Origin of the sequence: Clostridium sp. KLE 1755, assembly GCF_000466465.2 — a bacterium.
Taxonomy (GTDB): Bacteria; Bacillota; Clostridia; order Lachnospirales; family Lachnospiraceae; genus Eisenbergiella; species Eisenbergiella porci.
Genome location: NZ_KE992666.1, coordinates 1 through 55,883, shown reverse-complemented (window position 1 = coordinate 55,883; position 55,883 = coordinate 1). Strand labels below are relative to the sequence as shown.

The 55,883-nt window shown below is 49.8% G+C and carries 37 protein-coding genes and 1 riboswitch; of the genes, 29 read left to right on the top strand and 8 right to left on the bottom strand.

The features are described from left to right. The 5 genes from HMPREF1548_RS04450 to HMPREF1548_RS04425 all read left to right on the top strand — a co-directional run. Positions 1-1,173: glycoside hydrolase family 43 protein (locus HMPREF1548_RS04450; RefSeq protein WP_021634591.1), on the top strand; the 1,173-nt coding region annotated here is incomplete at its 5' end. Between the two features lie 155 nt (positions 1,174-1,328). Then, the gene (locus tag HMPREF1548_RS04445) at positions 1,329-1,724 is read left to right on the top strand and encodes a DUF4430 domain-containing protein (RefSeq protein ID WP_021634589.1); all 396 of its coding nucleotides are present in this window, start codon (positions 1,329-1,331) and stop codon (positions 1,722-1,724) included. Continuing rightward, positions 1,724-2,236 carry a hypothetical protein gene (locus tag HMPREF1548_RS04440; protein WP_021634588.1) on the top strand — a complete coding sequence of 171 codons (513 nt, stop codon included), beginning with the start codon at positions 1,724-1,726 and terminating at the stop codon, positions 2,234-2,236. The genes HMPREF1548_RS04445 and HMPREF1548_RS04440 overlap by 1 nt, the downstream gene beginning before the upstream one ends. Before the next feature lie 266 nt (positions 2,237-2,502). Continuing rightward, entirely contained in the window at positions 2,503-2,706 is a 204-nt protein-coding gene (locus HMPREF1548_RS04430; RefSeq protein ID WP_021634586.1) for an IS1634 family transposase N-terminal domain-related protein, read from the top strand. 26 nt (positions 2,707-2,732) lie between these two features. Next, positions 2,733-4,163, top strand: a complete 1,431-nt coding sequence (locus HMPREF1548_RS04425; RefSeq protein WP_157065636.1) for an IS4 family transposase — start codon at positions 2,733-2,735, stop codon at positions 4,161-4,163. 164 nt (positions 4,164-4,327) lie between these two features. On the opposite strand, the gene HMPREF1548_RS04420 is transcribed toward HMPREF1548_RS04425, so the two are convergent. The 3 genes from HMPREF1548_RS04420 to HMPREF1548_RS04410 are packed head-to-tail and all read right to left on the bottom strand — an operon-like array spanning position 4,328 to position 9,226. Further along, positions 4,328-5,869 (bottom strand): sulfatase family protein, encoded by a 1,542-nt coding sequence (locus HMPREF1548_RS04420; RefSeq protein WP_021634583.1) that lies wholly within the window; start codon positions 5,867-5,869, stop codon positions 4,328-4,330. Then, positions 5,856-7,646 carry a cache domain-containing sensor histidine kinase gene (locus HMPREF1548_RS04415; RefSeq protein ID WP_021634582.1) on the bottom strand — a complete coding sequence of 597 codons (1,791 nt, stop codon included), beginning with the start codon at positions 7,644-7,646 and terminating at the stop codon, positions 5,856-5,858. The genes HMPREF1548_RS04420 and HMPREF1548_RS04415 overlap by 14 nt, the downstream gene beginning before the upstream one ends. An 8-nt stretch (positions 7,647-7,654) precedes the next feature. Further along, positions 7,655-9,226, bottom strand: a complete 1,572-nt coding sequence (locus tag HMPREF1548_RS04410; RefSeq protein ID WP_021634581.1) for a response regulator transcription factor — start codon at positions 9,224-9,226, stop codon at positions 7,655-7,657. A 268-nt stretch (positions 9,227-9,494) separates the two neighbouring features. Here HMPREF1548_RS04410 and HMPREF1548_RS04405 point away from each other — a divergent pair, with 268 nt between their 5' ends. The 12 genes from HMPREF1548_RS04405 (at position 9,495) to HMPREF1548_RS04350 (ending at position 26,782) form a co-directional block, all read left to right on the top strand. Further along, positions 9,495-10,457 (top strand): ABC transporter permease, encoded by a 963-nt coding sequence (locus HMPREF1548_RS04405; protein WP_021634579.1) that lies wholly within the window; start codon positions 9,495-9,497, stop codon positions 10,455-10,457. 33 nt (positions 10,458-10,490) lie between these two features. After that, positions 10,491-11,378: a carbohydrate ABC transporter permease gene (locus tag HMPREF1548_RS04400; RefSeq protein WP_021634578.1), complete on the top strand. Its 888-nt coding sequence runs from the start codon at positions 10,491-10,493 to the stop codon at positions 11,376-11,378. Between the two features lie 34 nt (positions 11,379-11,412). Then, positions 11,413-13,173 (top strand): extracellular solute-binding protein, encoded by a 1,761-nt coding sequence (locus tag HMPREF1548_RS04395; RefSeq protein WP_021634577.1) that lies wholly within the window; start codon positions 11,413-11,415, stop codon positions 13,171-13,173. Between the two features lie 86 nt (positions 13,174-13,259). Then, on the top strand, positions 13,260-16,124 hold the full coding sequence (locus HMPREF1548_RS04390) for a DUF8487 domain-containing protein (RefSeq protein ID WP_021634576.1): 2,865 nt from the start codon (positions 13,260-13,262) through the stop codon (positions 16,122-16,124). Continuing rightward, positions 16,114-17,850, top strand: coding sequence for a glycoside hydrolase family 20 protein (locus HMPREF1548_RS04385; protein ID WP_021634575.1), 1,737 nt, complete (start codon positions 16,114-16,116; stop codon positions 17,848-17,850). Before HMPREF1548_RS04390 ends, HMPREF1548_RS04385 begins: the two co-directional genes overlap by 11 nt. 10 nt (positions 17,851-17,860) lie before the next feature. Beyond that, on the top strand, positions 17,861-18,862 hold the full coding sequence (locus tag HMPREF1548_RS04380; protein ID WP_021634574.1) for a BadF/BadG/BcrA/BcrD ATPase family protein: 1,002 nt from the start codon (positions 17,861-17,863) through the stop codon (positions 18,860-18,862). Next, positions 18,863-19,591, top strand: coding sequence for a sugar isomerase domain-containing protein (locus HMPREF1548_RS04375; protein WP_021634573.1), 729 nt, complete (start codon positions 18,863-18,865; stop codon positions 19,589-19,591). Between the two features lie 518 nt (positions 19,592-20,109). Then, a complete protein-coding gene (locus HMPREF1548_RS04370) occupies positions 20,110-20,628 on the top strand; it encodes a sigma-70 family RNA polymerase sigma factor (RefSeq protein WP_021634571.1) in 519 nt (172 codons plus the stop codon). A 75-nt stretch (positions 20,629-20,703) separates the two neighbouring features. Continuing rightward, entirely contained in the window at positions 20,704-21,921 is a 1,218-nt protein-coding gene (locus tag HMPREF1548_RS04365; protein WP_055725863.1) for a hypothetical protein, read from the top strand. A 295-nt stretch (positions 21,922-22,216) separates the two neighbouring features. After that, positions 22,217-23,110, top strand: a complete 894-nt coding sequence (locus HMPREF1548_RS04360; RefSeq protein WP_021634568.1) for a hypothetical protein — start codon at positions 22,217-22,219, stop codon at positions 23,108-23,110. Between the two features lie 152 nt (positions 23,111-23,262). Further along, entirely contained in the window at positions 23,263-25,104 is a 1,842-nt protein-coding gene (locus HMPREF1548_RS04355; RefSeq protein WP_021634567.1) for a glycosyl hydrolase, read from the top strand. Between the two features lie 91 nt (positions 25,105-25,195). Continuing rightward, positions 25,196-26,782 carry a glycosyl hydrolase family 28 protein gene (locus tag HMPREF1548_RS04350; protein WP_021634566.1) on the top strand — a complete coding sequence of 529 codons (1,587 nt, stop codon included), beginning with the start codon at positions 25,196-25,198 and terminating at the stop codon, positions 26,780-26,782. Positions 26,783-26,835: 53 nt separating this feature from the next. Here the strand turns inward: HMPREF1548_RS04350 and HMPREF1548_RS04345 are convergent, their stop codons facing one another. Together HMPREF1548_RS04345 and HMPREF1548_RS04340 are read right to left on the bottom strand one after the other, a co-directional pair. Beyond that, positions 26,836-28,038, bottom strand: a complete 1,203-nt coding sequence (locus HMPREF1548_RS04345) for a cation:proton antiporter (RefSeq protein ID WP_035321027.1) — start codon at positions 28,036-28,038, stop codon at positions 26,836-26,838. A 75-nt stretch (positions 28,039-28,113) separates the two neighbouring features. Beyond that, positions 28,114-28,187: riboswitch (Fluoride riboswitch) on the bottom strand. Positions 28,188-28,222: 35 nt separating this feature from the next. After that, positions 28,223-29,722: a carboxypeptidase M32 gene (locus HMPREF1548_RS04340; RefSeq protein ID WP_021634564.1), complete on the bottom strand. Its 1,500-nt coding sequence runs from the start codon at positions 29,720-29,722 to the stop codon at positions 28,223-28,225. A gap of 538 nt (positions 29,723-30,260) precedes the next feature. Between HMPREF1548_RS04340 and HMPREF1548_RS04335 the strand changes: the two genes are divergently transcribed. Next, complete coding sequence (locus tag HMPREF1548_RS04335) at positions 30,261-33,851, top strand: response regulator (RefSeq protein ID WP_035321017.1); 3,591 nt, start codon at positions 30,261-30,263, stop codon at positions 33,849-33,851. Between the two features lie 78 nt (positions 33,852-33,929). Here HMPREF1548_RS04335 and HMPREF1548_RS04330 read toward each other — a convergent pair whose 3' ends face one another. Beyond that, positions 33,930-34,595, bottom strand: a complete 666-nt coding sequence (locus HMPREF1548_RS04330; protein WP_025489520.1) for a Crp/Fnr family transcriptional regulator — start codon at positions 34,593-34,595, stop codon at positions 33,930-33,932. 171 nt (positions 34,596-34,766) lie between these two features. On the opposite strand from HMPREF1548_RS04330, the gene HMPREF1548_RS04325 reads away from it, so the two are divergent. The 4 genes from HMPREF1548_RS04325 to HMPREF1548_RS04310 all read left to right on the top strand — a co-directional run bounded on the left by HMPREF1548_RS04325 (position 34,767) and on the right by HMPREF1548_RS04310 (position 43,360). Next, positions 34,767-35,480 carry a 4Fe-4S dicluster domain-containing protein gene (locus HMPREF1548_RS04325; RefSeq protein WP_021634561.1) on the top strand — a complete coding sequence of 238 codons (714 nt, stop codon included), beginning with the start codon at positions 34,767-34,769 and terminating at the stop codon, positions 35,478-35,480. Between the two features lie 257 nt (positions 35,481-35,737). After that, the gene (locus HMPREF1548_RS04320) at positions 35,738-37,015 is read left to right on the top strand and encodes an ABC transporter substrate-binding protein (protein ID WP_021634559.1); all 1,278 of its coding nucleotides are present in this window, start codon (positions 35,738-35,740) and stop codon (positions 37,013-37,015) included. Then, positions 37,015-40,404 (top strand): response regulator, encoded by a 3,390-nt coding sequence (locus HMPREF1548_RS04315; protein ID WP_021634558.1) that lies wholly within the window; start codon positions 37,015-37,017, stop codon positions 40,402-40,404. Before HMPREF1548_RS04320 ends, HMPREF1548_RS04315 begins: the two co-directional genes overlap by 1 nt. A gap of 133 nt (positions 40,405-40,537) precedes the next feature. Continuing rightward, positions 40,538-43,360 (top strand): ATP-binding protein, encoded by a 2,823-nt coding sequence (locus tag HMPREF1548_RS04310; protein ID WP_021634557.1) that lies wholly within the window; start codon positions 40,538-40,540, stop codon positions 43,358-43,360. Here the strand turns inward: HMPREF1548_RS04310 and HMPREF1548_RS04305 are convergent. Continuing rightward, complete coding sequence (locus HMPREF1548_RS04305) at positions 43,357-45,216, bottom strand: hypothetical protein (protein ID WP_021634556.1); 1,860 nt, start codon at positions 45,214-45,216, stop codon at positions 43,357-43,359. The genes HMPREF1548_RS04310 and HMPREF1548_RS04305 overlap by 4 nt on opposite strands. A 247-nt stretch (positions 45,217-45,463) precedes the next feature. Between HMPREF1548_RS04305 and HMPREF1548_RS04300 the strand changes: the two genes are divergently transcribed. Further along, positions 45,464-46,270: a nucleotidyltransferase domain-containing protein gene (locus tag HMPREF1548_RS04300; protein WP_021634554.1), complete on the top strand. Its 807-nt coding sequence runs from the start codon at positions 45,464-45,466 to the stop codon at positions 46,268-46,270. Here HMPREF1548_RS04300 and HMPREF1548_RS04295 read toward each other — a convergent pair. Beyond that, positions 46,267-46,722: a hypothetical protein gene (locus HMPREF1548_RS04295; protein WP_021634553.1), complete on the bottom strand. Its 456-nt coding sequence runs from the start codon at positions 46,720-46,722 to the stop codon at positions 46,267-46,269. The two genes, HMPREF1548_RS04300 and HMPREF1548_RS04295, sit on opposite strands and share 4 nt — an antisense overlap. Before the next feature lie 381 nt (positions 46,723-47,103). Between HMPREF1548_RS04295 and HMPREF1548_RS04290 the strand changes: the two genes are divergently transcribed. The 6 genes from HMPREF1548_RS04290 to HMPREF1548_RS04265 all read left to right on the top strand — a co-directional run. After that, positions 47,104-48,084 (top strand): serine hydrolase domain-containing protein, encoded by a 981-nt coding sequence (locus tag HMPREF1548_RS04290; protein WP_021634551.1) that lies wholly within the window; start codon positions 47,104-47,106, stop codon positions 48,082-48,084. Between the two features lie 311 nt (positions 48,085-48,395). Next, positions 48,396-49,067 carry an aspartate/glutamate racemase family protein gene (locus tag HMPREF1548_RS04285; protein WP_035321021.1) on the top strand — a complete coding sequence of 224 codons (672 nt, stop codon included), beginning with the start codon at positions 48,396-48,398 and terminating at the stop codon, positions 49,065-49,067. A 9-nt stretch (positions 49,068-49,076) separates the two neighbouring features. Further along, a complete protein-coding gene (locus tag HMPREF1548_RS04280) occupies positions 49,077-51,089 on the top strand; it encodes a glycoside hydrolase family 127 protein (RefSeq protein WP_021634549.1) in 2,013 nt (670 codons plus the stop codon). Positions 51,090-51,168: 79 nt separating this feature from the next. Beyond that, positions 51,169-52,641, top strand: a complete 1,473-nt coding sequence (locus HMPREF1548_RS04275; protein ID WP_021634548.1) for a four-carbon acid sugar kinase family protein — start codon at positions 51,169-51,171, stop codon at positions 52,639-52,641. Between the two features lie 59 nt (positions 52,642-52,700). Further along, complete coding sequence (locus HMPREF1548_RS04270; protein ID WP_035321013.1) at positions 52,701-53,510, top strand: beta-keto acid cleavage family enzyme; 810 nt, start codon at positions 52,701-52,703, stop codon at positions 53,508-53,510. Between the two features lie 40 nt (positions 53,511-53,550). Continuing rightward, the coding region (locus tag HMPREF1548_RS04265; RefSeq protein WP_021634546.1) for a glycosyl hydrolase at positions 53,551-55,883 on the top strand (2,333 nt) is incomplete at its 3' end.

The following is a 55,883-nucleotide window of genomic DNA, read 5'->3' as shown; positions in this document are numbered from 1 at the left end:
TGGGTTCCGGTGGGAGGGATCGATCCGTCCCTGCTGTTTGACGGGGACAGAGTTTATTATTGTACCAACCAGTCTTTGCATCCGGGGCGGGAGGAAATTACCCTGGAGGAAATAGATGTCCGCACGGGCAGGCTTCTGGGAGCGCAGAAAACGATTTGGAGCGGTGTGGGCGGCGGTTTTCTGGAAGCCCCGCACGTCTATCACATCGGAGAATGGTATTACCTGCTGGCAGCAGAAGGAGGCACCAATTTTAATCATATGATTACCGTTGCGAGAAGCCGCAGCGTGGACGGCTCTTATGAGAGCTGCCCCGGTAATCCTGTATTGACCAACCTGCATGATGCCAGCAGGCAGGTGCAGTGTTCCGGGCACGGGGATCTGTTTCAGGATCATCTGGGAAACTGGTGGCTGGTTCATCTGGCAACCCGGATTTCCAGGCGGACAATGAGCCATTTGGGACGGGAAACCTTCCTGACCCCGGTAACCTGGGAGGAAGATTGGCCTGTGGTGGGAAACAACAGGAAAGCCTCCCTAATTTGTGAAGGCCCTTTATGGGCGGAGCAGGAGGCGGAAAAAAGCTGGCAGGCGGATTTTTCAAACAGGAAATGGGAACCGGAATGGATTTTTCTGCGCAGGCCGGCAGAGGGGGCCTATGAAAGAGGAGAGGGTTCGTTGAAGCTGCACCCTTCCACAGTCACCTTTGAAGCAGCGAAAAGCCCTGTATTCGCTGCGGTCAGACAGTGTGATTTCGGATGTGAGACAGAAGCCGTATTTGATTTTGAACCCCGCAGGGAAGGCGACGAGGCCGGCCTGGCAGTAGTCCTCGCCTCTGATTTCCACTACCGTTTTGGGAAAAAAAGAACGCAGGAAGGGAATTTCCTTGTGGTGGAAAAAACAGCGGAGGATTTCCGGCAGACAGCATTCTGTGCGCCGGCTCCGGAGGGGGAACTGCGGCTATGTATCCGTGCGGATAAGGAATTTTTTACTTTTTGTTATGCATCCGGCGAAGGGGAGATTCACCAGGTATGCAAAGCTTCCACCCGCTTCCTTTCCTGCGAACTGGCAGGAAAATGTTTTACAGGCACGGTTATCGGTCTGTATGCAATGTCGGAGGTGACGACAGACGCTGTGATGGAAGTAAAGGAATTCAAAATGACGCCGCAGCCGGAATAAGGCCTTCGGATTACATGTGAATTTCACAAGTGAAATCCATTCATATTTGATATTGCAATCCATCCATAAATGCTGGTATGATATAGAAGTTACGGATATCATGCTGAATCGGAAAACAGATGAATGAAACAGCATGAGGGAAGGAGAAAAAGAATATGAAGGAAAAGAAAGGAATCATCATAGCCGCGGTGCTCCTGCTTCTTGTTTGTGCGGGAGCAGCAATCCTTTATGGAAAATTCCGTCCGTCAGGAGAAGCGGGAAGCAAGAACGTTACGGTTGTGGTAGTACACGGGGATCAGTCGGAGCAGACCTTTGAATACCATACGGATGCGGCGTATCTTGGCGAAGTGCTGGAAGCGGAACATCTGGTGGAAGGCGAAATGGGACCTTATGGTTTATTCATCACTGCCGTGGACGGAGAGAAAGCTGACGATACAAAGCAGCAGTGGTGGTGTATCACCAAGGGCGGCGAAACCGTCAATACTTCTGCTGAACAGACCCCGATAGCGGACGGAGATCGTTTTGAACTGACCATGAAGGAAGGCTATTAATGGCACATCTTAATACAAAGGAAATAGCGCTTATGGGGATCCTCAGCGCGCTGCTGATCATAGGGCAGGTTGCGCTGGGGTTTCTTCCCAATATTGAAGTTGTGACCCTTTTGGTAATCGCCTATACGCTTGTGTTCGGCAAAAAGGTGTTTTTTATCATCTATATTTTTGTGCTGGTGGAAGGGCTGATTTACGGCTTCGGACTATGGTGGATCAATTATCTTTATGTCTGGAGTGTTCAGGCCGCAGTCACCCTGTTTTTCAGAAAACAGAAATCGGTGCTGTTCTGGAGCATCCTTTCCGGCTTTTTTGGGATTACCTTCGGCGCGCTGTGCGCGCTGCCTTATTTTGCCATAGGGGGCCCGCAGGCGGCGTTTGCCTACTGGATATCAGGCCTGGCCTATGACATTCCCCACTGCATCGGGAATGTAGTGGTATGTCTTGTGCTTTTTAAGCCTGTGCTTTCCATATTGAAAAGGACCTGCGGTGAAATCAATGTGTGTGAAAATTGATTTCACCGCATTTTTTATTCCCGCGAGCAACGAGCCAAGTAGCCATGCTTGCATGGATATTTGGCGACTGCCGCGAGGGTCAAAGCCCCCGCTGCTCTGCAGCGAGGTCAATGGCATCAACCAGTTTTTTGGGATTATTTTTATGGCCTGTCAGATTACTCTGACAGGTTCTCTTTTTAACCATATCGTAGTATAGAATATATACTATATCTTATTTATAATTCATCATAATTGAGCTATTGTTGTAGTATAGAAAGGAGGCTCATATGTTCATTAAAGTAGTACCTAATACCAAAGGTGTCCATGACACCTGCTTCTGCTATCTTGTGGAATCATACCGTGAAAATGGGAAGATAAAGCATCGTACTCTCAAGAATTTTGGCCTTCTTGAGAATATTCAGGTACCTTATCTCAAGGCCATGTATGCAAAAAAGAAACCTCGTCTTGTATACAGTGACGAGGATACGTAGGGTAGACGGCTGATGTAAAAAGGGCACTGGAGGACCTCACCGAAATCCTGAGTTCCGATGAAGTCATCCGTGCGGCCAAAACTACTAAGGGAGGATTTACCCAGGTCAGAAAAATATCCCTGCTCGACACGCTTCTGTTTTATATCTTCCGTTCTGCCGAAACCACCAATAAAGACATAACTGCTTATTTCTCCAAGGCGGAAAAACCAAAGGTATCAAAACAGGCTATGTTTAAGGCATTGAACAAGACAAACCCTGCCGCTTTCCCTATTATTATAAGACGGTTTGCACAAAAGTTCTATAGCTATCATGATTATAATACCTTGGATGAATATCTAGTCCTTGCCTGCGACGGTACGAAGATGGACCTGCCGCCGACACCGGAAATGGTTGAAAAGTATGGAGGATACCTTAACCAATACATAACGGATACGAAACAAATCAAAAAACCGCAGGCGAGTTGCTCGGTATTGGTAGACGTCTTGAATCATGTGGTTCTTGATGCCCTTGTCAGGCCATGTAATACCTCTGAAATACCAATGCTTTTTAAGCATCTTGAGAATTGTGAAGATATTTTGCGCGATAAAAAGGTCATACTCCTCTGTGATCGGTACTATGGGTCGGCAGAACTTTTCCTGTATTGTATGCTTCATGGATACAAATTTATCGTCCGTGCAAAATCCTATACATACAAAGACTATGTATGCGGGATTGAAAGCGATGGCGAGATTTCCGTTCCTTTCAACAAGGCTTGGTATCAAAGGATGAAGAGAGATGACTGTAAGAATTATGCTGAAAGCCTCGGGGCTCTTGCGCTGCGTGTTGTAAAAAACCGGTTTGAGTACGTCATGAGTACAAAAAAACGGCCGCAAGAACCAGCCGTAATCGATACCACTTATTTTACAAATCTGGTACAGGAGCAATTCCCTTCCTCCAGGATTGTGGAACTCTATCATGTTCAGCGGTGGGACAATGAAACCGCTTATTTCGATATCAAGAACCATTTGGAAGCAGAACGGTTCAACTCAGGTAAATATAACATCGTTACAAATGAAATCTACGGCAAGATTCTTTGCTTTACACTCTGTGGCTGTTTTTATGAGGCAGCTGGTGAAAAAGAAGTGCAAAAGCATCATGGGGAAGGGCAACTTAGAAAATACGATTATATTCCCAACATGAAATATATCGTAGACACAGTACGTACAGAATACCGTCTGCTACAGCATCTGGCTGGAAGCAAAAGTGCTTTTTGCGGATTGGAATGGAGCAATTATCTTGCCAGCATAATAGAAGACCTCTCCAGGAGGGTGGTGCCCGTACGACCTGGTCGTCATTATAAACGATGGAAGAGATGGATGCAATGGATACCGATAGCAAAGTTTCGCCTGGATGGCCGAAGAAATCCTCCGATTGAAAAGTGTTATAAAAGCAATGGATATATGACTACGCAAGGGTAGCAGAGATAGTATAAAATTGAATCAAATGAAATATTTTCAAAAGAGAGCTTCTTTTGAGAGGAGAGTTTTGCGCTCTAAAAATGCAAAGAAAAACCAGTTCGCCCTTAAGTGAACTGGTTGATGCCATTGACCCCGCTGCTCTGCAGCGAGGTCTTTGATTGCGGTCATTTCCGGGTAAATTCTCCAAAAGGGTGGGGAAGCCTGCAAAGCTCCCCGGCCAGGGCCTTCTGCATGGAGACTAAAAGCTCTTTCCTTTTAGGATCAGAGGCCAGGTTGTGCTGCTCCATGGGATCCTCCACGATATCATAGAGCTGATCTTTATCAAAATAAGCGGGAAACAGACGATCCAGATTCCACCACATACCGTCATGATCTCCAATCTGGAAGGCCAGCCAGCCCGTTCGCCCGCAGAGCTCGGATTCCCGGGAGTTTCTTCCCGGCAGGCGGTTGGCAATGTATTTATAGCCGTCTTTAACGATAGCTCTGGAGTTTACATTTTCCATCAGAACGCTTTCCCGGGGATTCCAGGAGGATAGCGCAGGCTGCAGCAGACCGGCAAAGCTGTTTCCGTCCAGGCACATGTCGGAAGGAACAGGACAGCCTGCAAGCTCAAGAATGGTGGAAGCCAGGTCCGTTTCTGAAAGCAGCTGGGAAAAGATCCTGCCTCCCTCCAAATGTCCGGGCCAGTACATGATCAAAGGAATTCTGCCCAGATGACAGCTTCCTTTGCCTGCGGTGGGATGATCTGTGGTAAAAATAAAACAGGTGTCCCCGGAAGCACCGATGGCGTCTACCGCCTTACGGACTGCCTTCACCGCTTCGTCCAGCCACAATCCCTCGCAGGCGCTTTCCTCCATTCCCGCTGCCTGGATCCGTTCCAGGATTTGCTGCCTTGACGGCAGAACGCAGGGCGGCTGTTCCAACAGGCCGGCAGGAGAGGAAAGCGGATTCGCCTCCCGGAAGCGTTTCCCGGAATAACGGGCATGGGGAATAGATACGGCGATATAGGCAAAAAAAGGTTCGTTCTGTCCGCAGCGGCTGCGCAGATAGGCGTCGGCCCCTTCGATAACCCAGTCTATATTGTGGCTGCTGAGGGAAGCGGGCAGATAGGGTTCCGGATTTTCATAGTAGATTCGATCCACAGTGTCCCAGCCGTAATCATTCTTTTTCAGATAATCCACTGCATATTGATAGCCCTCCTGAACCCCCTTCCTGGCATCGGGATCCTCCCACGTTGCTTCCGGGGGGAACGAATGGTAGCGCCGATGGAGTTCATTACGTACAGGAAGCGGAAAATTATGCCATTTCCCAAAGACAGCCGTCTGATAGCCTGCCGTTTTCAGCATTTTAGGAAGAAGCGTTTCTTCAGGATATATGGCACTGTTGAACCATACCGTAGAAGGGCCGTTGCCGAACAGCTCCCTATGTTCTTTGCTGCGTTCCGGCAAACGTCCGGTCATGACAGTATACCGGGCGGGAGTGCAGATGGGGGAGGTACAGTAATAGTTGTCGAACATTACCCCGTCACCCGCCAATGAATCAATTGTGGGAGTAAGAAGCCGCCCGGAGGGCTTTTGTGTGGCCGCGGCAAAGGGATTTTGCGCCCGAATCAGGCCGGTATAGCCGGTTGCTTCAGCGTTATAGCAGTTAAGGCCTTCAAAATCCAGATCCTCTGCCAGAAATAGTACGATATTAGGATGTTTCATAGGGTTCCTCCTTTGTGATAATGGGGAGGGTAAGTGTGACAAGGGTTCCGTGGCCGTGGCTGCTGGTAATATGCAGGCCGTATTCTTCACCGAAATTCAGTTTTATCCTCCGGTTGACGTTAAACAGCCCCACGCCTAAAGAAGGGGCGGGGGAAGGGCTGTCCAGGGACAGCAAGATATGTTGAAGCCTGTCGGGGCTGATACTGCCATTGTCGTGCACGCAGAGAAGAAGACATTTGTTTTCTTCCCGACAGGTAATATCTATCTGGATGGATTTATCCTTGCGGATACCATGGGTGGTGGAATTTTCAACAATAGGCTGCAGGATAAAGCGGGGAATCAGCATGTCTGTGCAGGTATCCATAATATGGCAGCAGAAGCTGCAGGTGCTGCCATAGCGCCAGCCCATGATTTTGATATAATTCTGAAGATAGTCAATCTCATTTTCTGCCTTCCAAAGTTGTCCGTCGGATTTGAAAATTGGTTCCAGAAGGCATCCCAAAGCAGTAATGCATTCGGTAATGTTGTCCGCATTTTCCATTACGGCCATCCATTTAATGGTATTCAGGGTATTGTAGATAAAATGAGAATTTAGCTGGGCGCGCAGAGCCTGAAGCTCCTGTTGTGTTTTCTGTCTGTATATCTGTTCATTTTTATCCATCAGCTCAACGATGGAAAGAGACATTTGGTTGAAACTTTCCACCAGGATCCCCAGTTCGTTTTCCGGAATCTTTTTCAGGGGAGGAGTAAAACGGCCGTTTTTTATTTCATCCATTTTTTCAGTGAGTTCCTTCACCGGGTGCAGCTTGATGCGTAGCCAGAGACTGACTACCGGCAGCATGCACAGGCTTTCCAGAACCAGAGTCACCATGATTTTCCAGATGATATCCCGGCGTCCGGCAATCAGCTCCTCCAGTCGGATCCGGTTGACAAGAAACAGCCCGGTATTGGAAACCGGTATGCACAGGTTCAGAACGGGAACATGCTTATCGTAAGTAAGCCGGCTGGTATTACTGTTCTTAGAGGAAAGAAAGCCGTCATCTATTTCCCCGATCCGATCTTTGCGGCTTCCGGAAATAATCATGCCGTCTGAAGTAAGAAGAAGCAGCTCTTCGCCGGGGAGCTCAGCCTGAAAGGCATCATAGAACCGCTCCTCTTGAAAGTTAACGATAATATATCCATAAACAGTGCTGCTGTGGAAAACGGGAGAACGTCTTATCATGGTGACCAGGCGGGGATTTTTTTCTTCCTTATTAAACAGCGGATTAAAAAAATCTTCCTTTAATCCGCCGATGACGTTCCAGCTGTTATCGGTCCCTGCATATTCCAGAATCGGGGATACAGAGGCAGGTTCATCATTAATACAGGTGTGCAGCGGGCTGGCGCCAATCAGCAGATTGTCGCCGGTGTAAAAATAAATGGAATAAATGGAGGAATAGCTGCGCAGGATGCCGCTGACCTGTTCCAGATAATTACGGAAGAGAAGGATGCTGTCAATATCAGTTTCGCTGCCGGAGTGAGCCAGGATTTTTTGCCCGGTATTTCCATAGCTGAGAAGGTTGACGGCCCTGTCGGCTTCGTCCAGAGTCTGTTCGATCCGGTGCTGAGTCTGCTGCATGGACTGGATATGCAGCTTTTCACTGTTTTCCAAAAGAATCTGGAAGGCCCATTGGTAATACAGGGCAGAGCATATGAGCAGAAATATGAAATTTGCAGCGAGGAAAAAGGCGGCCATCTGGATGTTTAAATGCGTGAAGAGATTTTTCTTTGTTTTCATGTATTCCCCTATCTGTTGGTATGCATATGCCGGTATTCCGCAGGAGAAAGGCCGGTGGATTTTTTAAAAACCTTTCCGAAATAGGCAGGATCTGAGAACCCCAGTTCCGCGGCAATTTCATGGGAACGCTTCCGGGAATTCAAAAGAAGGAATTTTGCTTTTTCAATCCGGAGAGCATTGATGTAGTCGCTTAAACAGTAACCGACCTCTTTTTTAAACAGGTTGCTGAGATAATTGGGACTTAAGTGGACATAAGCTGCCAGCTGGCTCAGGGAAAGACACTCTCCGTAATTTTTGCGGATATAGGCTATGGTCAGGGCAATTTCAGAGGAAAACTGGCCGGCCTCGCAGACTTGTTCCCACAAAAGCTGGAGATAGGTAAGGTGGTCGTTACTCATATCCCTGAGATGCTTTTTGTGCTGCAGCTTTTCTGTATGTTCTTCAAGCATTTCCAGCCTGCCGATATGGCGCTGACGGCTGACCGTGTAAGCACTGAAGCGTGTCAGGTTTATGAAAAAACTACGGATTTGCGGCTGTGTTGGTAATATTTTACAAATTTCTTCCAGTTGTCTGAGATATTCACTGCGGTCAGGATCATCGAACAACGCAAATAATAGCGGATTACAGGCCATTTTTTTTAGTTCCTCCTGCAGGAAGGGAAGCAATTCTGCATCCGTCTGGGCAAAAGGGCAGGAGGGGTTAAAAAAGCTCTGTCTTACGGCCTCCTGATACCGGTTGGGCAGATCGCTGTAATCGTTGCAGAAATTGCTGAAGTTTAAATAAAAGCGGACGCCGAAATACATTTTCATAATTTCACTGCTCCTGGAGTAAAAATCAAGCAGTTTCTGCTTGTAGTCGGCGTTATCAGGCAGATTCAGCAGCAGAATATAAGCCGGCCCTTCCTCATGAAAAACTTCGCCTGTAATTTCTCTGTCCAGAAATTCATGGAGAACGTCCAGAATGGAGCTTTGCACCATCCGTTCCCTTGAGAGAAGCCTGGCTTCCTTGTAAGAAGCAGAGAAGGTAAGAGTAAGGACGCCGACAAGAAGATTCTTTTCTTTCAGACGAAGCTGACAGGCGGTCACATATTCCCTGAAAGAATTCCGGGCATTGCAGTTGTGCAGGGTAAAATATTCTTTAAAAAATCGTTCCTTTGCGTCAGACAGATTGGGCATACCGACATAGGAAGGGCCTCCCGGCAGAACGGACAGCTCATCCACAGCCTTCTGCAGCATTTTTTCCACTTCCTTAAAATCCATGGTGAGCTTAAGCAGATAACCGGAAACACTGTAAGCAATGGCTTCCTGTGCCTGTTCAAAATCTTCAACGCAGGTAAGAATCAGAAAACGGCATCTTTTATCCTGCCTGCGGATATTGCGGATAAGCGACATTCCATCCATTTCAGGCATACGAAGATCGGTAAGTATGATATCGGGGCGCTCAGACCGGTAAAGCTCCAGGGCCTGTGCGCCGTTTTCAGCATCTTCAGTCAGTGTGATTCCCAGGGCATCCCATTTGATAACATTACGGATGCCGATTCGCACCAGCATTTCATCTTCAACGATCATGGCTTTATACATGGTTCAGCCTCCTTAATCTGGTGTGTTGCAGACGGCTCCGGCCTTTTTGTCTGCGGTAGCAAGTGTGAAGTATTTAATTCTGATTATTGCAGAAAGTATACATGTAATCAATGAAATAATGGAAAAAACCGTGATAATTACTATGAAATCAGTATAAATTACATAAGAATGAAAATAAGACTGTAAAAAGTACCAAACAAACAGTTTGATTTACATTTACAGTTAGTGAAAGAAAACATACAATGAGATAAACGGAGGTGAAGCGCAGGTGGAAAAAAGAAAAAAAAGAGAAGCAGTAAAGAAAAGTGTGGAAAAATGGAAATTAAAAACAAACGGCGTATTCAGAAAAGATGGAATGCGTCTGTTGCTTATGGCGCTGCCGTTTGTGGCTGTTGTAATTGCTTTTTTCTATGTGCCGCTGTTTGGCTGGCTTTATGCTTTTATTGACTACAAGCCGGGAATTCCTCTATCACAGTCGCCTTTTGTGGGACTGAAATTTTTCCGTATTTTAATTGAAGACTGGAGTACGCTGTCTCGTGTTTTGCGCAATACGCTGGTAATGAGCTTTCTTGGTATTCTTTGTGCACCGCTTCCGGCCATTTTTGCCATTTTGCTCACGGAGATACCGTCTCCAAAAATACGTAAGCTGGTGCAGACCACCACAACAATTCCCAATTTTGTCAGTTGGATTATTGTTTATTCCCTGGCCTTTAACATTTTTTCCACAGGCGGTGTTTTTAACCAGACAGCAATGAAGCTGGGGATGATTTCCGAGCCTACCAATATCCTGGCCAACGAAGACGCGGTCTGGTATTTTCAGACAGCACTGGGAATATGGAAATCCCTGGGATGGAACGCCATCATATATTTTGCGGCAATCGCGGGGATCGACGGGGAGCTGTTTGATGCAGCCAGCGTGGACGGGGCCGGCAGGCTGCAGAAAATTCTGCATATCACAGTTCCGGGAATTGCATCGACCTTTATTGTTCTTCTGCTGCTGTCTGCCAGCAACATTCTGTCGGTGGGGCTGGATCAGTACCTGGTTTTTCATAACAGCATGGTTGCGGACAAGATAGAGGTTATTGATTATTACGTGTATCGCCTGGGACTGATTACGAATGATTATTCTTATGCGACAACAGTGGGGATTTTGAAGACAATTGTCAGTGTCACACTTCTTTTTTCTATAAACGGGCTTTCAAAGAAAATACGCGGATATGGCATCGTCTGAAGAAAAGGGCTTGCTCAAGGGAGGTAAACAGGAATGAAAAGAAAAAAGCTGTCGGTAATGGATGTGATTTTTTATGGAATGGATCATGTCCTGATGTTTCTCGTAATGCTTCTGTGTGTATATCCTTTTTATTATGTATTCATTTATTCCCTCAGCACTCCGTCTGATGCCCAGAAGGGAATCACCTTTTTCCCAAGGGGGCTCACATTAAGCAATTATGCGCAGGTCTTCCGGCTGTCGGGAATTCCCAGCGCGCTGCTGATTTCCTGTATGAGGACATTAATCGGGACGGTTATCACGATTCTGTGCTGTTCTCTGTTTGCGTATCTGGTCACAAAGGAAAAGATGTACGGAAGGAAAATCATTTATCGGATGGTAGTAATCACCATGTATTTTAGTTCCGGGCTGATTCCCTGGTATCTGACGATGAAGCTTTATCATCTGAATAATACCTTCCTGGTATATGTGCTTCCCACCGCTATTTCCGCTTATTATATTGTCTTGCTCAAGACTTTTATAGAGCAGCTTCCCGAATCGCTTGAAGAGTCAGCGAAACTGGACGGGGCGGGGTATCTTCAGATTTTCACTAAAATTGTATTCCCTTTATCCAAGCCGATTGTAGCAACCATTACCGTTTTCGCGGCAGTGGCCCAATGGAACAGCTGGTTTGATAATTATATTCTGGTATCCTCGGAACATCTGAAAACATTGCAGCTGATGCTTTATGAATATCTGAACGAGGCCAGCGCTATCGCTACTATGAGCAATACGGAACGGAATCAGGGCGTTATGGTCCAGATTACTCCGGAAGCGGTACGGATGACGATCACAATGGTGGTAACAATGCCGATTCTCTTCATTTATCCCCTGATGCAGAAACATTTTGTCAAAGGGATTATGCTGGGGGCGGTTAAAGGATAGACAGGGGTGCCTGTCAGAGAAGGAGGGTATTTTTATGCGAAGGAAAGGGCAACAGTTTATTGCAGTACTGGCTGCGGCCGGCTTGCTGCTGTCAACAGCGGCATGCGGCACCACAGGCAAAGAGACGGCACAGACGGGCGGGGGCACAGCGGAAGAGGGTACACAGGCGGTACAGACGGCCGAAGCGGAAAAAGAGAAAGGCGCTGCGGCCGGCGAAGAAGTTACACTTGATATCCTGGCGAAGAATGTGGGAGAATCCTTCAATCAGTATTCCGAGAATCATGTGCAGGATAAGATGGCGGAGGATATCGGCGTCCGTATTCATATGGTAAATGCGGATAATGATAAGTTTAATGTTCTGCTGGCCGGCGGGGATCTTCCCGATCTGGTCAGGACCGGGCCGGATAATTTCGAACAGCTGGTAGTGGGCAAGAATGTACAGCCTTTGGATGATTATCTGGAGGAGTACGGCAAGGATATTCTGGCCAACGCGCCGGATACGGTAGCCTTCAGCCGCAAATATTGGAGTAACGGGGAAGACAAGCTGTATTTCCTTCCCGTACAGGTAGGACCGGATACCGCGGAAATAGAACACGCTATCGGTCCGGTAGTAAGATGGGATTATTATAAAGAACTTGGCTGTCCGGAAACGAATAATATAGACGAATATCTGCAGGTGCTCAAGGATATGCAGGATGCCCATCCAACTACGGAAGATGGGAAAAAGGTGTATGCGGTTTCCATGTTTGCAGACTGGGGCAACTGGTATCTGGTACAGCCTTTGGCGGCATTTTACGGCTACAATACTATCAGCGGATCCACCCTGGGGCTGTATCATGTGGACAACAATGAATTTGCCCTGAGCCTGGATGAAGGATCGCTTTACTGGGATTCCATTGATTATTATTACAAAGCCAATCAGATGGGAATTCTGGATCCCGATACGCTGACGCAGAAATACGAGGATTTACAGGCAAAAATCACTGCGGGACAGGTACTGACGGCTCCGGCCACCTGGGCAGCCGGTTCTTTTAATAAGGATCATGCGGGAACCACACTGGGGTTCATGGCTATTCCTATGAAATGGGCGAACCAATGGTACGGAATGGATTATAAAGTGGGCTGGATTGACAAGTCCATAGGTATTTCCGCTACCTGCAAGCATCCGGAAGCAGCAGTGGCATTCCTGAATTATTGTTATTCTTATGATGGGGCTCGTACCCTTTACAGTGGTGTGGAAGGTGTGGACTGGGATCTTGCAGACGGCGTGCCGGTCATGAAGCAGGAAACACTGGATATGCAGAAGGCAGGGGGCGAGGCATGGCAGAAAAGCGGTATTGGTTTTGATGTAAACTTTATGGGGCTGGGACAAAATGTAATTGTTCCTGACGATGGAAAACCGGTGAACCTGTTCCGTGATCAGACGATGTACCCTTCCATGCTGAATGAATTGCAAACGGATTTCTGTGATCATTATAAAGTAAGCTACCCTACGGAAATTTTTACGCAGTATCGTGAAAAATACGGAGTATATGATCAAAGCAATGCAAACAGTCTTCTGTTAGCATTAGTCCCCACGCCGCCGGATGATATTAAGAGAATGGAGGCCAAGCTTGACGAGGCGTCCCTGAAGGCCGCAGCGAAAATGATCCTGGCAGGTTCCGAGGAAGAGCTTGCGGCTCTGAAGACAAAGACGATGGATGAATTCCGTTCCCTGGGAATTGATAAGGTGCATGACTGGTATGCTTCCGAATGGGAACAGGCAAAGGAAAAAGCGGATACTATGGGAAATTAGGCCTGTAAATCCTTTTTGCGGAAAGCTGCAGGCTCTGCAGAAAGCCTCCGGCAGGAGGCTTTCTTTATGGATAACGGAGAGGTTCTATGACTGAGAATACAAAGGTAACTACAGTTTTATTAAATGGAAGCTGGGATTTTGCCCTGGATCCGGAGCGCAGGGGAATCCCGGAAAAATGGTATCTGAAAAAGCTGTCCGATCAAGTGTATCTGCCGGGGACAACGGACAGCAACGGAAAGGGAACCGGGCCTGAAAAGGAGAATTACAGGAATCTGAACCGGAGAAATTCCTATATGGGACAAGCCTGGTATCAGAAAAAAATATGGATCCCGGACTCTTTTTTGGGAAAACATATAACGCTTTTTCTGGAAAGGTGCCTGTGGGACACGATGCTCTGGGTGGACGATGGATTTGTGGGGAGCGGGGAGTCTCTGGCGGCACCGCATGTGTTTGACCTTACGGACAGGGCCGCGCCGGGAGAACATGTGCTTACTTTGATGGTGGATAATTCCAATCTGGGAGATGAGACAGCGGAGGAAGCGGATACCTCCGGATACAGAGATCTTTCCAGCGGCTTCAGCAGACGAAGAAAACGCAACTGCGGCGGACATCACACGGCCTTCCTCATGTCCACGAACTGGAACGGTGTGACGGGGGCCATGGAGCTTAGGGCACAGGAGCCGGTACGCCTGGAAAAGGCGGATATTTATCCCACAAAAGAGCTGGATGCACTGCGGATTCGGTTAAAAATTGCAAATCAGACAGGCTGTGAGGAGGAAGGAGAGCTGCATTTTGAACTGAAGGACGAACTGGGTTCCTGCCTGCTTTCCGGAGAAAAAAAACTGCCTGTTACCAAGGCTGAGATCCAGTATGGAAGCTTTTTTCTGGAACTGCCGGAAGGGATGACGCAATGGAGTGAATTTACGCCAGTATTATATCATATGGAATTTGTTTTCAGGGCAGGAAAAAGAGAAAGCCATTTTACGGCGGCCTTTGGCCTTCGTTACCTGGAGATAGAAGACAATCATATCCTGCTTAATGGCCACAGGGTTTTTTTACGGGGAACGGTAGAAAACTGCACATTTCCTTTGACCTTCGCGCCGCCCTGTGACAGAGCTTCCTGGGACCGGATTTTTAAAACTGCGGGGGATTATGGATTGAATCATTTTCGCTTCCATTCATTCTGCCCGCCCGAGGCGGCCTTTGACGCGGCGGACAGGGCCGGTTTTCTGCTGCAGATAGAGCTGGGGGGATCCTCCTGTCCCGATAAGCAGGAGGAAGAGGAAGATTCCCTTTTCTTAAGGAGGGAACTGGAACGGATTCTTTATTGTTATGGAGGACATCCTTCCTTTGGTATGCTCTCCATGGGAAATGAACAGCTGGTAGCCCTGCATCAGCCAAAGATGCTTGAAGAGCACCAGAAAATGCTGAATGAAAAGGTGGATTATGCGAGGAAGCTGGATCCGAGGCATCTGTATACCTGTACCAGCCATCCCTGCACCAGGGAGAGCAATTCTGACTATTTTGTTTCCGCGTGGACGATGAAGGGCTGGGATGCGGCAAGGGCAGGAAAGATGACGGGAAACAGGGATTTTTATTTAAACGCTATCATGTGGGGAGGCCCGGATCCCCTGGATACCTGTATTTACTGCACACAGCCCCCAACGCTTGCTTATGATTATGATCAGGGGCTTACAGGGGCGGACAGACCTTTTATCTGCCATGAAGCAGGGCAGTGGGAGGTATTTCCGGATGTTAGGGAAATCCCCCGTTTCTGTGGAGTGCTGGAAGCGGGAAATTTGAAGCTTATCAGGGAGGATTTAGAAAAAAAGGGGATGCTTGCACTGGTTCCAGAATTTGTAAGAGCCTCGGGGAAGCTGAGTCTGATGCTCTACCGGGATGAGATCGAAACTATGCTTAAAAGCCGTAAGCTGAGCGGCTTTCAACTGCTTGATCTCACCGATTATCCGGGACAGGGAACCTCCACTGTAGGGCTACTGGATGCCTTCTGGAACAGTAAGGGACTGGTGCTGCCGGAGGAGTTCAGAAGGTCCTGCTCTTCCCTCACAATGCTCCTTCGCAGCAAAAAAAGGGTTTATACGGCAGGCGAAGTATGGAAAGGGGAAGCGTATTGTGCGAATTACCGTCCGTCCGGTATTGCGGCGGACTGGAGATATACGGTAAACATCGGTTGGAATACATTGGCGGAAGGAGGCGGCAGCGCCGAGGTATTGCCAGGAGAGGTAAACTGCCTTGGGGAATTTGTATTCACGATGCCGGAGTGGAAGGAGGCTTATCAGCTGAAGATCACGCTGGAGCTTTTGGGGACGGGAACGGAAAATTCCTGGGATTTCTGGGTATATCCGCAAAAGGAAGCAAAAGAGGATAAAAACGGCTGTTCGCAGATTATCACACAGCTGGATGAGAGCGCTGAAAAAAGACTCCGGGAAGGAGAAGGGCTTCTCCTGCTTCCTGAAAAAGTGCCGGACAGCCTGCCGGGAGTGTTCACTACTGTATTCTGGAATCCGCAGATGAAAAAACAGACGGGAACCTTCGGTATTTGCTGCAATCCAACAATACCTGCGTTAAGGGGCTTTCCCAACGAAGGGTACACCCAGTGGCAGTGGTGGGATATCCTGGGAAGCAGCCAGGTCATGAATCTGGATAATATGCCTGTTACACCGCAGATAAGGGTAATTGATTCCTATATGAGCAATCGCAAGCTGGGACTTTTGTTTGAGGCAACGGTGGAAAAGGGCAGGCTGCTGGTATGCAGCGCAGGTCTGCAGGGCTCGCTGGAAGATCGGCCGGCATCCCGCTGGCTGAAAAACTGTCTGCTCAGATATTTGACGAGCGGCAGCTTTTGTCCGCAGGAAAGACTTACTATGGAACAGCTGAGAAGATATTTTAAACCATTGGAAAAAGGGGGAGGACTTCCTTATGAACAATAATCATAGATTGTGCCTGGCAGAAGACGACAGGACGCAATATAAAATCGTGATTCCGGAGGGGGCGTCGGAGACGTTAAAATATGCAGCAGAGGAATTAAGTAAATATTTAAAGGAGATTTCCGGCGCCGTTTTCCCAGTGACAACAGAAGGACAATTGACACAAGAAGAGGAGGAAGGGTTGATTCTGACAGGCTGCGGCCGCCTGTCCCGGGAGCTTGTGTCCCCGGACGAGTTAATGAAGCTGGGTGAAGAGGGGTTCCTGATACGTACCATTGGAAAAGATTTGGTGATTGCGGGAAATACGGGAAGGGGAACTTTATACGGCGTATATGGGTTCCTTAAGGGAAGCCTGGGCTGCCGCTGGTTCACACCGGAGGTGAGCCATATTCCCAAACGCAGCCGGCTGGAACTGGAAAGTACGGACAGGGCGGAACTGCCGGCTTTGGAATACCGCGAACCTTATCAGCTTGGGAATCAGGAACCTGAATGGCATGTACGCAATTTTTCCAACGGACATTTTCCGAAGATAACCGCCCGGATGGGAGGAAGGGTAAAGTATGATCCTTTTGTCCATTCCTTCTATACTCTGGTGCCGCCGGAAACGTATTTTGCCGAACACCCCGAATATTATGCCCAGATAGATGGAAAGCGGGTGGGAGAGCGTGCGCAGCTTTGTCTGAGCAATGAAGAGGTTTTTGAGATTGTTTTGGCAGAGCTACGGGCCCGTCTTGAGAAGGATCCGGAAATTGCAGTGGTTTCCGTTTCCCAGAATGACTGTGCGGGCGCCTGTACCTGCGATAGATGCAGAAAAGTGGAAGAAGAGGAGGGGAGCCCTGCAGGAAATATGCTCCGATTTGTCAACCGGATTGCCGAAGCGTTGGAAAAGGAGTATCCCCATCTGCGGATTGATACGCTGGCTTACCAGTATACCCGCAAGCCTCCGAAGCTGACACGTCCCCGTCCTAATGTAATTGTACGTCTGTGCTCCATAGAATGCTGTTTTTCTCATCCTTTAGCGGAATGTGGGAAAGCGATTGCCGCCGGAGGAAAGCAGATAGAGGGAGGCAGAAGCTTTACCGAGGATCTGGAGGGCTGGGGTAAAATATGCAATCAGCTTTATGTCTGGGATTATACAACTAATTTTGCAAATTACCTGCAGCCGTTTCCTGATTTTAATGTGCTGCAGGAAAATATCCGCTATTTCATCCGTAATCATGTGCGCGGGATTTTTGAAGAAGGAAACAATGCCGAAGGAGAATGCGGCGGCCTCAACCGGCTGCGCCAGTATCTGCTTGCCCAGCTCCTGTGGAATCCGGAAATTGACGCACAGGCATGTATGAGGGAATTCCTTATTGGTTATTTCGGAATGGCTGCGCCCTGGATTGAAAAATGGATAGAGGCCTGTCAGAGCAGGGTTACGCCTGAAATACATATGAGTATTTATGATTCTCCGGCTGCGGCCTATCTGGAGGAAACGCTGCTGGAGGAGGGAGACAGGATCTTTGACTGTGCGGAGGCTGCGGCCGACAATGAGGAAATCCTTTCCAGGGTCCGTACTGCAAGACTTTCACTGCGCTACGTACGTATGATGAGAAAGCCTGAGGATGCGCCCGATAGAGAAGCGGAAATCAAAAGTTTTTTTGAAGATGTAAAAAAAGCGGGCATAACGCAGATCCGTGAGTGGACTTCTCTGGAAACGTCAGAAGCTCAGTTGCTGGACAGATAAAGGAGGAGGTATGCGGGAAGGGGATTTTACCTTAAGTGCAGACGGAGGGGGAAGCAAGCTGGCCGCCGTTATGTTTGATGATGCCTTTCATTTCCGTGCAGCAGGATACGGCGGGCCTGTAAACGGCAGCTTTTCTGAGACGGAGAAAAGGAGGCAGATCGCGGCTGCGCTATCTCCCTGTCTGTCCTTGGTGCCTTCAGGAGGGATCGGCCGCGCCTTTCTATCGGCCCCATGGACAGGAAGCCGGGAAGAGGAAGAAGATAACAATCTTTTTTTCCTGGAAGTGAAGAAACATTCTCCCAGGGTAAGATGCAGCCCTTTGAGCGAAGGGGAGGCCTGCCTTCTGGCGGGCAGTTTCAGAAGGGAAGGAACGGTGACATTGTCCGGAACCGGCTCCGGCGTTTTCCAGGTAGGACCCGCGGCAGCGCATTTGGGGGGATGGGGATATTTATTGGGAGATTTCGGAAGCGGCTTTTCCATCGGACAAAAAGGGCTGCAGGCAGCCATCAGGTGGGAAGAACGATGGGGAAAGGAAACCTGTCTGGAAGAACTGGCCTGTCAGGCCTATGGAGTAAAACAGCTTTGGGATCTTCTTCCTGTGATTTATGGGGAGACCTTCGGAGTAAAGCAAGTGGCGTCATTTTGCAGATTGGTAGGAAGGGCGGCCGACGAGGGAGATGAGGCGGCGGTGGAGATTTTGAAAGAAGCAGCGTGGGAGCTGGCGGCGCAGACAGCGGTGATGCTTCACCGTTTTACACAGGTATCCCCCTTTGTGTTAACTGCAGGCGGGGCATGGAAGGCCAGTGACATTTTGTTTCAAAGCTTTTCAGAACAGCTGAAACGGCAATATCCCTGTGCGCAGATAGAAAAACCTGTTTTTGAACCGGTTATGGGCGGGGTTATTCTCTCTGTGCTGGAAAAACGGGGGACAGACGCGTCGGATACGATGGGGCGGCTGAAAAAAGAATTCTCACAGTTCCTGATTAGGAATGGAAAACAGGAGGGAAAATAAATGCTGATGGAAAAATATGATTGCGCAGTCAGAGAAGTGATGGATCGGGTGAGGGAAACACAGCGGGAGAACATAGAAAAGGCGGCGGATATGATTGTGAAGGCTGTAAAGGACGGCGGCGGAATCCATGTCTATGATACGGGGCATATCATTGACAGCGAGCTGGTGGATCGGGCGGGAGGGCTGGCGCTTCTTCGGAGGCTCCGATATACCTTTGAGGTCAGCAGTACGGCGAGGACAATTGACCGCAGGGGGATTGTGGATAACAAGGAAGGGCTTGCCGGTTATGCGCTGCGTGCCTCCAAGGCTGCGCCGGGGGATGTCCTTATTATCGGTTCCGTTTCGGGAAAGACGGTTCCTGTGGTTGATATGGCCATAGAAGCGCATAAACTGGGGATTACCATCATTGCGGTCACCTCGGTTTCCTATTCCTCGTCCGTATCATCTGATCACAGCTGTAAAAAGCGTCTTTTTGAAATCGCGGATCTGGTGATTGATAACTGTTCCTGCCCTGGAGACGCTATGCTTTCAGTGGAAGGGCTGGAAAGCAGGTTTGCTCCTTCCTCAGGTATATCTGCCGCCTATATTATGTGGTGCCTGTCCGCCTGCATTGTGGAAAAAATGCTGCAGGATGGGCGGATGCCTACGGTATTCCAAAGCGTCAACCAACCGAATGGCTGGGACCGTTATTATGAAATGACAGAACGCTATGACAAGTTGGGATTTTAAGGTTTTTATTGCGGTTGAACCCTTATCCACTCTGCCTGTATCTCTATAAAAATGTGGCCCCTGGATTTTGGCACTCCTGAATCACTTCCTTATGGTCAGCGCAGCAAATGCGCTGACCTGTCTGAATGATAACTTTATCTTTCTTGCTAATTCCCACCTTTTAAAATGTCTTATGGTAAAAACGATATGGTATACTGTTATCTGCGTTCACCGCAGAAAATCAGGCGCTGAATTCCGCCGGAGGCCCGTATCCGCGAAGCGGATATGGTATAATATCGGCGTGACCGGCTTTCTGCCTGTCCATACTGTTTTCTGCGTTCACCGTAGAAAACCAGGCGCCAGATTCCGCCTGCACGCACCGGCGCCAGGGCAGCCTGAAAATGGCTGAGGCTGCCGGTGTTTTATTTTTGGGATTTTTAAATCTTTTTCCATGTGTAACCTTTTGGCAGGGGGAAACATCTTATTAATGCAATTGCAGAAAAAAGGATCCGTGGCAAACGGCAGGAAAGGATAGGCGGATGGAACTTGAAATGTTGGTCAGAAGGGCGAAGAAAGGCGATAAGGATGCTTTTCTGGAATTGATGCTGCTTCATAAGGAATATCTGTACCGAACCGCTTTCTTATATACCAGAAATCAGGACATGGCCTGCGACGCGGTCCAGGAATGCATTGTCAAAAGCATGGAGGCTATAGGCCAGCTGAAAAAACCGGAGTTTTTCAAAAGCTGGATGACCAGAATCCTGATTAACTGCGCGCTGGCGGAGCTGCGCAGGAACCGCCGGTATGCAGAGGAACCGGAATGGGAATCGGAGGAATGGGCCCAGGAGGAGGCCCCGGTATCTGCGGAGGAAAAGATGGATTTGTACCGGGCCATCGATCGTCTGGATTATCCTTATAAAGTAATTATCATTCAGAAGTATTTCTTTGACTGCAAGCTGAATGATATTGCGGAACTTCTGGAAATGCCGTTGGGAACGGTTAAGGTTTATCATGCCAGGGCAAAAGAAAAGCTGAAGCGGTATCTGGAAAGCGGCTGAGCTTCGGCCCGGGCAGCGGTACATGAAAATTTTGATGGACACGGCCAGGCAGGCGTCTGGAGATGAGGAATGGATATGAAGAAAAATCAACATTTTAACCCCGGGGAAATATGGGAAAGCATAGAAGTGCCGGATAACCTTGACCTGCTGATTAAAAACAGCGTGGAAGAAGGGTATAAGCGTATGCAGGATAAGAAAAAAAGAACAGAAAAGTGGAGAGGAAAAAGGATGGCAGCAGCGGTGGGCATCGTGGTATTGGGCTGTGCCGCCGCCATACCGGTAAAGGCATTTGTAACATCTCTGGTGCAGGAACGGATGCAGCACATTCCTGCGGAAGAAATAAAAGAGGTGGAAAGCGTTATGGACAGCCAGGAGGTGAATGCGGACAGCTATTCCAGGGAGTATACGCAGACAGAGAAGGAAAGGTATGGGAATCTGTACAGAGCCTATCTCCAGGGAACTTTCCCGCAGGGGGAACTCAGACAGGAGCAGACGCAGAAAAAGGAGACGGCGGATTCGCTTTATTATGCCAGGGATACCTCAACCTTCTATCTGCCCGAGCGCGAACTTACGGATGAAGAGCTGCTGCAGATCATAGAGTTTGAAACCAAAAGGGATTATGTGCTTTCCGAAAGAACGGAGCCGGCGGATATCACGGCGGAAGAAAAGCAGGCCAGGGAACAGATCGCGGAAAGCGGCGGGATTACCGAAGAAAAGGCAATTGCGCTGGGAACCGAATGGCTTCATAATCTGTATGGCGTGTCCGAAAAGGGGATGGAACTGAACCATTATCTGAATACAGATATGGGGGCTGATGGAAAAGGCGTCTATAATGTGAACTTCAGCGTACGCAGCACGGAATACTATTATTTCTATTTTGATCCACAGGACGGAACTCTGCTGGGGGCTTCCAGCAGCCTGGCCGCGGATATGGATGCGGATGCCGTAAGTTACGCTGTGTTGGAAGGAAAGATGGAGAAAATGTGTGAAACGGCAAAGGCTGTTTTATCAGGAAAACTTCAGAAGGAAGCAGAATATGAAAAAATCGTCTGTGCTTACAGGGATGAAAACGGATATCTGGGCAGCTTTAACAGAATTGCCTACTATTTTATCAGAAAGGATGGAAGCGCTTATAAGATCGCAATGAACGCCGCAAGAGAAGCATTCCTGGATTATGCATATATTGAGGATTATGGCGCATACATTCACGAACAGAATCCGCAGACGGCGGAAAAGAGTAAAAATCCGAATTCCGGGCAAGGAAAAACGGTTTATGTGGAAATAGGGAAATAAGGAAAGGTCCGGGAAGCGATTCCCGGGCCTTCCTTTATGGAAATATGCGGCGGCTGTCCGTACGGAGCGAAGTAGACAGGTTATCAGGGAGAACTGGAGGACATGCATTTGCATCTGAAACAGACTGTGAAACAAGTAATGTGGCGCAGAAACCGTCCGGGAATGACAATTGTAAAGTCTGCGATAATAGTGAGTAGATAAATTGACAAAATTTTTATAATCCGCTACACTGATGTAAACGCTTACATAAACGCAGGAATCAGTATTCACAATCAGAACCAGGGAGGTTTCAGCCATGGCGCAGGAGAAAGAAGAAAAAACAGCAGGCCAGGAAAAAGCGGAGAAAGGAAAAGGGAAAATTCATTTTTCCATAGACGATTTTTTTACAGCCTTTATTGACTTAACGGAAAACAGAAAAGAATATTCATCTTTATTTGAGCAGCCTGTATTTGCCTTTTTTAAACGGCTGCATCAGGATTATCAGGCGGTTTTTTCCTGCTTTTGTTTCTATGAAGAAGGCAAAGACGGAAGGAATCTGGCGCAGGTAACGGATGTTTTCCGGGAAGAGTTCCAGGAAAATTCAGACTGGCTGCGTTTCGGTTTTCATGGCCTGAACAGCGGGGCCAATTATGGCTCCACCCGGTTTCAGACGGGGGAGTGCAGGGCGGATTACCGGCAGGCGGGAGCGGATTATGAGAAAACGGTAAAGGAACTGGAACGGATCACCGGAGGGGGCCGGTGCATTGACCGGGTGCCGAGAATTCATTTTTATGCCGGGACAGCAGAGGCCTGCCGGGCCTGGATGGATGCCAGCTGTGGGATCCGGGGCCTGATTTCTGCGGAGGATGACAGAATCGCTTATTTCCATACGGAGGAACAGAGCAGGACGCTGCGGCAGCAGGATCGGCTGGATACGACTGGTTTGGGACTCACATTTTTCCGCACCAAGGTGCGGCTTGAAAATACAGAGGATATCGCCGCCTTTTTGGAAGATTTTGGCCGGCAGGAGAAAATGGAGGAGCTTCTTGTTTTCACCCATGAGCCATTTCTGGAGGAAGAGAGAATAAGGCAAATGTTCCGAAGCTGTGCGGCTTTTGCCAGGGAACGGGACTGGGGCTTTGGCTTCCCTGAAGACTGGCTGGAAAGGGAAGACGGAGGACATCGGCAAAAATATAAAATAATACTGTAAGTGGTTACATCGATATGAATACAATTCTTTACTGCAAATACGCAATAAATATTGACAAACTCACAGCAATTAGATACTATCTATGTAAGCACTTACATAAATATATGCTATAGAAAACTGTTGTAAAAAACAAGAATAAAAGAGGAAAAATCATGTTGGAAAATCTTAAGAAAGAATTTCTGCAGCCGTCGGAGGAATTCACACCCATTCCCTTCTGGTTCTGGAATGATTATCTTACTGAAGAAGAGCTGGACCGGCAGATGCTTGCCTTTAAGGAAAAAGGGGTGGACGGGTTTGTAATTCATCCCCGTCTGGGACTGCCGGAGGAAATCGGTTATCTGACGGATACCTATTTTCATTACGTCCGTTATGCGGTGAAGCGCGCTTCCCAGCTGCATATGAAAGTTGTGCTTTATGATGAGGCCATGTATCCTTCCGGATCCTGTCACGGACAGGTGGTCAGGGAGAACCCGGCGTTTGCTTCCCGGGGACTTCGCATGAGTGATCGGGAATCGGCGGAGGAAGGGGAGCTTCTTATTGCCGCCGTGAAGCGGGAGGGAAAGACCTGGTATTTTTGGGAAGGCCCTTCCGGCGGTACCATCCGGGGCGTTCATTATGGAGAAGACGATGGAGAAGCGGGGGCGCCGGCCAGTGCGGATCTGATGAATCCGGAAGCAGTGGCCTTATTCCTGCAGCTTACCCACGAACGCTATTATCAGGAACTTAAGGAATATTTCGGGAATACCATTATTGGGATTTTTACTGACGAACCGAATATCCTGGGGCGCTGCAGTAAAGAGGGAATGATTGCCTGGAGCGGGAATTTCCTGGAGGATTTTTACAGGCAGGGAGGAAATGAGCAGGATTTATACCTGCTGTTTGCAGATACGGATTCCTCTGAGGGCAGACGCGCAGGTGAACGCTACAAAAGGGCGGTTTATGAAAGAATGTCCCGGGCCTATTACAGGCAGATAGCGGACTGGTGCGCGGCGCACGGCGTGGCGATGACCGGGCATCCGGAGAAATCTACGGATATCGGGTATTTACAGCATTTCACGATTCCCTGTCAGGATATTGTGTGGCGTTATGTTGCACCGGAAGAGGAAAAAGCGATCACAGGCGAACACAGTACCATGGGAAAATGCAGCTCCGATTCCGCCAGGCACCGTGGAAAAAGGCGGAACGGGAACGAATGCTTCGGCTGCTGCGGCGCGCCGGAGGATCCTTACCGTTTTACCATGGAGGATATGAAATGGTATCTGGACTGGCTGTTTGTCAGAGGCGTCAACATGATTTTCCCTCATGCTTTTTATTATTCCCTGCGGGACAGGCGAAAGGAGGAAAGGCCGCCGGAGGTGGGCATGCACAGCAGCTTCTGGGAGGATTACCATATTGCTTCGGATTACATCAAGCGTATGTGCGGCCTGCTTACGGATTCCGTCAATCAGGCGAAGGTAGCAGTGTTATGCCGCAGCGAGGAGCTTTCCTGGGAAATCGCAAAGCCCCTGTTTGAAAATCAGATAGAGTTCAATTATCTGGAAGAGGAGCTTCTGCCTTCCTGCAGGATAGAAAACGGCTGTGTGCTAATCCGGCAGCAGCGTTATCCTGTGGTTATTACAGACGGAAAGGATACGCCGGAAACCAGGGATTTTCTCCGCCGGCTGGAGGAAAGCGGAGGAACTGTCCTTGTCTGGAATGCGGCCCTGACCGCTCAGAAAATCAGAGAGGCCGTAAAACCGGCGGAAACCTTCCTGCCTCCCGCCAGGGATCTTCGATGCACCTGCCTGAGAAAAGAAGGGACAGAGTTTTTGTTTCTGGTAAATGAGGGGGAAAATTCTGTTACCACAAGCCTGCGGCTGGAAGACGGCCATATCTGCCAGATCTGGGATGCCTGGAACGGTACAATAAAGCAGCTGGAGCTTCCTGTGCAGGAGATGAGGCTGTCGTTGGGACAAAGGGAAAGCCTCATCCTGGTAACGGACAGGGGCGAATAAGGGCTGGACGAAGAGCCGTTTCAACGTACAAAGAAAAAAGAATAATTCATGCAGTATCGCAGGCCCGCCTGCGATATGCAGGAGGGATAATATGAAGCAGACAGATACAGTCAGACGGGAAGCTGCCCGGATAGAAAAGATATACAGCGTAACCACCGAAGATTCCGTTACTCTTTACTGGGAGAAGCCGGAAGGTGCGGCGGATTGCGAATACCGGATTTCCTGCGGGGAGGAACAAAAGGGAATTACCGATAAAACACATATAACCATTGACGGGCTGGAAGCAGAAACCGAATATATATTCCAGGTAGAAGCGGTGGACAGGGGCGAAAAGCTGTCCTCCCTTCTGCTTCAAAGCAGCAGGGTGAGGATGCCCTCCCTTCTTCCGCAAAGCTGCAGAGTAAGGACGGGGAAGAAGAAGGAGCGGCTGGATGTGACGAAGCCCCCTTATAATGCTGTGGGAAACGGCGCTGTCATGGATACCAGAGCGTTGCAGCAGGCCATTGATGACTGCGGCGATGGACAGGCGGTTTATCTTCCGGCAGGGGTATATCTTACAGGAGCGCTTCGGCTGCATAGTGATATGGAACTGTACCTGGAAGAAAATGCGGTGCTGCAGGGCACGGACCGGGTGGAAGATTATCTGCCCCGGATCTGGAGCCGTTTTGAAGGCACGGAGCTGGAATGCTACAGCAGCCTGCTGAACCTGGGAGAACTGGATCATGACGGCGGCTATCGCTGCCAAAATGTGGTAATAAGAGGAAAAGGGACCATTGCCAGCGGCGGAAGAATCCTGGCGGAACGGGTAATCGCTTCCGAGCGCGAGCGCCTGAAGGACTATCTGGCTTCCCTGGGAGAGAAAATAAAGGAATGTGAAAAACCGGAAACCATACCCGGCAGGGTACGCCCCCGCCTGATCAATATGAGCAACTGCAGGAATGTGGTTCTTTCCGGTGTGACTTTGAAAAACGGCGCCAGCTGGAATGTACATATGATTTATTCGGACAGCATCGTAACCCATGACTGTTCCTTTTATTCCGAAGGCGTATGGAACGGGGACGGCTGGGATCCGGATTCCTCCTCCAACTGCACCATATTTAACTGCACCTTTTATACGGGAGATGACTCCATAGCCATTAAATCAGGAAAAAACCCGGAAGGAAACCAAATCGGCCGCCCCAGTGAACATATCCGGATTTTTGACTGCAGATGTGCCTTTGGCCATGGGATCACCATCGGCAGCGAGATGTCCGGAGGCGTTGACGACGTGCGCATCTGGGACTGTGATATGAGCCATTCCATGTGCGGGATTGAGATTAAGGGAACAAAGAAACGGGGCGGTTATGTACGCAATGTCCATGTGGAGGATTGTGCTGCCGCCCGCATCCTGTTCCATTCGGTGGGATATAATGATGACGGCATTGGGCATCCGGTGCCTCCTGTCTTTGAAAACTGCAGCTTTGAACGGCTGCGCATCCTGGGAGAATACTACGGCGACGGCAGGGAGTGGATTCCCTGCGAGGCCATTGAACTGTGCGGCTTTGACGTACCGGGGCATGAATTGAAAAATATCGTGTTCCGGGATATCCGCATCGGCAGCGAAAGGGAGAGCAGGAAGCAGACTCTTTCCCTGCAGTGCTGTGAAAATATTACGTTTGAAAGGTTGCAATGCATTTAGCCACGCTGCACCGGAGTTTTCCGGTTGGGCAGTTGCAGCGGTAATGCCTTTATTCAGCGGCTCCTCCGGTTGAGGAGCCGTTTATACGTGGCGTCCATGCCCAAAGCCCCCAAAGGAGCGGTGATCAGAATGGAAAGCACGGCCACGGAGAGAACCAGCTTTCCGCAGGGAAGGCCCAGGGCCAGGGGGACGGAGCCGATTGCCGCCTGGACGGTGGCCTTGGGAAGATAAGCGATGACGCAGAACAGCCGTTCCTTCCGGTTAAGCTTTGTCCCCAGCAAGCACAAAAGTACGCCGGCGGAACGCAGGGCGAGGGCAAGGAAAATCATGAGAACCGCTCCCAGCCCGGCGCCCAGCGTATAGCGTATATCCACGGCTGCGCCCACAAGGACGAAAAGGATGACCTCTGCGGCCAGCCAGAGCTTTCCGAATTTTTCCGCCAGCCGTCTGGTTACGAAGGTTTCACTTTTTAACTGAAGGACACAGGCCATGCTCATGACGGCCAGCAGGCCGGAGAAGGGCAGCGTCCCCTCAAGCCAGGTTTCCAGTGCGACCAGCAGAAAGGAAATCCCCAAAACGATAATCACCTTCATGCTGTTGCGCACATATCGTTCTTTTGCATACTGCGATTCAAAAAAGAGAGCCAGCAGCCAGCCCGTCAGCGCGCCGCCTGCAATGCCAAGCAGGATGGATATGGGAATACCGGCAAAATCCATGGCGGATACGGCGCCGCCCTGGGCCATGCCCGTGAAGGTGGAAAACAGGACGATAACAAATACGTCATCCAGGGAAGCCCCGGCCAGAATCAGCTGGGGAATCCCCTTATCGGTGCCGTAGCCGGTTTCCATCAGCTGCACCATTTTAGGCACGACCACGGCCGGGGAAACTGCTCCCAGCACTGCGCCCAGGATGGCGGCTTCCAGTAAAGTGACGCCAAGGATCCCTGGCGCCAGCAGGACAAAAGCCAGGATTTCAAAAACGGCGGGGAGGAAAGCCATAAGCACCGCGGGCCTTCCCACCTCCTTTAATTCACTGATATCCAACGAAAGGCCAGCCTTAATCAGAATGATGACCAGAGCCATTTCCCTTAAATCAGAAGAGATGCTGAGAATGGAGCCGTCAAGAAAATCCAGCACATAAGGCCCTAAAAGGATTCCGGTAGCCAGCATACCGATGATACGGGGCAGGCGTATCCGCTGGCAGATGGACGCGGCGGCCAGCCCCACCAGAAAAATAAGTGCGAGTGATGTAAGCATAAAAAATTCCTCCCTGAAGAATGTCAGATTACGGGTCTTTACCCGGCAGCAAAAAAAGCCAATGACCCTGTGAAAAAAATCACAGAAGTCATCAGCTTTATCAGCGGTTTTGGCAATAGCCATGGGAGAACTTCATTCCCGGACCTTATTGTAGCATGGGGAAAAAGGAAAAGCAAGGCTTCCTTTAAAATCCGTAAATTTCCCCATACTTTTTATTGAAATAGGACAGCAGCGGCGCTGCGGAAATTTCACAGCCGCATACCCTCTGCACCGCCTGGCGGGAATTGTACAGGCTTCCGTAACGGTGGATTTTTTCATTGAGCCAGGCGGTAATTTCCTTTACCCGGCCTTCCGCAAGGATGGGATCCAGGCTTCCCAGCTCCTTTTCTATCTGATTTAAGAACATGCCGCCGTAAATGGAGCCCAGCAGATAGGAAGGGAAGTAGCCGAAGGAACCGTCGGACCAGTGCATATCCTGCAGAATGCCCTCCGCATCGTTGGCAGGACGGATGCCAAGCAGCTCTTCCATTTTATCATTCCAAAGCTCCGGCAGCGTGTCTGTGGCGGCATGGTCACGGAAAATTGCCTTTTCCATTTCATAGCGCAGGATAATGTGAAGGCAGTAGGTCACCTCGTCCGCCTCCGTCCGGATGAAGCTGGGACGGACATCATTGATCGCCCGGCAGAAAACATCAAAGGGAACGGTCTGAAACTGAGGAAGAAGTTCTCCCAGCTGTCTGTAAACCGGCTTCCAGAAATTTGGATTCCGGCCCAGGATGTTTTCAAAGAAACGGGACTGGCTTTCATGCAGGCCCATCAGGTTCACCTGCTCCACTGCAGTATTCACAAAAACAGGATCGATATTCTGCTCAAAAATAGCGTGCCCTCCCTCATGGATGGCACTGAAAATGGCGGATAACGGGGCATCCTCAAGATAATGGTTCGTGGTCCGGATATCCCCGTGGCATATGCCCATAGTGAAGGGATGCTCGCTTTCTGCCACAGCGCCTCCGTCGAAATCAAAGCCGATATAGGAAAGCAGCATATTCTGCACTTTTTTCTGGGCGTCAATGTCGTAATGGCCTTCAAGCGCCGACAGATCCGGCCTGCCCGCAGCAGCTATTTTGGAAAGCAGCGGCAGCAGCCCTTCCTTCATTTCATCAAAAATCCGGTCGATGGTGGCGCTGTCCATCCCTTCCTCGTACATATCAAGCAGCACCTCATAGACATCTTTTTCCGGTTCCATGTATCCCACGTACTGCCTGGTCATGGAAATCATTTTATCCAGCCAGGGAGAAAAGAGAGAGAAATCCCCGGCCCGCTTTGCTTCCTCCCACATCTTTTCCGATCGCGCGGAGGTGGTCACATAATCCGTATAAAATTCCTGGGGAACGCGCTGAAAGCGTTGATAATCCCGTAAACCGCGCTTTACCGTCAGCTGCATCCCTTCATCCAGCTGCGCAAAAAGCTCCGGACGGGAAAGCTCCTGCAGCATATCCCCATATTCCTCTGAGGTGGAAAGCTTGAAGGACTCGGTGGAAAAGAAGCCCAGGGCTTCCAGCTTGCTTTCTACTCCCTTTTTGGGAGCCATGGTCTGCAGATCCCAGTTAAGCAGACATACTGCCTGCTCATACTGCCTCATTTTTTTGAGATGTTCCTTAAATTTATCCAGTGTCTGATTCATAAGTGCCTCCTTTACAATGCTGTTGCTTCTTACAGTATACCAGCGCAGGGAGGCTGGGACAAGAAGAACAGTGACGGCAGAAGGACAAATCGTCAGTAGACGTTACTGTCATGGAATGAGCGGTAATCTGTGAACAGTGACCAGCCCGGGGGTAAGCGCAGGCGGGAAATAAGATTACATTGCGTTTTGCACAGGACTTCTGTATAATATAAAATAAAACATAATGTTTTACTGATCAACTGTAAAAAGGGCGGCGGCCGCTTCGCCGTGAAGGTGCGGCTGAGAAGGTAAAATGGATGTAGGCGGGCAAAACAGCGTGAATTGGGGTAAAGAGCATAAAAACAAACAGGAAGAATCCTGGAGTCTGGCCTGCCGTATCACGCACAGTCATTAGAATGAGCATGATGCGGAGTGGATCACGACTCTTTTTTTGCTGTAGTTTTCCGGGTTTAAAACAGGAAAAGAGGAAGAATAGGAAACGATGCTGCCCCCGGTGGATAGATTGCTATTGACATGCAGTTACAGAGAGGATAAACGGATGAATATTCAAATGACGGCAGGGGAGGCGCTGCAGGCATTCTGCCGGGCCTGGTTTGTGGAACGGGATGTGGAGGCGGCTATGGCCTTTATCAGGGAAGACGTGGATTTTGTGGGCACCGGGATCGGAGAGTCAGCACGGGGCAGGGATGAGATGCTTTCCTACCTCAGACAGGATATGCTGGAGATTCCGGAGCCGTTTACACTGCTTCTTACGGAGATAAATGAACAGGTTATAGCGGAGCATGTGCGTAACCTGTCTGCGGAGGTTACTCTGAAAAATTCTGTGTATACCTGGCATGTACGCGGTTTCTTTACCATGGTAATGGAGGGGGAGGGCTGGAAGCTCCAGAGCTTCCACTTTGCCGAGCCTGCCGGCAGCCAGCGGGGGACGGAGCATTACCCGAAGACTTTGGTTATGGAGAATACCATTCGGCAGAGACAGGAGCTTTTGAATGAGTCCCTGCCCGGCGGTATGATGGGCGGCTACATAGAGGAAAACTTTCCGTTTTATTTCGTCAACCGCAGGATGCTGAATTACCTGGGCTATGCGGACGAGGCCGAATTCGTAGAGGATATTGAAGGCTGCGTTTCCAACTGTATGCATCCCGAGGATCGGGATATGGTGGAACGGGCAGTGATGGAGCAGCTGGCAGAGGATGTTGAATATGTGGTGGAATACCGCATGAAAAAAAAGGATGGTTCTTACATCTGGGTTCATGACATGGGACGCAGAGTAATGGCTGAAGACGGGAGGCCTGCGATCATATCGGTCTGCATGGATATTACGGCACAGAAGCGTGCGCAGGCGGAAGTGCTCAACCTGTATAACAACATTCCAGGAGCGGTGTTCCGGTGCCGGTTTGATGCTGATTTTTCCGTAATTGACGCCAATGACGGGCTGTTTGAATTCCTGGGGTTCAGCAGGGAAGAATTCGCAGTCATGGGAAACAGGATGTCAGCCGTCATTTATCCTGAGGATTTCGATATCATGGCCGACAAGCTCAGGGAGCAGCTGAAAACAGGAAATACCATACATAACGAAAACCGCCTGATCTGCAGGGACGGAAGTGTAAAATGGATTTCCATCAAGGCGCAGCTGTTTACGGAAGAAGATGGAGAGCAGTATTTTTATTGTGTTTTTGTAGATATAACGGATGAAAAACAGCTGCAGCAGAGAGTGCTGAATCTGTATGAAAAGGAGCTGTCTTATTTTGCAGAGGTGTCTTCTGCGGAGGGAAGCATTCAGGGAAGCCTGAATGTGACTCAGGGGAGGCTGGAAACCTACGTTTCAACTTCGGAAATGGCGGTGGCCCATATCGGGGATTCCTATGAGGATACTATCCTCAGCCTGGAGCGATCAGCCATGGATCCGGAAATGGGGAAAAGGATTGGAAGCACTCTGGAACGGGAGAAGGTGCTGGCCGATTATGCCAACGGAAAAACGGATTATCACTTTGAATTCCTCCGCAGAAGCAACACCGGAAGCAGCTTCTGGGAGAGTACGAAGCTGCGCTCCTTCAGGAATCCGGAGAGCGGGGATGTGCTTCTGTTTTTCTATACCATAGATATTACGGAGCAAAAGCTTCAGGAGCAGCTGCTGAAAAGAATTGCGAAGCTGGATTATGACAGCATAACCGAAGTGGACGTCCTGCAGGGAACCCACAGGCCGGTTTCCATAGACGGCGGCGGGCGGAACATACTTCCTGCGGAAGGAGGTTTCCAGGAGGAGCTGCACAGGTTTGCCGATGCCTATATGAACGAACCTGCGAAAACGGAATATCTGAACCAGCTGGATTTCTCCAATATGGAAAGGCAGCTGAAGGAAAAGGATTCCTACACCTTCCTTGTGGAGATGAAGGATGAAAAAGGGGAGCTGCGCATTAAGCGGTTTGAGGTTTTCTATATCAGCCAGGAACTGAAAAGAATCTGCATCGCCCGTACGGATGTGACTGATGTGGTGCGTCAGGAACAGCGTCAGAAGGAGGAGCTGGCGGCCGCCCTGGTTGCAGCGGAGCAGGCAAACGCGGCAAAGTCGGACTTCCTTTCCCGCATGAGCCATGAAATCCGTACCCCAATGAATGCAATTATCGGCATGAGCACCATTGCCGCCCAGTCGATCGGGGATGATGAACAGGTGGAGGACTGCATTTCAAAAATAGGAATTTCCTCCCGTTTCCTTTTGTCCCTGATAAATGATATCCTGGATATGAGCCGTATTGAAAGCGGGAAAATGCTGCTGAAAAATGAAAAGATACCCACGGAGGAATTCCTGGTAGGCATCAATTCCATCTGCTACGGACAGGCGGAGGCCAAGGGCGTGGAGTATGAATGTATTGTGGACCCGGTGCTGGACGATTATTATATCGGGGATGCCATGAAGCTGCAGCAGGTGCTGATCAATATTTTAAACAATGCCATCAAATTTACCGGCGAGGGCGGTAAGGTGACCTTTTCCGCATCCCAGCGCAGGAAAACAAAAAATGACGCCATGCTCCGTTTCATTGTCAATGACACAGGAGTGGGGATGGGCGATGATTTTATTCCGCATATATTTGAACCCTTTTCCCAGGAATCCACAGGAACCACCTCCCTTTACGGAGGCACGGGGCTGGGGCTTGCCATTTCGAAAAATATCGTGGATATGATGGACGGGAAGATTACCGTACGCTCCATAAAGGGAATCGGCACGGAATTCATAGTGGATGTAAAGCTGGGGATTACCGAGGAAGAAAAGCTGCGCCATAACCAGAAAAAGCATGATTTTAATTTTTCCCATCTGAAAACGCTGGTGGTGGACGACGATGTGGCCGTCTGTGAAAGCGCGGTAATGACCCTGCATGAAATGGGCATCAGCGCCGAATGGGTGGACAGCGGCCGGAAGGCTGTTGAGCAGGTGAATACGCTTTGGAGCCAGAACCGTTATTATGATATGATTCTTATTGACTGGAAGATGCCGGACATGGACGGTATCGAAACCGCCAGGAGGATTCGGAGCATAGTAGGTCCGGAGGTGACCATCATCATCATGACGGCCTATGACTGGATTTCCATTGAACATGAAGCCAAGCTGGCCGGCGTTAATCTGCTGATGAGCAAGCCCATGTTTAAGTCCTCACTGGTTTCCGCGTTCACCAAAGCATTGGGGGAAAAGGAAGAGCAGGAAGAAAAGACACAGGTCATTGATTATGATTTTACCGGAAAACGGGTGCTGCTTGCAGAGGACAACCAGATTAACACCGAGGTGGCGGTGATGCTTCTGGAAAGCAAGGGCTTTACGGTGGATACCGCGGAGAACGGACTGCGGGCCATGGAAATGTTCAGCAAGTCCCCGGAAGGCTATTATAATGTTATCCTCATGGATATCCGCATGCCTCTGATGGACGGCCTTACGGCGGCAACGAACATCAGGCATCTGAGCAATGCAGATGCCGCGGCAATTCCCATCATTGCAATGACGGCTAATGCCTTTGATGACGATATTGAAAAGAGCAAGGCGGCGGGTATGAATGCCCATCTGGCCAAGCCCATTGAACCGGAGCGTATGTTCCAGACGCTTTATGATTTTATTTTTGGAAAAGAAGATTATTAGTAACAGGCAGCGAAAAGAGCCGGGATTCAGGCTTCACGGAATCCCGGCTCTTTTCATGCGGCCGCTGCGCATCTGCGGCTACGGCTGATTGTCCCGGATGATAAAATGGTTCTTGTTTACCTTAAGAAGCCCGTCCTTCTGCATTTTACCCAGCTCATTGGACAGGGCGCTGCGGTCCACGCTCAGATAATCTGCCAGCTGCTGGCGGTTGAAGGGAATCGTGAATTCACTGCTTCCCTGGGAGGACGCCTGGAAGGAAAGGTAGGACAGAAGCCTTCCGCGGATTGATTTGGGAGAGGTATGGAAAATCCTGCGGGAAAGAATCAGATTTTTCTGTGCCGAGATGGTGAGCAGGTTCCGGATCAGCCTGCCGTGATACTCACAGGCGCCGGGGCAGGTTTGCAGCACTCTGGCGGCGTTCAGGAACAGGATTTCGGAGTTTTCCGAGGCAGTTACGCTTACCTGCATGGGCTCTCCTGGGATGCAGGCATAGGTTTCCGCAAAAATCATGCCCTCCCCCACGCTGTCCAGCAGGCTTTTATTCCCCCAGTGATCGTCATTTTCTATCTGCACACGGCCGGAAAGCACCAGTCCGATTGCATCCACCGGTTCGCCGGCATGATAAACAGTACTTCCTTTTATATAGTGCTTCTGTTCTGCGCCAAGGCAGGAAAGCATTGCCTTGATTTCTTCTTCCGTATTTCCCCGGAATAACAGAGTTTTTGACAAAAATTTATAATTCAAAAAAATTTCCTCCATTTGTTGTTTTAACAACATACATGTTGGAAGGATTGTATTATACTTACTCCAGAAAGTCAAGTAAAGAGTTCCCGATGTGATAGCTAAGAATTCCCGGCGTGACAGGCCCATAGGTAAGCTGCTGCGATCCGGGAGTAATAAAAGGAGGCAGGAATTATGGTAAGAAAAATTATTCATATTAATGAAGAAAAATGCAATGGCTGCGGTCTTTGTGCTGCTGCGTGTCATGAAGGTGCAATCGGAATGGTTGACGGCAAGGCAAAACTGCTCAGGGATGATTATTGTGACGGACTGGGAGATTGCCTTCCCACCTGTCCCACAGGAGCGATTTCTTTTGTGGAGAGGGAGGCGGCGGCCTATGATGAAGGCGCGGTCCTGGAAAATAAAAAGAAAAAAATGCAGTCAGAGGGCGGGGCTGTTTCCGGCGGCTGCCCCGGCAGCAGGGCAAGAAAGCTTGACAGACAGGAGACGCAGCAGCCTGAACATGCAATGGAGGCTGTTCCCTCCCTGCTGCGGCAGTGGCCGGTACAGATCAAACTGGCGCCGGTGAATGCCCCTTATTTTGACGGAGCCAGCCTGCTGGTTGCCGCGGATTGTACCGCGTATGCTTACGGCAATTTCCATCAGGATTTTATCCGCGGTAAGGTGCCCCTTATTGGCTGCCCCAAGCTGGACAGTGTGGATTACAGTGAAAAACTGACGGAAATCATCCGTCAAAATGACATCAGGAGCCTGACTATTGTAAGGATGGAGGTGCCCTGCTGCGGCGGTATCGAACACGCGGCGGTGACAGCCCTGAAAAACAGCGGCAAATTTATCCCCTGGCAGGTGGTAACGATATCCACTGACGGCCGGATACTTGAAAAATAAAAGGAGAAACAGGGGAACCATCGGCAGCCTTCCCTGTCAGGGTATGTTTCCCGTTTTGGAGTCTGATACCGTTCAGGTATCAGGCTCCTTTTTGGTATTGCGGTCCTTTTTGCCGTCCCTTTTGGCATAGATGTCCCTTTTGGTATAGATTGCGTAAATAAAACTTCTGTGATAAAATAATCTAATGCAAACATGGACAGAGTTTGAGAGGAAAATGTAACTTCTGTTCCATAAAACGTAATGGAAGGAATAAATAAATGAAAAATAAAGGAACAGCAAATATATGCGCAGCGGTTTTGGCATGCATTTTTATTCTGGCGGGCTGCGGGAACGGCAATCAGGTGGTGAATTATGAGGAGACAGACCGGGAGAGCATTACGCTTACCTTTTTTGGAAATAAGTATGAACCGGAGAACGTTCTTATTATAGAAGAGATCATATCGGAGTTTATGAAAGAAAATCCGGGTATCAGGATATCTTATGAAAGCCTGAAGGGGACTGCATATTATAATGCGCTGGAAAAGCGGATGGCGGCGGGAAAAGGCGATGATGTGTTTATGGTCAACCACGATATCCTGCTGGAACTGAAAAACCAGGGGCTTGTGGCTGATTTATCCGGGCTTGGCACGATTTCAAATTTTACGGAGAGTATGCGGGGACAGATGGAGGAGGACGGCAGGATATACTGGGTGCCAACCACCGTATCCATTTTCGGGCTTTACTGCAATCTGGATCTTTTGAAGGAGCATAATCAGAAGGTGCCGGAAAATCTGGGAGAATGGATGGCGGCCTGCGAGTATTTTGCGGGACAGGGAATCACTCCTGTGATTGCCAATAATGATATTTCGCTGAAGACGCTTGTAATCGGCAGGGGATTTTACTCCCTGTATCAGGAGAAAAGGGAAAAAGAAGTATTTTCCAGTCTGAACAGCGGTGAAGAGGCATTGAGCGATTATCTGGAACCGGGCTTCCTCCTTGTAAAAGAAATGATTGATAAGGGGTATGTGGATGCGAAGAAAACGGTGGAAACCAGGAAGACATCCGATGATTTACAGGAATTTACCAAAGGGGAAGCCCCTTTTATGCTGACCGGGGCATGGGCGGCAGGAAGAGTGGACGGGATGAAACCGGATTTTTCATTTGAGGTGATTCCTTACCCTGTACTGGAGGATGGTTCCCTGCTGGTAATCAATGCGGACACAAGGCTGAGTGTTAACGCGGGCAGCGAACATAAGGAGGAGGCCATGAAATTTGTGGAATTTTTTACAAAGCCTGAAAATATAAGCAAATTTGCAGATCAGCAGTCCTCCTTCAGTCCGCTGGAGGGAGGGGAGCCTTCAGCGGTGAAAGAAATACAGACTCTGATACCGTGCTATCAGCAGGGCAGGACCGTTATTGGGACGGATGCATTTCTGGAGGTGCCGATATGGAACCTGACTGCGCAGGCAGTACAAAAGCTTCTTGCGGGAGAACCGGAGGAGACGGTGATGGACTGGCTCGATGAACAGGCCGGTGAAGAAAGGGGAGCGGAGTGATGAAAAAAGAGAGGGCCGTAGGCAGCAAAATAAAATTCGCTCTGGCTGCTGTTTTTGTCGTCACTGTGCTCAGCACCATGACCTTGCTTTTTGTGCAGGGAGTGAAAAAACAGCTATGGGAACAATCGGTAAGTACGATTATCGAAAGCACAATGCAGGGCTGCAATACGCTGCGTATACAGCTGGAGGATGAATATCAGTCCATGGGGACCGTTGCAGGTTATATGAAGGAATTTTCTTCGCAGCAGAAGGAAGAACTGCAGCTGGCGCTGGAAAGCTATGCAAAGACGGATCAGGGTGCGGCTTTGTATCTGTCTGACGGCAGGGTTCTCCCGGCAGGGACGGGGAAGGATGAAGAAGCCCAAAAGCAGCTTTGGAAAACCAATAAGAAGGATGGGATTATAAATCCGCATATAAGCAGCGTCACAGGGGTGAATGTATTTGACCTGTTTGTCCGATTCGATTTGCGGGACGGTGAGACGGGGTTCCTTGTGAAGGAATATGAAGTGGAAAATATTGTGGACAGCTTTTCCCTGTCATTTTATAATGACGCGGGTTTTTCCTATGTAATAAATACAACCGGGGACGTACTGATTCGTCCGCCCCATCCCAACAGCAATAAGACGGTCCAGAACCTGTTTGATATGCTTCCGATCACACAGAACAGTGAGAATAAAATCCGGGAGTTTGCCAAAGCCCTGGAAGATTTCCGTACGGGCTGGGCTGTATTTGCATATCAGGAGGAGCAGATGGTATTCTGCTATACGCCGCTGAAGCTGCAGTCCGACTGGTATCTGATTTCCATCATTCCCAGGAATGTGGTGGAGAAGCAGACGAATGAAATCCTGATGCGTACAATGACGCTGATAGCCAGCATTATTCTTGGGATTTTCCTGCTTGTGGCATTCTATGTCCGCTATGTGAACAGGACTGACAGAAAGCTGGGCAATCAGGCGGAATACATAGGGCATTTATATAATGCGGTGCCGGAAGGGATTGCCCTTATCACGCAGGAGCAGCCGCTATGCATTCTGCAATTGAACAGGGAGGGACTCAGATTGCTTGAATATCCGGAGGATGCGCAAAACGACGCGCCCAAAGGCAAAGCCATAAAGGATATCGTCCACCCGGAGGATTATGAGCAGACGATAGGTATTTTCAGGGATACAGCGGAGAATGACAGGAAAAACAGGTTTGAAAACAGGGTGATGCGCCAGGATGGTACCTGGTTCTGGTCTTCAGTCATAGTGGAGAAGATGAAGGATCCTAACGGAAATCCGGTTCTGATCGCAACCTTTCATGATATTACGGAGGAAAAGCTGGCCAAGGAAGCGGCGGAAAGGGCGAAGCTTCAGGAGCGCCTTACGCTGGTCGGGGCGATTTCCAATGCCTATCCTGTGATTATCAGCATAAACCTTACCAGGGATACACTCAACTTTATCTATGTCAAGCCGGATCTTATGGTTGATTTGGGTAAGCAGAAGTCGTACTCTGAACTGTTTGAAGCTATGCTTCCCACCATGCATCCTGACGCGCAGGAAATATTCAGAAACCGTTTTTTAATGGAAAACCTGCGGAATGCGCTGGGGCAGGATAAAAATGAAATCTATCTGGAAGCAAAACAGCTGATGGCGGACGGGAAGTATCACTGGGTCTCCACGCAGATCATTTATGTGGATAATCCATATTCGGAGGATAAGCTGGCCATTCTCATTTCACGCAGGAATGATGAACAACGGTATGAGGAAGAGCAGCGCAGGCAGGCGCTTCAGAGCGCGCTGGACAGCGCGAGGGCGGCAAGCAGCGCCAAGAGCCAGTTCCTGTCCAATATGAGCCATGACATCAGGACGCCTATGAATGCGATTGTGGGAATGACGGCAATCGCCACGGCCCACCTGGATGACAGGGACCGTGTGGTGGAATGTCTGCGCAAAATCAGCCTGTCCAGCCAGCATCTGCTCAGCCTGATCAATGATGTGCTGGATATGTCTAAAATCGAAAGCGGGAAGCTGTCGCTCAGGGAGGAGCCCTTTAACTTCGCGGAACTGGTGGCGGATGCGGTGGAGCTGGTACGGCCTCAGGCGAATGCCGGTCATCTGAATCTGGAAATCCAGTTTACCATGCTGAAAAACGAAAAAGTAATCGGAGATCCTCTCCGTATCCGTCAGGTCTGCATCAATATCCTGAGCAATGCAGTGAAATATACGCCGGAGGGCGGAAGCGTTCTGGTGGAGGTCAGACAGGAAAACAGTACGCGCAGGGGATACGGGAATTATATTTTCCGGTGTGAGGATACCGGTGTGGGAATGAATGAAGAATTCCTGAAAAAGCTGTTCCAGCCCTTTGAACGTGCGCAGGATTCCACTATCAGCAAAATTACGGGAACCGGTTTGGGAATGGCAATTACTAAAAATGTGGTGGAGATGATGAACGGCGACATCCTTGTGGAAAGCTGTCCCGGGAAAGGCTCTGTCTTTACGGTGACTATGCCCATGCAGCCGGAAAATGCCCAGGCGGAGGAGGTCCCCGGGGAATGGATCGGCGTTCACAGCCTGATTGTGGATGATGACAGGCAGACGTGCGAAAATGCTGCGGAGCTTCTGGATAATATGGGGCTGCGCGCAGAGTTTGTGACGGATGGCAGAACTGCCGTGTCCTGGGTAGTGCAGGCCAGGGATACGGCGGACCCTTATCAGCTTGTTATCATCGACTGGAAAATGCCCGATATGGACGGCGTGGAAACTGCAAGGCGTATCCGCAGTGAAGTGGGGCCTGATATCCCGGTCATCATACTCACTGCCTATGACTGGGCGGAAATAGAAGGAGAAGCCAGGGAAGCCGGGGTGACGGCCTTCCTTGCCAAACCCTTTTACCGTTCCAAAGTATGTTATCTGCTCAGTGAGCTGAGTGAAGACAGGGAAGGTACGGAACCTGTACGGCCCGGCTGGAAGGCAGATTACAGGGACAAAAGGGTTTTGCTGGCAGAGGATAATGAAATCAACCGGGAAATCGCCAGGGAGCTTGTGGGAGAAAGCGGCGTTGTCATTGAGGAGGCCAGTGACGGAGCGGAAGCGGTCAGGATGGTGCGGGAATCAGAAGAAGGTTACTATGATCTGATACTGATGGATATCCAGATGCCTGGAATGGGCGGCTATGAGGCAACCAGGGAAATCCGGGCCCTGGAACGGCGGGATGTGAAAAGACTGCCGATTGTAGCCATGACGGCGAATGCATTTGCAGAGGATGTGCAGGCGGCCTGCCGGGCGGGGATGAACGCCCACCTGGCAAAACCGATCGATCTGAATGAGCTGGAACGGATACTGAAACAATACCTGTCGGAAGGGAATGCTATGGAGGAAAGACCCGGGAAGGGAGTAGGAACAGTGTAAAATAACAGTTTTTTTTCTATTATTTTTCAAAAAAGTAACGATATTTTGAGAAAGGATAGAAAGAATTTCTGATCCGTGTTACAATATAAAACACAGACTGAACGAAATGTAGTGAAATGGAAGGAATATCAATATGAAAAGGCCTGTCAGATTCCCGGGAAGAAATAAAGGATGGCTGCTGCTTGTCATGCTTCTCATAATAGAAATGCTTTATCCCTGTATAAATATTCAGGCAAAGGAGCCGGAATCGGAACTGGTGCTGCGCGTGGCCTTCCCTGAAGTGGATGGATTTACGGAAATCGACAGGGAAGGCAACCGTCACGGTGTAGTAGTGGACTATCTGAATGAGATAGCCAAATATACCGGATGGAAATATGAATATATTCCTACGGACAGTGAAAGTATGACCGACAGATTCCTGGCGGGCGAATTTGATCTGATGGGGGGCACCTACTACAGAAAAGAGTTTGAAAAGTTTTTTGCCTATCCTGATTATAATTCGGGCTACACCAAATCAGTGCTTCTGGCGCGCCGGGACGATATGAGCATTAAGGCCTATGACCTGAAAAGTATTGAAGGAAAGACAATAGGCGTATATGAGCGTGCGGATGAGAATATCCGGCGTCTGAAGGTATATCTGGAAAGCAACAATATTAACTGCAATCTGAAATATTACACCAGCGAACAGCTTGTGGACGGGAAACTGTATGTATATCTGGACAGAGGGGATGTGGATATACTGCTTGGCAATAATGTGGATGATTCCATTACCTACCGTATTGTCACCGAATATGACTCCCAGCCTCATTATATTGTGACCAATGTGGGAAACCAGGAGGTGCTGGACGGGCTGAATATGGCGCTGGCGAAAATAATGGATTCCAATCCCAACTTTGCCGAAGAACGCTACAAGGCCAATTTCCCGGACGGCAGCATTGCAGGCATCATCCTGAATGAAGAGGAAAAAGAATATATTGCGCAGAAAAAGACAGTTTCCGTTGCGGTAGTGGAAAACTGGCATCCTCTGTTCTGCGCGCAGACGGATAATGATCTGCATGACGGTATTATATCCGATGTCCTGGGTGCCGTAGCCGGATTCACCGGACTGGAATTTGAGTATGTGTATACGGACAGCTATGCGAAGGCCCTGGCTATGGTACAGGAAGGAAAAGCGGATATGCTGGGCGCGTTCATGGGAAACGAAGAGGAAGCCGCACAGATGGACCTGGCGCTTTCCGCTTCCTATGCTTCCCTGAACGATATCCTGGTAAGAAATAAGGCGGTCAGTTACCCGTCGGAAGGTCTGGTCGGCGGTATTATAGAGGGGCGGGAAATGCCTAAGGAAGTAGCCGCCGCCGAGGTAAGGTATTTTAAAACCGTACCTGAGGGCCTCATGGCAGTCAACAGCGGTGAGATTGATTTCTTTTATGATCTTTCCATGAGAATGGAGCAGGAAATACAATCCCATCATTTTACCAATGTGATCCCGAATTCCCTGATTAACGACAGAAACGATATGTGCTTTGCCATGAAGAGCCCGGCCCAGCCGGAACTGCTGACTGCCGTCAATAAGGCGCTCAACAGTCTGACAAGCGATCAGAAGGAAAACCTGGTAAATAAAAACATGATATCTGTCGGCGTAAGTGAGTTTTCTTTGATTGATTTAATTTATGCTAATCCTGTTATGGTGGTGGCGGTGACGACCTGTATTTTTGTCCTGCTGGCAGTGCTTGTTATTGTAGTAGCACGATCCAGGGTCCATGCGGCGGAAATGCACAGCAGCCTGGAAAAGGCAGAGGCGGCCAACCGGGCCAAGGGAGAATTCCTCTCCCGGATGAGCCATGAAATCCGTACGCCAATGAACGCTATTGTGGGATTGAGCGATTTAACCTGCATGGAGAAGAACGTTCCCGAAAATATCCGTGAGAACCTGGGGAAAATACGTTCCTCCTCCCATTATCTGCTGAATCTTATCAGTGACATCCTGGATATGAGCAGGATAGAGAATGAAATGATGACAATAACCAGCGAACCTTTTTCCATGGGACGCGTGGCGGATGAACTGAAAAGCATGATGACTGCGGAGGCAGGCAGACGAGGGTTGGAATTTGTCCTGGAGGATGGGATAAAGGATGATATTCTCTCCGGGGATGCCATACGGCTGAAGCAGGTGCTGATGAATCTGATTTCCAATGCCTTCAAATTTACGCCGGCAGGCGGCAGAGTAATAGTGCGAATCAGACAGACCGGGGAAAAAGAGGGGAAAGCGGAATACAATTTTCAGGTAATCGATAATGGAGAGGGTATCTCTGAAAAGAACCAGAAGCGTATTTTTGAGGCTTTTGAACAGGTGGGAACCAATTATTCCAAGAGCCAGGGAACCGGCCTGGGCCTTGCCATCAGTAAAACAATTGTTAAGCTGATGGGCGGGGAACTGAAGCTGAAAAGCGAACAGGGAAAGGGCAGCGAGTTCTATTTTACAGTGGAATTTCCGCTTGCCATGTTGGAATCGGAAGAGGAAAAAGAGGAAACGCCGCAGTCTCTGGGAGAAATCAGGATATTGCTTGCGGAAGATAATGATCTGAATGCTGAAATTGCAGAGGAGCTGCTGCAGATGAAGGGAGCGCAGGTTTGCAGGGCTGAGAATGGCGAAACGGCGTTGAAAATGTTCCGCGACAGCAGTGAAGGCGAATTCCAGGTGATTCTCATGGATCTCCAGATGCCGGTAATGGACGGGCTGGAAGCATGCAGGGCCATCCGGAAGCTGGAACGGGCGGATGCGGCGGTGATTCCCATTATTGCCATGACTGCGAATTCCTTTAAGGAAGATGCCGATGCGGCTGCGGCGGCAGGGATGAACGGCTTTGTTACAAAGCCGGTGGATGTGGATTATCTGTATCATGTTTTGAACAGGGTTATGAATAAAAGCAGGCAGAAGCCTCAGGCCGGGGATTAACCCCAGCCCGGCAGTTCCGTGAAAAGCTGTGTTTCAGAAAAGAGCATCCAGCCCTTTTCGCTTCCATCGGTGCGTTCCATCTTTACAAAGATGAGTTCTTCCGTACAGGGAGCCAGGGCCAGACAGTACATCTGGTCTCCGGGATCCAGTATAAAGGACGGTACCCCGGAAGGCTGATCTTCCGGTGAATCAAAGAAGGGCAGCGCCGCCTGTGCTGTATAGACAAAGGGTTCTCCATACATCCAGGGGACTTTCATCTCATATTCGTCCTGCTGCAGCTGAGTGAAGCCGTTATCGCTGCAGCGGAAGGAAAGCTTTACGTAATAGCATCCAAGACCGTTTACGAATACCGGTGTGTCGGCCCAGACAGAAAGGGTGCCGTCACCCGGTATTTTTATGTAATTTCCATATCCCTCATCCCAGGATGAGATGCGGTAAAGATTTCCGGTGCCGTTTAAGACGGAGGTCTCCGCCAGATCGCCAAGCTCTTTGAGCGCGTCATTTTCATAAGACAGAAGCTTCAGCATGAAAATGCAGTCATTTTCTTCCTGCCCCTTCAGAACCAGTTCCTTTTTCCCATCGGCCGCGTCCAAATCTGTTACCCAGACATAATATCCTGCGGCTCCCTGCTTCAGACTCCAAACCTCGCGTCCGTCAATCTCAATGCTGATGCCCTCCGACCGATACGATTCCTCATCATAGTCCGTCTTGAAACAGATCATTTCCGGCAGGCCGTCTCCGTTCAGATCGTACCATGCATTCTCGTTTGGCTGCAGGGCTGCGAACAGGCCGTCCTGTCCACTGTTTTTCTGTTCCCAAAGGCTCTGCAGGGCATTCTGGCCGCCAAACCAGTCCGCTGAGACGATTTCTCCGATTAAGGTGCCTGACAGCCCGTCGTTTTCCGATATGACAGCCAGACTGCCGCCTTCCATAGCGCAGGCAACGGTTTTATTCAGTGAATTATCCGTCATGTTTACCTGGATGAGACCATTCCCCCGCAGCCAGATTTCGCGTATCCAGTAATTCTCTGCCTGGAAAGGGGCAATGCAGTCCGCGGCGCCTTCCAGGGCCAGAAATTCCTCCTGGGTGAGGGGACAGGAACCGTACTCATGAAAAGCGCCGCCGGCATAGTAAAAATAGCAGGGCTTATAAGAATGGCCGGTGCCGTCGGTTCCCCCATCGAAGGAGCTTTGGGTCAGGAAAAAATTGTCATTTCCATCCTTTGTCAGGTTCATTCCCTTCCCCGAAAGAACAGTTTCGTAGGGGCTGCCGTCCTGAATTCCCCAAAGAAAGGAGAGGGTGGAGCTGACGCCATCTGTTTCCGCGTACCAGTAGCAAAGGCCATCGGCAGTTTCCAGGACAGCGCTGCGATCCTGAAAATATTCAGGCTGATCCCCGACAGTTTGGCCATCCGGCGTCTGCCTTCTGGGAGTCAGCTGCTGCGTCCCCCCTGCGCCGGCAAACCAGATATGTCCCTTCAGATAACCATCCTGCCTGGTTCCGGTAAAGGCAAAGGCCTCCCGGACTCCGTCATTATCATAATCCGCACAGTCGAACAGTAAAACCTCTTCTTCCGAAGCCTCCTGCAGGGCGGCCAGAAGAGACGAGTCCTCTTGTGACAGGGCTTTCCCGCCGAAGCTTTGCCCGGCGTTATCTGTCTGCGCGCCGTTTTGTGTTTCGGACACGGCATGGCTGCCATCCTGGCTTTGCGCGCCGGAAGCTGTTCCCGCGTCAATAACCGGATCCGCGGCATTATCCGCAGGCAGGCCGCACCCGCCAAGAAGGGTGACGCTGAGTAAGAACGCGGTGGCAAGACTGGTAAGGGCGGGAACGGTTATAGGGGTATTTTTTTCCATAGATGCTCCTCCTTTGCTGAGGAAGGTGGTTTCCGGCAGATGAATGCCGTTATTAATTGTTCTGATTTTATGTTATATCCTGGAGCGGATTTCCGCAAGATGTCCGGGGAAATATTAAAGAAATCGTAACTTTTGAATTTTCGGTGTATTTTCACAGTTTAAAGAGTGGCTAAGATCGCAGATACGTAGTATACTGGTTGCATTGAACAGCTCTGGCTTTAATGGATAAGCGCAGGAAAATGCGCGGATGGGAGTAAATATGACGGAAACAGATGTAAACCGGCTTTGGGAAAGGCTGGCCGGATGTCCCGCTGTGGAAGCGATTGCGCTCGGCGGATCCCGGGCAACAGGAAAAGCGGATGAGAAATCCGACTATGATGTATATGTATATCTGCAGGGAGAATTCCCGGCCTGTGAGCGGGAGAAAATACTGGGTGAATTTTGTCCGGTTATGGAAATCAACAATCATTACTGGGAGATGGAGGATAACTGCACCCTGGGAAACGGAGTGGATTTGGATATTATTTACCGGAGGCTGGAGGATTTCGCAGCGGGTATCCGCTGGGTGGTACAGGAAGGGAATGCTTCCAACGGCTATACCACCTGTATGTGGCATAATCTTAAAACCTGCAGGATTCTATATGACGGCACCGGCCGCCTGACCGGGCTGAAGAAAGACTTTGATGTGGAATATCCCCGGGAGCTGAAAAGGAATATTGTGCAGCGGAATATGAAGCTGATGAACGGCGTCCTGCCCTCCTATGACATGCAGATAAAAAAAGCGCGGCAAAGAAGGGATCTGGTAAGCATCAATCACAGGACGGCCGCATTTCTGGAAAGCTACTTTGATGTTATTTTTGCATTGAACGAAATGACGCATCCCGGTGAAAAACGGCTGATGCGGCTTTGCATGGAACAGTGCCATATCCTGCCTGCCTGCTTTGAAGAGAACCTGGAGGGGCTTTTCACCCATATGTTTGACGGGCAGGGGGAAGAATATCTGTGCAGGCTGGTAAAGGAGCTGCAGAAAGTTTGTTCCGCCCAGGGCTTCTAAACGCCCGCTGATTGTTCTTTGATATATGCTTCAGCTTCGGCTGCCGTGAGCCTTCTGATTTCTGCATGGGGAAATTCTCTGTATTCAGGCCTTCTGTAAACGGGCCGCATTGCAGTACAGGATTTTCCCCTGTTCTTTTCCAGATATTCCTTCAATGTAAATTCATCTCTGAAAATCTTAAAGGATTTCCTTCCATTGGAAGCTGTGATTTCGTATATGCCGCAATTTGTTTTTTCGGTGGCATCTGCTGTCCGCAGGTAGAGCTTTGCTGTTTCCGCTGATTGAAAGGGGAAATTCCATCTTTGCAAGCCGTTTTTTCCCGCTTTGTTGATGCAAATGCATCTGCCGCAGGTACCGCAGATGTATTGCAGATGATTTTCCAGGCAGTCCCGTGGGTTTTGCAGCGGGGTTGCTCTTTTTTTGTTGCTGTAGCATTCCGGGCATTCAGTCATATTATTTCTCCTTTAGTAGGTTATATTAGTGGGATGTGAGGGGAAACAGGTTCTTTTTTTGACAGGCGGGAAAGCCGCCGGAATGGATTAACAGCTGTATGCACAATCACTCCACAGTTAAAGTATAGACTCAGACATAATGGGAGTGTCAAGAAGAAAATAAAAAATATAAAATTTATTACTAATACGTATTGATTTTGATTTCTTATCGATTTATCTTCTTTTTAAGGATATCCTTCAAAACAGGGAAGGAGGAAGTTTATGGCATTTATGCCGGGACAAAAATTCAGGCAGGATATGAGATAGTAATTAAACGATAGGTACATTAAATGAAAGAAGGAATTAACTGCCCGGCGCCGGGCGGTTACAGAGGATTGATATATGAATGAAGAAAAGATAACGGCATTGGAGAAAAAAATTCAAAAGGAGCATGGCAATATTGCGGGCATGGTGGTTCTGAAAGACGGCAGGACGGTATATGAAAATTATTTTAACGGCTGTGGGGCCGATGATACCATCCATGTATTTTCGGTGACAAAGAGCATTGTTTCCATATTGGCGGGCATTGCCATTGACAGGGGATATATTGGGAGCGTTGATCAGAAGGTACTGGATTTTTTCCCGGATTACACGGTGAAGAGGGGAGAAAAAACGATACAGACGATTACGCTTAAGAATCTGCTTACCATGACGGCCCCGTACAAATTCAGATCGGCGCCGTACACCAGATTTTTTTCCAGCGAGGACTGGGTGATGGCGGCCCTTGATTTACTGGGAGGAAGGAAGCCGGCGGGTGAATTCCGGTATATGGAAATGATAGGGCCGGATATTTTATCAGGGCTCCTTTCCAATGCAACAGGACGGCCGGTGCTTGATTTTGCCAGGGAGGCTTTATTTGAACCGCTTCATATTGCCGTTGCTTCCAACATTGTTTTATATACTCCGCAGGAGCATGTGGCATTTGTAAAAAAGAATTGTGCCAGCGGCTGGGTTGCGGACGAAAAAGGACATAATACGGCGGGCTGGGGGCTTACGCTCACCGCTGTGGACATGGCAAAGATCGGACAGCTGTATCTGGACGGCGGGAAATGGGAAGGCAGACAGATTGTATCAGAGGAATGGGTGGCGGAGAGCACGGCAGAACACAGCCGTTGGGAGAAGGAAAAATTGTCTTACGGATATCTGTGGTGGACTGGTATATTGAATGGTTATGCCGCCATGGGAAACAGCGGGAATATCATTTATGTTAATCCTGCGGATAAGATGGTGGTTTCCATTGCCGCATTGTTTAAGCCCACTGCCAAAGATATTACGGAATTTATTGATAGGGATGTTAAGCCATTGTTCTGTGGGGCCGAATGATGAAATAAAGGGTGCACAGGTGCTTGGAAGAAATAAGAAAGATGCCCGATTGCCTGAACGGGTGCGGAATCTGTAAAATTTACATGGCAGTCTGAAGAATTTCATATATTTTTTGCCGGCTGCTGCTTTTATAATTAATGATAGGACGGATATCTCAGAACGGCGCGGATGAGGAACTGTTTCTGGAAAGACGGATACCCTGCCGGGGAAGGCGGGGTATACAGTCTTTGCGGGATACACAGGAAGCGTATGGTATTTTTTCTGCGGGCCGTGGGAATAAAGGGTTAAATGAAGAAGGGAGTTTTATTCATATGAAAGCAGCGCTTGTTTATACGAGTACCACATCGGAGCTGATTGAACTGGTGGAACGGGAGGTAAGAAAAAATATCGGGGAGGAAGCGGAGCTTTTGAGCCTGCAGAATCCGGAGATATTGGCTATGGTGAGAGATGCGGGCTATGTGACGCCCAGGGCGGCGGCAGAACTGATTTCCATGTATATGGACGCGGTAAAACAGGGGGCGGATGTAATTCTGAATATCTGCTCCTCCGTGGGGGAGGTTGCTGACAGTATGCAGGCGGCCGCCGCTTATCTGGGGGTCCCGGTGGTAAGGATTGATGAAGAGATGTGCCGGGAGGCGGTTCGCCGCGGCAACAGAATCGCTGTGCTGGCAACGCTTCCCACCACGCTTGAGCCTACGAAGAATACGGTTCTGCGTGTGGCCAGAGAAATGGGACGTCATGTGGAGCTGGTGGATGGTCTGATTGACGGCGCGTTCGGCCTTGATCAGGACAGCTTCCGCAGGTTGCTGCTTCAGAAAGCGGCGGAGATTAAGGAGAAAGCGGATGTAATCCTTCTGGCGCAGGGCTCCATGGCCTATGTGGAAGAGGATATTTGCAGGGAGCATGGAATCACAACCCTGTCAAGCCCCGGATTCGGAGCCGTGGAACTGAAAAAAGCACTGGAAAAGAAAGGCTTGTTATAGGAGGAAGATATGCTGACAGATACCAGAAAATCACCTAATGCCAGACTGCAGGGACTTCCTTTTTCCGATGTGGAGTGGACGCATGGACTGTATAAGGAGCGTTTTGATACCTGCGCCGATTCCACGGTACCCCATTTGCAGAATATGTTTGAACGCAGGGAAATCAGCCATGTGTTGGAAAATTTCAGAATTGCGGCAGGGGATGCGGACGGGGATTTTGACGGAACCGTATTTGGGGACGGAGATTTCTATAAATGGATGGAAGCGGCTGTTTATACGGCGGTGCGGACAAATAACAGAGAGCTCCTTGCGCAGCTGGAGGATTATATTGCACTTATCGGCAGGGCGCAGCAGCCGGACGGCTACATATCCACCAAACAGATTATTGGGGAAAGAAGCGGAAAGGCTTCCAGGCTGGGGGACATTAATGATTTTGAGGTCTATAATTTCGGTCATCTTTTTACTTCAGCCTGTCTTTATAAGCGTCTTACCGGAAAAGACAGCTTTCTGGAGATCGCAGAGAAGGCGGCGGAGTATCTGAATAGGCTGTATGCGGAAGCGGAAGAAAAGGGCGAGGTGCAGACTGCTGTGTGCCCTTCCCATTATATGGGATTGGCGGAGCTGTACCGGACCACAGGGAATCCGGAATATCTGGCTCTTTTAAAGAAAGCAGTGATGCTGCGGGATTCTGTAAAGGAAGGAATGGACGACAACCAGGATCGCCTTATGCTGAAGGCTCATGATAAGATTATCGGACATGCGGTACGCGCCAATTATCTGTATGCAGGTGTAGCGGATTTGTGTCTGGAGGAAGAGGATCCGGAGCTTATGGAGGTGCTGCATAAGGTGTGGCGCAGCCTGGTGACGCAGAAGCTGTATATAACAGGCGGATGCGGCGCGCTTTATAACGGCGCTTCCCCTTATGGGAACTTTTTCGGCCACCAGCTGGTTCATCAGGCCTATGGCTACGAGTATCAGCTTCCCAATGTCACGGCCTATAACGAAACCTGCGCGTCCATCGGCGGTGTTTATTGGGCGTGGCGTATGTTCTGTCTGGAAAAGAAGACGGAATATGCGGATGTGCTGGAACGTATGCTGCTGAATGTTAACCTGGCTGCTGTCAGTATGGACGGAAAGCGTTTTTTTTATGAAAATATGCTGCGCAGGGCCAAAAAGCTTCCTTATGAGCTTATATGGGGGCAGGAAAGGGCGGAGTATATTTTGAGCTATTGCTGTCCTCCTAACCTGGCCAGGCTGATGGCACAGATGAGTGAGTATGCCTATGCGTTGGACGAAAGCGGCGTATATACGGTTCTTTACGGCGCGAGCCGGGCAAGGATAAGCCTGCCGGGAAGAGGGGAGGAGGCTTTCATCCTGATTCAGGAGACGGAATATCCGTATGACGGAGCTGTGCGTTTTACCTTTGAAAAGGAGAGGGAACAGCAGAGGGAGCTTAACGGTTTTGCCCTGCACTTGAGGATTCCGGCCTGGGTGCGCAGCGCAAAGCTGCGGCTTGGAAACAGGACAAATGGCAGGGAAATCAGCCTTCAGACGCTTCGACGGGAGGATGTGGGGACGTATCTGACCGTTTGGGTGGATAAGCCCCAGGAAACGGAGGTGCTTCTGGAGCTGGGAATGGAGGCCAGGCTTACCTGTGCCCATTCCCTGGTGGAAGAAACGGTAAACCAGGTGGCTGTTGAGCGGGGACCTCTTGTGTATTGTATGGAAGGAATGGATGCACCGGTGGAAACCATCGATGATCTTTTTATCCCCTCGGATATTTCTTTACAGCCGGAGTTGTTTGAAATTGGCGGGAGAACTGTGACAGCCCTCACCGGAACCTTCCTTAAAAAAAGGACGGATGGGAAAGAAGGCTATGACAGGCAGGCGCTGTACCAGGATTATGTGGATCGGGGATATGAAAAGATAAAAGGCAGGATGATTCCCTACTTTGCATGGGATAACCGTGGAATGGATGAAATGCGTATCTGGATGCCGGTTACGGACGTGCGTTCGTTATAAATGAGGGAACAAGGAGGAGAATTCCTCTGCACGCCAGAGGACTCGCATTTTTCCTGGCAAAACAATTAGGAGGAATAAAATGGGACAATATCATAAACTGCCTATATCGGTCCTGGATACCTTTCCCGGGGCGGAAGCGGAGGCGGTGCATGGACTTTTTCTGGAGGAATTAAGGGATTTCCACCGGAAAATCGTGGTGCTGGATGATGATCCTACCGGGGTCCAGACGGTTCATGGTGTATCTGTTTATACAGATTGGGAACAGGAAAGCCTGATGGAGGGAATACAGGAGGAAAACAATATGTTTTTCATCCTGACCAATTCCAGAAGCTTTTCTGCACAGAAGACCGAAGAGGAGCACCGGCTGATTGCAGAAAGGTCGGCAAAGGCCGCGGCTGCCTGCCATAAGGAGCTGCTGTTTGTTTCCAGAGGGGATTCCACGCTGCGTGGGCATTATCCTCTGGAGCCGGAGGTGCTTAAGGAAACGCTTGAGGAACAGACCGGGAAGGCTGTGCACGGACAGATACTGTGCCCTTTCTTCCTGGAGGGCGGGCGGTTTACCATTGACAGTGTCCATTATGTGAAGGAAGGCGATTGGCTGGTGCCTGCCGGACAGACGGAATTTGCAGCGGATAAAACCTTTGGGTATAAAGCCTCCCATTTGGGAGAATATCTGGAGGAAAAAAGCGGCGGAAGTTACCGGAAGGAGGACGGCATTTATATTACGCTTTCCTTGCTACGGGAGCAAAAGCTGGCGGAGATTACTGAGCTTCTTATGCAGGCGGAGAATTTCCGGCCGGTGTTTGTGGATGCCATTGCCCAAAGCGATGTGGAAGCCTTTGCCGTCTGCCTGCTGCGTGCCATAAAGGCAGGAAAGGAATTCATCATCCGCAGCGCAGCAGCGGTTCCCAAGGTTCTGGGAAACGTAAGCGACAGACCTCTGCTGGGGCGCAGGGAGCTGTTAGGCGGAACGGATGCGGGAATGGAAAAGGGGGAAAAATGCGGGGAGACCTCTAACTATGGAGGCATCGTACTCATTGGTTCCCATGTAAAAAAGACAACGCAGCAGCTGGAGGCGTTGAAGGATTCCGGTGTCCCCGCAGAGTTTCTGGAGTTCAGAGTGGGCGCCTGTCTGCAGGAGGGCGGCCTTGCCGGGGAAAGGGACAGGATAATAGCCGAAGCGGAGCGGGTGATGGGGCAGGGTAGGACCGCGGTGGTTTACACCAGCCGGGAACTCCTGGCGCCGGAAGGAATGGACAGGGAAGATATGCTGAAGCTTTCCGTAGAGATTTCTGATGCCGTAACAGGAGTAATTGCCGGTCTGCACCGCAAGCCGCGGTTTCTGATCGCAAAAGGGGGAATAACCTCCAGCGATGTGGGGACAAAAGCCCTTGGAGTCCGCAGGGCCAGTGTGCCGGGTCAGGCGCAGCCGGGGATTCCGGTTTGGAAGACCGGGCCGGAAAGTAAGTTCCCGGGATTGTCTTACATTATTTTTCCGGGAAATGTGGGAGATAAGGATACGTTGAAAAAAATTGTGGAGCTGCTGGCTTAAAATATAAATGACAGATAACTGTGGAGAAACTTATCAGTTACGATTGGAGTAAAAAGGATATGAGAAAAGTGATTATTTCGCTGGCACCGGTGGAAGCGGGGAAGGCGATAGATAAGGAAAAGCTGGTGGAGGATGTCGTGCGGTGCGAACAGGCCGGAGCAGCTATGTGCCATCTGCACTGCAGACGGCCGGATGGGTCTTTGACGCCGGATATTTCGGAGCTTACGGATACCTTTGAAAGGATTGCTGAAAAGACGGATCTGATCATTCAGGCTTCTACCGGAGGGGTATCCGATATGAGCATTGAACAAAGGTGCAAACCTCTGGATTACTGGAGGGTAGAGAGCGCTTCATTAAACGGTGGAACCACGAATCTGGGAGAAGCGGTTTATATAAATACATTTGAGGACATCAGATACTGCGCAAAGGCGGTATATGAGCGGGAAATCATTCCGGAAATCGAGGTATTTGATATCGGGATGATTTATAACATCCGTATGACACAGGCGCAGGTACCTTACAGGGAGCCTATTTTATATAATCTGGTATTTGGACACAGGGGGGGGATGCAGGCGAATATGGAATGCCTCACCGCCTTCCTGGCGGCGGTGCCGGCAGAAGCCAGATGGGGCGTTACCCACTATGGAAGAGATAACTGGGATTTCCTGGCAGCGGCTATTGCCATGGGCGCATCGGTGGTGCGGATTGGATTTGAGGACAGTCATTATCTTGCGCCCGGCCGTACCGCCGCCTGGAATTATGAAGAAGTGGAAAAGCTTGCCGCTTTGATCCGGGCGATGGATCTGGAGGTGGCGTCCCCTGCACAGGCAAGGGAAATCCTGCATATTTTCCCCAAGGGAAAGAGATAGAGTAACCGGAATGACAGGCCGGATAAGAGGAGGATAAAGCATGCTGTACAAAAAAAATGCGGAAACTAAGTTAAGTCGGGAGCTGTTCGAAAATCCCACCAGTGAATACAGGGGAACCCCCTTCTGGTCCTGGAACTGTCTTGTGACAAAAGAACTGATTGCGGATCAGCTGGAGATTTTCCGGAGGATGGGCTTTGGCGGTGCACACCTGCATCCTCGCACCGGTCTGGAAACACCGTACCTGAGTGATGAATTCATGGAGCTGGTAAAATACGCGGATGAACAGGCCCGGGAGAAAGGGATGCTCTGCTGGCTGTACGATGAGGACAGATACCCCTCCGGCGCAGCGGGCGGCATGGTCACTGAGAACTGGAATTACAGAGCCAGGCATCTCCTTCTGACAAGGGAGAAAAAACAGGGAATGTGCGCTGACAGGGAAGAATTCCTTTCCTGTATTGCGGCCGGGGGAAAGCCGGCTGGTTATTATCTGTGTGCATATCGGGTTAAGACGGAAAAAGGATATCTTCATTCTTATCACAGGGTATCCGGGCCGCAGCCGGATTTTGACAGCAAGGCCGCAGAGCAAAGGGAAGGAAAGCTGTGGTTTGCATATGTGGAGCTGATGCGGGAAAGTCCCTGGTTCAATGACCAGACCTATATTGATGTTATGAACAGGAAGGCTGTGGAACGCTTCCTGGAGATTACCCACGAACGTTACTATGAGGTGCTGGGAGAGGAATTTGGGAAATCCATTCCTGCTATTTTTACGGATGAACCGCAGATAAAAGGCAGCATGGTGCTGCCGGATGGAGAAAGTGAAGCGGATGTCACACTTTCCTTTACAGACGATCTGCCGGAAACCTTTGAAAAAGCCTATGGTGCTGATCTTTTGGAGGTGCTGCCGGAGCTGCTCTGGGAGCTGCCTGAGGGAAGGGCTTCGGTTCATCGTTATCATTATCATGATCATCTGTCGGAGCGCTTTGTGTCGGCTTACTGCGATACGATTGCGGACTGGTGCAATGCCCATCATATCGCTATGACGGGGCATTATATGTCGGAGCCTACGCTGTATTCCCAAACCCTGCGGCTGGGGGAGGCCATGCGCTGTTACCGCCGCCAGCAGCTGCCCGGAGTGGATATCCTTTGCTCCGATCCGGAATATTCCACGGTGAAGCAGGCTGTCAGCGTGGCGCGGCAGAACGGCAGGGAAGGCGTGCTGAGCGAGCTGTACGGTGTGACCCACTGGGATTTTGATTTTAAGGGACATAAGCTGCAGGGGGACTGGCAGGCGGCGCTGGGAGTGACCATCCGCTGCCACCATCTGGCGTTCATGTCTATGGAGGGAGAGGCCAAGCGCGACTGGCCCGCATCCATCAATTACCAGTCACCCTGGTGGGAAAAATATCCTTACATAGAAAATTATTTTGCCCGGGTAAACACTGCGCTGACCAGGGGAAAAGCGCGGGTAAGGACGGCGGTGGTGCACCCGATAGAGTCCTATTGGATGAGCTATGGGCCGCAGGCCCAGACAAAGCTGATGCGGGAGCAGTTGGATGACAATTTCCGCAGTCTGATCGAGTGGATGCTTTTCGGTCTGGTGGATTTCGATTTCCTTTCGGAAGCGCTGCTTCCCGAACAGTGTCCTGAAGGACGCTTTACCGCAGAAACAGATAAAGAAGGGGCGGCGCTTTTGGTGGGAAAGATGGCTTACGGCACAGTGCTGGTACCGGGAATGAGAACCATCCGCAGCACAACGCTGGAACGGCTGGAAGCGCTGGCTGATGCGGGCGGCCGTGTCATTTTTCTGGGAAAGGTCCCTACGCTTGTGGATGCAGTTGTAAGCGATCGGGCCGCAAAGCTGGCGGAACGTTCCGTGGTGCTGCCGTTTCAGCAGTATGAGCTGATGGAGGCGCTGGAGGAGGAGCGGGAGCTGGACATCCGGAAAGAAAACGGGGACCGTACCGATAACCTTTTCTATCAGCTCAGGGAAGACAGCGGCTGCAGGTGGCTGTTTGTCTGCCATGTGGGCAGGAAGAACAACAGGCTTGACCAGCCGGAGGTGCTTCAGGTGAGAATACGGGGCAGTGTGCAGGTAACCTGCTATCATGCGATGGACGGCAGCGTGCAGGCGCTGGAGGCCGAATACCTGGACGGCTGGACGCAGCTGCAGGTGACGCTTTTTTCCCAGGACAGCTTTTTGTGGAGGCTGACGGAGAAGCAGGGTGACGGTGTGGCGGAGCCGGAAAAAAAGCAGGAAAACAGCATCGCGGATCCGGCGGGAAGGCAGGATGGCACTATGGTATCCTCCGGGGACAGCTTCCCGGTAAAGACAGGCAGCCTGCGGCCCTTTTACGGACTGGTGGCAGGAAATGG

Excerpts from the sequence above, each read along its gene's own strand:
- HMPREF1548_RS04440 (WP_021634588.1), top strand. The coding sequence starts at position 1,724 with ATGGCACATCTTAATACAAAGGAAATAGCGCTTATGGGGATCCTCAGC.
- HMPREF1548_RS04390 (WP_021634576.1), top strand. The coding sequence starts at position 13,260 with ATGACTGAGAATACAAAGGTAACTACAGTTTTATTAAATGGAAGCTGG.
- HMPREF1548_RS04375 (WP_021634573.1), top strand. The coding sequence starts at position 18,863 with ATGCTGATGGAAAAATATGATTGCGCAGTCAGAGAAGTGATGGATCGG.
- HMPREF1548_RS04270 (WP_035321013.1), top strand. The coding sequence starts at position 52,701 with ATGAGAAAAGTGATTATTTCGCTGGCACCGGTGGAAGCGGGGAAGGCG.
- HMPREF1548_RS04320 (WP_021634559.1), top strand. The coding sequence starts at position 35,738 with ATGAAAAATAAAGGAACAGCAAATATATGCGCAGCGGTTTTGGCATGC.
- HMPREF1548_RS04380 (WP_021634574.1), top strand. The coding sequence starts at position 17,861 with ATGCGGGAAGGGGATTTTACCTTAAGTGCAGACGGAGGGGGAAGCAAG.
- HMPREF1548_RS04345 (WP_035321027.1), bottom strand. The coding sequence starts at position 28,038 with ATGCTTACATCACTCGCACTTATTTTTCTGGTGGGGCTGGCCGCCGCG.
- HMPREF1548_RS04365 (WP_055725863.1), top strand. The coding sequence starts at position 20,704 with ATGAAGAAAAATCAACATTTTAACCCCGGGGAAATATGGGAAAGCATA.
- HMPREF1548_RS04325 (WP_021634561.1), top strand. The coding sequence starts at position 34,767 with ATGGTAAGAAAAATTATTCATATTAATGAAGAAAAATGCAATGGCTGC.
- HMPREF1548_RS04310 (WP_021634557.1), top strand. The coding sequence starts at position 40,538 with ATGAAAAGGCCTGTCAGATTCCCGGGAAGAAATAAAGGATGGCTGCTG.
- HMPREF1548_RS04430 (WP_021634586.1), top strand. The coding sequence starts at position 2,503 with ATGTTCATTAAAGTAGTACCTAATACCAAAGGTGTCCATGACACCTGC.
- HMPREF1548_RS04350 (WP_021634566.1), top strand. The coding sequence starts at position 25,196 with ATGAAGCAGACAGATACAGTCAGACGGGAAGCTGCCCGGATAGAAAAG.
- HMPREF1548_RS04305 (WP_021634556.1), bottom strand. The coding sequence starts at position 45,216 with ATGGAAAAAAATACCCCTATAACCGTTCCCGCCCTTACCAGTCTTGCC.
- HMPREF1548_RS04360 (WP_021634568.1), top strand. The coding sequence starts at position 22,217 with ATGGCGCAGGAGAAAGAAGAAAAAACAGCAGGCCAGGAAAAAGCGGAG.
- HMPREF1548_RS04355 (WP_021634567.1), top strand. The coding sequence starts at position 23,263 with ATGTTGGAAAATCTTAAGAAAGAATTTCTGCAGCCGTCGGAGGAATTC.
- HMPREF1548_RS04335 (WP_035321017.1), top strand. The coding sequence starts at position 30,261 with ATGAATATTCAAATGACGGCAGGGGAGGCGCTGCAGGCATTCTGCCGG.
- HMPREF1548_RS04445 (WP_021634589.1), top strand. The coding sequence starts at position 1,329 with ATGAAGGAAAAGAAAGGAATCATCATAGCCGCGGTGCTCCTGCTTCTT.
- HMPREF1548_RS04410 (WP_021634581.1), bottom strand. The coding sequence starts at position 9,226 with ATGTATAAAGCCATGATCGTTGAAGATGAAATGCTGGTGCGAATCGGC.
- HMPREF1548_RS04370 (WP_021634571.1), top strand. The coding sequence starts at position 20,110 with ATGGAACTTGAAATGTTGGTCAGAAGGGCGAAGAAAGGCGATAAGGAT.
- HMPREF1548_RS04285 (WP_035321021.1), top strand. The coding sequence starts at position 48,396 with ATGAAAGCAGCGCTTGTTTATACGAGTACCACATCGGAGCTGATTGAA.
- HMPREF1548_RS04295 (WP_021634553.1), bottom strand. The coding sequence starts at position 46,722 with ATGACTGAATGCCCGGAATGCTACAGCAACAAAAAAAGAGCAACCCCG.
- HMPREF1548_RS04300 (WP_021634554.1), top strand. The coding sequence starts at position 45,464 with ATGGGAGTAAATATGACGGAAACAGATGTAAACCGGCTTTGGGAAAGG.
- HMPREF1548_RS04280 (WP_021634549.1), top strand. The coding sequence starts at position 49,077 with ATGCTGACAGATACCAGAAAATCACCTAATGCCAGACTGCAGGGACTT.
- HMPREF1548_RS04290 (WP_021634551.1), top strand. The coding sequence starts at position 47,104 with ATGAATGAAGAAAAGATAACGGCATTGGAGAAAAAAATTCAAAAGGAG.
- HMPREF1548_RS04395 (WP_021634577.1), top strand. The coding sequence starts at position 11,413 with ATGCGAAGGAAAGGGCAACAGTTTATTGCAGTACTGGCTGCGGCCGGC.
- HMPREF1548_RS04385 (WP_021634575.1), top strand. The coding sequence starts at position 16,114 with ATGAACAATAATCATAGATTGTGCCTGGCAGAAGACGACAGGACGCAA.
- HMPREF1548_RS04415 (WP_021634582.1), bottom strand. The coding sequence starts at position 7,646 with ATGAAAACAAAGAAAAATCTCTTCACGCATTTAAACATCCAGATGGCC.
- HMPREF1548_RS04340 (WP_021634564.1), bottom strand. The coding sequence starts at position 29,722 with ATGAATCAGACACTGGATAAATTTAAGGAACATCTCAAAAAAATGAGG.
- HMPREF1548_RS04315 (WP_021634558.1), top strand. The coding sequence starts at position 37,015 with ATGAAAAAAGAGAGGGCCGTAGGCAGCAAAATAAAATTCGCTCTGGCT.
- HMPREF1548_RS04400 (WP_021634578.1), top strand. The coding sequence starts at position 10,491 with ATGAAAAGAAAAAAGCTGTCGGTAATGGATGTGATTTTTTATGGAATG.
- HMPREF1548_RS04420 (WP_021634583.1), bottom strand. The coding sequence starts at position 5,869 with ATGAAACATCCTAATATCGTACTATTTCTGGCAGAGGATCTGGATTTT.
- HMPREF1548_RS04275 (WP_021634548.1), top strand. The coding sequence starts at position 51,169 with ATGGGACAATATCATAAACTGCCTATATCGGTCCTGGATACCTTTCCC.